Source organism: Bordetella sp. MIP270_01_BMS (assembly GCF_054958705.1).
In genome coordinates this window covers 228573-283534 of sequence record NZ_CM143297.1, presented here as the reverse complement: position 1 = coordinate 283534, position 54962 = coordinate 228573, and the positions used below count along the sequence as shown (strand labels likewise).

Sequence of the window (54962 nt, the reverse complement as noted above, 5' to 3'; positions counted from 1 at the left end):
ATCAGCTTGCGGGTGTAGGGGTGCTGCGGGTTCTCGAAGATGGAACGGCGCGGACCGATTTCCACAATCTGGCCCAGATACATGACGGCCACCCGATGGCTGATGCGCTCCACCACGGCCATGTCGTGCGAGATGAAAAGCAGCGACACGCCAAGCTCGCGCTGCAGGTCGAGCAGCAAGTTGACGATCTGGGCCTGGATCGAGACGTCCAGCGCAGACACTGATTCGTCGGCGACGATAACTTTGGGGTTCAGCGCCAGGGCGCGCGCAATGCAGATGCGCTGGCGCTGTCCGCCGGAGAACTCATGCGGATAGCGGTCGATCATGTCGGGCGCCAGGCCGCATTTTTCCATCAGCCAGCGCACGCGCTCTTCGGCCGCCCGCCCCTTGGCCACGCCGTGGATCAGCAAGGGCTCCATGATGGAATAGCCCACCGTCATGCGTGGATCGAGCGACGCGAAGGGATCCTGGAAGATGAACTGGATGTGGCGGCGCAGGTGCTGCATGGCGGCGCCGCGCAACGCGCCGATATCCTGGCCGTCGAACTCGATGCGCCCGCCCTGGCTCTTGACCAGCTGCAGCAGCGATCTGCCCGTGGTGGTCTTGCCGCAACCCGATTCGCCCACCAATGCCAGGGTCTCGCCCGGATAGAGGTCGAAACTGACGCGCTCGACGGCATGCACGCGCTTCTGCACGCGCCCGAACACCCCGCCGGCGATGTCGAACCGCGTGACCAAATCTTTGACGCGCAGCACCGGGCGGCCATCGCGGCGGACCGTGCTGACGGGCACGCGCATATCGTCCGGTTTTTCGCCCGAAGCCGCGTCGTCGACCCGCAGCAACGGGAACGGTGCGGGCTCATCGGTGCCCTGCATGGCGCCCAAACGTGGCACCGCCGACAGCAGCGCGCGTGTGTAGGCGTGACGCGGCTGCGCAAAAATCTCGTCGGATCCGCCCTCTTCTACCTTGTCGCCGCGATACATGACCAGCACCCGATCTGCCACTTCGGCCACGACGCCCATGTCGTGGGTGATGAAGATCACGCCCATATCCATTTCTTCTTGCAGCTGGCGTATCAGTTGCAGGATTTGGGCCTGGATCGTCACGTCCAGGGCCGTGGTGGGTTCATCCGCGATCAGCAATTGCGGCTTGCACGACAAGGCCATGGCGATCATGACGCGCTGACGCATGCCGCCCGACAGCTGGTGCGGATAGCGGTCGAGTATGGCGCGCGCCTCGGGGATCCGCACGCGCTCGAGCATGCGCAAGGTCTCGGCGCGCGCGGCGGCCGCATCGAGCCCCTGATGCAGCTGCAGGGCCTCGGCGATCTGATCGCCCGCGGTAAAGCTGGGGTTCAGCGAGGTCATGGGCTCCTGGAAGATCATGGCCACGTCGGCGCCTCGCACGCGCTGCAGCACTGTTTCGTTGGCCCGGCCCAGGTCCAGGACTTCGCCGCTGCGGCGCCTCAGCCGCATCTCGCCGTTCACGATGCGGCCGCCCCCGTATTCGACCAGCCGCATCAGGGCCAGCGAGGTCACCGACTTGCCGGAACCCGATTCGCCCACGATGGCAAGGGTTTCGCCGCGGTCAACGTGAAAAGAAACGTCGCGCACGGCCTCGACGACGCGGTCAGGCGTGGTGAAACGTACGGTCAGGCCCTGTACCTGCACTACTTTTTTGTCGTCCATGCTTGTCATCGCGTTCACTTGTCTTGCCTCGGATCCAGCGCATCGCGCAAGCCGTCGCCCAGCAGATTGAACCCGAGCACAGCCAGGAAAATGGCCGACCCAGGGAAAATCGACATCCAGGGCGCCTGGGTCATGAAATTCTTGGCCGTATTCAGCATCGAGCCCCAGGACGGGTTGGGCGGTTGCAGCCCTAGCCCCAGGAACGAAAGACTGGCTTCGGCGATGATGGCGGTGGCGATGGTGATGGTGGCCTGCACGATCAGCGGCGGCATGATGTTGGGCAATATGTGCCGCACAATGATGCGGGTATCCGACGCGCCCAGGGCGCGCGAACTCTGAACGTAGTCTTCGCCCTTCACCGCCAGCACCTGACCGCGCGCCAGGCGGATGAACTTGGGCGCGGCCGACACGCCGATGGCGATCATGGCGTTGGTCAGGCTGGGGCCCAGGAACGCTGCCAGCGCAATGGCAAGGATCAGGAATGGAATCGCCAGCAAGGCTTCGGTGCAGCGCGACACCACACTATCGATCCAGCCGCCGAAATAGCCGGACACCAGGCCGAAGGGCACGCCCACGATCATGGCGATCAGCACCGAGACCAGGCCCGCCATCAACGATGCGCGGGCGCCGTACAGCATGCGGCTGTAGATGTCGCGGCCCAGCTCGTCGGAACCCAGCCAGAACGCGGCCGAGGGTGCCTTGCGGATGGACATGAAGCTGGTCTGCAGCGGATCGTGAGTGGCCAGCAACGGTGCAAACAGCGCCAGCACCACCACTGTCAGCACGATGAAGGCGCCCAGCAGCGCGACGCGGTTGCGTTTGAACTTGCCCCATGCGCGGTTGCGGCTGCGGGGCGGCGTGACGGCCATTGCCGTAGCAGAATGTGCGCTCATGCGTGCCTCAGGCGGGGATTGACCAGGATATACAGAATGTCGGCAAGCAGGTTCATGACAATGAAACCCACTGCCACGCACAGCACCACGCCTTGAACCACCGCATAATCACGCGTGAACACGGCATCGACGATCAGCTTGCCGAAGCCAGGAATAGTGAATACCTGCTCGGTCAGGACGGCGCCGGCGAGCAGCTCGCCGAACAGCAAGGTAACCAGCGTGACGATGGGCATGAGCGCATTGCGCAGCGCGTGCCGCAGCACGACGCGGCGAGGCGACACGCCCTTGGCGCGCGCCGTGCGCACGTAGTCAGCACTGAGTGCCTCGAGCATCGCCGACCGCGTATGGCGCATGAGATACGCGGCGATGGCCGTCGACAACACCAGCGACGGCATCAGCATGGTTTTCATCGACATCCAGAAATCGTCGAAGGGCGACACGTAGCCCGAAGCGGGCAGCAGACGCCATTTCACCGATACCAGCATGATGAGCAGGATGCCAAGCCAGAAGTTGGGGATCGACATGCCCGAGAGCGCCGCGACGTTGGCCCCCATCTCGGTGGCCGTACCCTTGCGCACTGCAGCCAGGATGCCCATGGGAATGCCCACGATCAGGGCGAAGAACATGGCCATGGCGGCGAGCTGCAGCGTCACAGGCAGCTTCTGGGCGATGAGTTGCGTGACCGGCACATCGGTGCGCAGCGATTTGCCGAGGTCGCCCTGCACGACCTGCAGCACCCACGCACCGTACTGCACCGGCAGCGGGTCATTGAGGCGGTACTTGTCGCGCAGGTAATCGAGCACGGCGGGATCGCGCTCTTCGCCCGCCATGGTCAAGACCGGATCGCCGGGCAGGATTTTCTGCAGCATGAAGACGATCAGGGACACGAGGATCAGCGTCGGGATCGACACCAGCACGCGGCGCAGGATGATTTTGAACATAGGCGAAACCTGGAATTCCGTGTAGTGGACACCGCGCGAAACGCGCGGGCCGTGCGCGATGGCACGGCCCGTTGCTCAGGCGCGCAGCCACCTTCGGCTTATTGGGCGAACGTAACACCCTTGAGACGAATCATGCCGTCGGGATAGGGCTTGAAGCCCTGCACCTTCTTCGCCAGCACGAACGGCCAGGGCTGGTAGTAGATATACACCGCCTGCGTTTCCGCCTGCAGGATTTCCTGTGCGCGGTCATAGATGGCCTTGCGCTTGGCCTCGTCGGGCACGGTGCGGGCTTCGGCCAGCAACTTGTCGACTTCAGGGTTGCAGTAGCGGCCATCATTGAGCGAGCCCTTGCAGGTCACGAACTGATAGATGTTGCCGTCAGGGTCGACGCGCCCCGACCAGCCACGCATCAACAATTCGAAGTTGCCGCTCTGCGCTTCGTTCAGCAATGCCGCGTACTCGGTCGGCCGCAGGTTGAGCTGGAACCCGGCTTCGGCGGCCATGGCCTGCACCATTTCCGCAATGGCCGACGTGGTGGTGTTGTTGCCGAACGCCAGTTCTGCCTTCACCTGTTCCTTGCCGGCCTCTTTGAGCAACGCGCGCGCCTGGGCGATATCGCGCCCAGGCACCGGGAATTTGTCGCTATGGTAGGGGCTGGCCGGCGGGAACGGCTGGTTGGCCGGGTCAAAGATGCCGCCCCCGACCACTTCATTGATGATGTTGCGATCGAGCGTCAGCTCGAACGCGCGCCGCACTCGAGCGTCGGTAAAGGGATTGTTCTTGGCGCGTTCGCCATTGGCGACGTTGAAGTAGAACTGCTGGTAGCCCAGCCCCGACACGGTGGCGAACTGCAGGCTGGAATCGCCCTTGACCTGCTGGGCATCGGACGGGTTCATGCGTTCGAGGATATCCAGCCCCCCCGAGCGCAGATTGGACAGCCGCACGGTGGAGTCGGGAATGGGCAGGAAAGTAATCCGCTTGAAAGCGTAGTCCTGCGCGTTGTAGTACTTGTCGAATTTCTCGAGCACGATGCGGTCGTTCTGCACGCGCTCGACAAACTGGTACGGGCCCGAGCATACGGGCTTGCGAGCCACCGAGCCCAGGTCGTCGGAGAAGATCCGGGGCGACATCATCATGCCGGCGCGGTCGGACAGCGAGGCCAGCAAGGTGGCGTCGGGCTGCTTCAGCGTCAGGACGAGCGTTTGCGCATCGGGCGCCTCGATCTTGGCGATGGACGCGAGTTCACCCTTGCGCATGCTTTCTTTCAGGGTCATGGCGCGTTCGAGGTTGGCCCGGGCGGCCTGCGCGTCGAACTTGCTGCCATCATGAAATACGGCGTCGCCGCGCAGCTTGAATGTCAGTACGGTGTTGTCGTCATTCCAGGACCAGGACTCGGCCAACTGCGGTACGAACTGCAGCTTTTCATCAACGTCGACCAACTTGTCGCACAGGGACGTGAAAACAATACGCCCGACATAAGTGCGGGCGCGGTGGGGGTCGAGCATGTCGGGATCTTCTTGCAGGCCGATGCGGATGTTCTGGCCGATGGCTGCGGCGGAGGCGGCCGCAAGCAACGCGGCGAAGGCTCCCAGCTTGAAGTGCTTGAGCTTCATTTGGTCTTTCCCTTGTGAATGTTCTTGAGCAAGGACCGGTGCCGCGGCACGGCACCGGTCCAGCATGCCATGGTCCTGCCTAGAAACCAACTGCCTGGCCGTCGCGGCGCGTGTCGCTGGCGGCGACATAGCCGAGCTCGTGATCGGTCTCGTGCATGCGCCAGATGAACTGGCCTGCGCCGAAGTCCATGTACGGGTCGTCGACCGATTTCATCGTATGGCCCAGGGCGCGCAGGCCGTCGACCGTGGCGCGGCTCATGGTGGATTCGATATCGAGCGAGAAGTCGCGGTTGACCTTCCAGCGGGGCGCGCAGCACGCCGCCTGCGGCTGCTGGTCGTAGTCGAGCATGCGAATGACGGTTTGCAGGTGACCCTGGGGCTGCATGTCGCCGCCCATCACGCCGAAGCTCATCACCGGCTTGCCGCCCCGGGTCAGGAAGCCGGGGATGATCGTGTGGAAGGGGCGCTTGCCGCCATCGACCACGTTGGGCGACTTCGGGTCCATCGAGAAGCCCACGCCGCGGTTCTGCAGGCTGATGCCCGTACCGGGCACGACCACGCCGGAACCGAAGCCCATATAGTTGGACTGGATGAACGAGATCATCATGCCGTTTTCGTCGGCGGCGGTCAGGTAGATGGTGCCGCCGGCATGCGGGCGGCCAGCTTCGAACTGCGTGGCGCCGTCCAGGCGGATGAGCTTGGCGCGGCTGGCGAGGTAGTCATCGGACAGCATCTGCTCGGGCGTGACGTCCATGGTGCGCGGATCGGACACGTATTTGTACAGATCGGCGAAAGCCAGCTTCATGGCTTCGATCTGCACATGCTGCGACTGAACCGTATCCACGCCCATGCCCGGCAGGTCGAAATGCTCGCAGATGCCCAGTGCCATCAGCGCGGCAATGCCCTGCCCGTTGGGCGGGATTTCGTGCAGTTCATAGCCCCGATACGACTTCGAAATGGGTTTGACCCATTCAGGGCGGTAGGCGCGCAGGTCTTCGAGGGTCATGGCGCCGCCGCACTCTTTGCTGAATGCGGCGATTTTCTCGGCCAGTTCGCCTTCGTAGAAATCGCGCCCGCCGCTGGCGGCGATGCGCCGCAAGGTGTAGGCGGCCTCGGGAATACGGAAATGCTCGCCCGGCTTGGGCGCCCGTCCATTGGGCAGGAAGGCCTGGGCGTAGCCCGGCTGGTCGCGCAGTTCGTCGACAGCGGCTGCCCACTTGTGCGCGACCACCGGAGGCACGGCATAGCCGCGCTCGGCGATCTCGATGGCGGGCTCGAAGAGGTCGGCAAAGGGCAGCTTGCCCAGCTTTTCGTGCAGGGCGGCCCAGCCGGCCACCACGCCAGGCACCGTGGCCGCGTCCCAGCCGCGCTTGGGCTGCTTGGCCAGGCCATCCGGACCGGTACCGTATTTGCGCTTGAAGTATTCGACGTTCCAGGCCGCCGGCGCCACGCCTGAAGAATTCAGGCCATGCAGCTCTTTGCCGTCCCAGACGATGGCAAAGCAATCGCCGCCCAGACCGCACGAAACCGGTTCGACCAGCACAATGGTGGCGGCGGCCGCAATGGCCGCATCGACGGCGTTGCCGCCCTTGAGCATCATGCGCAGGCCGGCTTGCGCGGCCAGGGGATGCGACGTCGACACGACATTTCGGGCGTACAGCGGAATCCGGAACGAAGGATAGGGGTTGTTCCAGTCGAAGGTTTTCATGGGCGCGAGCTCGAAGTTGGAAATGCAAGGGAAAGACAGACGAAATTACTCTTGTGGTCTAATTAAATCAATTTGAATATTTGATTTAACGCACAAAGTTTTTTTATGAGTAGCATACGCTTCCTGCGCAGCTTCCTGGCCGTGGCCCACCACGGCTCATTTTCCGAGGCCGCCGAGCAGGTTGCGCTCACCCAGGCCGCCATCAGTTTCCAGATGCGCTCTCTCGAAGCCGAACTGGGTAGGGAACTATTCGACCGCAGCGGGCGGCTGGCCATCCTGAATGCAGCCGGCCGCGAACTCCTGCCCGATATCAAGCACCTGGTCGATCTCTACGACCGCCTGAAGCTGCCGCGCAACACACCGGGCGAACTGGCCGGCGCGGTGTCGATCGGCGCCGTGGTGTCCTGCATGGGTCCCCTGTCCAAGGTGGTATCCAACCTGAAACGCGAGCATCCGGGGCTGGATGTGCGCGTGCTGTCGGGCAAAGCGAGCGAACTGGCCGGCAAGGTCGAGGCGGGAGACCTGGACGCCGCGTTCGTGGTCGAAAGCCGCCGGAAAATGGCCAGCACGCACTGGACTCCGCTATACGAAGAACCGTTGGTGGTGGTGGCGCCGCCCGCCGCGCCGGGCGATTCCGCGCTGGCGGTACTTGCGGCAAACCCCTTCCTGCGTTTTGACCGCACCCAGCGCACCGGACGGCAGATCGATCGCGTGCTGCGCCGCCTCGGCATTCCGGTGAGCGAATTCCTGGAGCTCAATGCCATCGAAACCCTGGTCGAGCTGGTACGCCAGGAAGTGGGCGTGGCGTTGCTGCCGCTGCTCAATGGCGCGAACTGGCAGGCCAGCGCCGACCTGCGCGTGCTGCCCCTGCCGCCCGAGGCGGGCCAGCCTACGCGTTGCCTGGGCATGCTCGAGCGCCGCGATCACGCGCGGCAGGACGTCACGCGCGAGATATGCGCCCAGAGCCTGGCCATGTTCCATCTGCGCAAGCAGGCCCTGCCCGCCTGAGCCGGGGCCCACCGGGCCGTATTGCTTGAACGCTGCCTTTCCTGATCATGGGCGTCCTGGTGCCGGCGATCGTGCAGGCCGTGATGAGGCCGATGCTGCAGATGAATCGGCTCGTGCGCCGAGGCTCAGAATGCGGCGTAGCCGCCATTGGCCGCAATGGCTTCACCGGTGATCATCCGCGATTCATCGCTGCTGAGAAACAACGCAATGTTGGCGATGTCTATGGGGTCGCCTTCGCGATTCGGATAGCGCGCCGCCAGTTCCAGCGATGTGGGACGCCCGGCGTCCTGGTTGAGCAGGATGCGTTCGGAGCGTATACGGCCCGCGCAGATGGCGTTCACCCGCACACCGGCCGGAGCGTATTCCGCGGCCAGGGCGCGCGTCAGCGAAATCACGGCGCCCTTCGCCGCCGTATAGGCATGTCCCGCGAAGCTGCCCCGCAGGCCGGCGCCCGAAGACATGTTCACGACTGTCCCGCCTCCTGCACGCACGATCGCGGGCACTGCGTGCCGGCAGCACAGCATGGTGCCGTTCAGATCGAGCTGCAGCGTGCGGTCCCACAGCGCGAGATCGACCTTATCCACCGCGGCATCGCCAGCCTGAGAGCCCCCCGCGCAGTTGAACAGCAGGTCCAGTTTGCCGAATGCCGCCACGGTGGCATTCACCGCGTCTCGCACGCTGTCCTCGTCCGTGACGTCCCCGGATACTGCAATCGCCTTCCCACCGGCCGCGACGATCTGCCGCGCCAGCTGCTCGAGCGTATCCGCGCGACGATCGAACAACGCAACCTGCGCACCCTCGTCCGAGAAACGCCGGGCCGCCGCGCTGCCTATGCCTCCGGCCGCTCCGCTGATCAAGGCCACGCGTCCCGCCAGGCGGCCCGTCGCGGAGTTCCGGGCGCGGCTCACTGCCGCATCTTGGGGGCGCGTCATGCCTTCGTCCTGCCGTCAGCCCCGGAGGGCGAGCGGCCCGCCCACGGGTCGGCCCGTTCCAGTGCGGCCGACAGGCGCAGCACCAGGTCGTCGCGCCCGAGGGCGCCGATCAGCTGGACTCCGATCGGCAGCCCTTCGGCCGACATGTACAAGGGCAGGCTGGCTGCTGGCTGGCCCGAGGCGTTGATGACGGCCAGGAAGGTCGTATAACGCGCGACGTGGGTGCGGAACGACGTAAAGTCGCCAGCCATGCTGAGTTCACCCAATGCCGCCGGTGGCCGGGTCAGCGTGGGCGACAGGATCAGATCGTAGCCTTCCATGGCCGCCGCCATGGCACGTCCCACGGCATGCAGTGTCTGGATCATGGCGGCGTAGTCCGTTGCACTGAACTGGCGGGCCATTCGGTAGCCATCAGCAATCGCGGGCTCCATGTCGTCGGGATTCAGCCCACGCTGCAGGGCAGCCAGCCGCGCATCCACCGCAAGCGCGATATGGGTGCTGAGTATGCCGATGTGAGCCCGCACGAATGCGCGGTAATCCAGAGCCGGCGCCGCGATGGTTTCCGTGGTGTGACCCAGCTCGCGGCACAGACGGCTGGCGTGATCGACGGCGGCGAGGCAGGCGGGGTCGACTTCGATGTCGTCCCACGCGTCGCGCCATACGGCAATTCGCAACGGGCGCTCGAATGGCCGGTCCAGCCCGGCAAGGTAGCCGCCCGGCGGCGCCACGGGAGCTGCGTACGGCGCGCCCGGCTCCGCGCCGGCAATGGCGTCCAGCGCCGCGGCGGTGTCGCGCACGCTGCGGCTCAACACGCCATCCCCCGCCATCCCGCCCCAGGCCTCGCCACGTGCCGGGCCCAGTGGCACCAGGCCCCGGCTCGGTTTCAAGCCGTATACGCCGCAGCAGGATGCCGGGATGCGTATCGAGCCGCCGCCGTCACTGCCGTGCGCAAGCGGCACCACGCCCGTGGCAACGGCTGCCGCCGCCCCCCCGCTGGACCCGCCGGCCGAACGGTCCGGCGACCAGGGGTTGCGGGTGGGGCCGCCATTGACCACGGCTTCGGTTGTGGGAGCCATGCACAGCGCGGGCACCGTCGTGCGGGCGAAGGGCAGCAGCCCGGCGGCATCGAAACGCCGGACCAGCGTGGCGTTGCTGGAGAACCTGATGTCCTTGAACAGTCCCATCCCGATGCTGGATGCCAGTCTGTCACACGCGAGGCCCGAATCCTTCAGCAGGAACGGCAGCGCACCGAACAAGCCCGCCGGCTCGGCTTCTGCGGCGCGCTGCAACGCGGCATCGTAATCCGCGTAGCAAATCGCGTTCAGCGGCTCGGCCCGCTGACGGGCGAGCTGGATGGCGCATTGCATCAATGTCTGCGGGCTGGTGGCTCCCGCGCGCAGCAGCGCGGCCAGCGAAAGGCCGTCGTGCCGCAAGTACTCTTCGATATCCATATCGGCAGTCCAGGAAGTGCGGCTCAAGGCCAGGCAGGTCCGCCGTGGCGCGCCAGGAAGCTGCGCAGGTCGGCGACGCAGCGATCGGGAAGGTATTCGCAGATGCTGTGCCGTTCACCCTCGTACACGAGGATTTCCGCCCGCTTCAGGTTGTCGCGCATGGGCTGGTAGGCGTCCATGCCGCCGATGCGCCCGGCGCCGGGAATGACCACCAGGGTCGGACACTGGATGCGGTGCAACTGATCGCCCCATTCCTGTTGCGCCATGTAGCCCACGAAACGGCCGATATAAGCCATGTCGTGGTTCGACAGCGCATCCAGGAACTGCTCGCAGCGCGGGGTGCCTACGTACTCGGGCGGGAACCGGTCGTCGATCGTGTCAGCCAGGAACTGCCGCAGACCCTGCTTGGCAACCCGTTCAATCCACCCCGAGGCCTGGCTGTTGCGCAGGCCGGGAGCCGAACCGAACAGTGCCAGGGTTTCGACGCGATCGGGCTGCTGCATTGCCAGGTGCTGGCCTACGTACCCCCCCGCAGAATTGCCGGCGATGTGCACGCGATCGCAGCCCAGGTGGTCCAGCAACGCCGAAATGTCGTCGGTCAGCACCTGCAGATCGAGCGGCTGATCGGGAGCGGGCACTTCGGAAAGGCCGTGGCCACGCAGGTCGGCGCGCACCACTCTGTAGTGGCGGCTGAGTCCCGGCACCCAAGAATAAAATCGCTGCGCGTTGGCCATGGCCCCGTGCAGCAGCAGCAGAGTCGGCGCCGTGCTCCACGGGTCGGTGAAATCGTCCAGGTAGTAGCTCAGGCGCAGTCCGTCGCGCTCGTAGTAGTGCTGCATGTGTGTCCTTCTATGTTTGCTCAGGGCTGGGCGGCGGCGCCGGCCTGCCTTTGCCGGTAGGCGTCCACCACTTCCGCCATCCTCAGGAACGTCGCGCCTTCATCGATCAGCCGTCGCAGCAGGCGTTCGAGCATGCGCATGCGGTGGCCGCGACCGATGACGAATGGATGAAAGGTGTAGGTAATGACGCCCCAGTCGAAGTTCTCTTTCAGATACAGGAAGTCTTCGACCCAGTTTTCCATGACGCCATTGGCATTCATCAGACCGGGAATCACAGACTGGCCGGCGCGCACGAACTCGAAGTGCGGGTAGTCGTCGAGCGACCAGCTGATGGGCACTTCGATCAGGTTCGTGGGCGTTCCGAACCGGGCAGGCTCATCCAGCGGGAAGGAATCGCCTTGCCGCACGGGGTACGGCAGGTAGTCGTGACCCATCATGCTGCTGTCGTAATCGAAGCCCTGCTCGAGCAGCAGGCCCAAGGTGTTGGGGCTCAGATCCCACGAGGGCGACCGGTAGCCGCGTGCGGGCTTGCCTGTGAGATCCCTGATGGCTTCGTTGGCGCGCACCAGGCCTTTCAGTTCGTCCTCGCGCGACATGAGGTTCGGGGCCACATGCGTCCAGCCATGATTGCCGATTTCATGCCCGGCCTCGTGTATGCGCCGGCAATGATCGGGATAGCTGGCCAGCGTGTGGCCCGGGATGAACCAGGTCGAAGGCAAGCCCAGCCGGTCCAGCAAGGCGAGCACCCGATCGGCGGCAACCGCGCCGAATTCGCCGCGCGAGACCGGCGTGGGGCTATCCATGCCGCGCGCCAGCCAAACAGAAATCGCATCGAAATCAAAGGTCAGGCACACGTGGGCTTGCTTGGCGACCATGGCTTACTCCAGTCGGATATCGGCTTCTTTGACGAACTTGCCCCAATCTTCGATCATCTGGCGCATCTGGGCGGTGTGCGCGGCGGCGTCATTGCCGATCAGGCTCAAACCGAGATCCTTGGTGCGCTGCTGCACGGTCGGGTCCTTCAAGGCGCCGGTGTAGTAGGCATTCAGCTTCTCGATGACTGCATCGGGCGTCTTGGCCGGTGCGTAGATGCCCCAGTAGGTATCCGCATTGACGCCGTTCACGCCCCGCGAGACGAAGGTCGGCACTTCAGGCAGCAAGGGGCTTGCCGTATCCCCGGTGACTGCCAATGCGCGCAGGCGGCCAGACTGGATGTGCGGCAGCCCCGTGGTGGTGCCGCCAAAATAGATCTGGACCTGCCCGCCCAGCAATGCCGCCATGGCGGGCGCGACGCCCTGGTATGGCACGTGCACGATATCGACGTCGGCTGCACGGCGGAACATTTCGCCCGCCATGTGCGTCGAGGTGCCATAGCCGCCCGACGCGAAATTCAAGGTGCCGGGCTTTTCCTTCGCCAGGGCGATCAGCTCTTCCAGCGTGTTGGCCGGCACCGACGGATGCACGAGCAGCACCAGGGGTGCCCGGGCCAGCATTGTCACTCCGCGGAAATCACGCGTCGTGTCATAAGGAATTTCTTTCAGCAAAGACGGATTCACCAGGATGGATAGATCTCCACCCAGCACGGTGTAGCCGTCAGGGGCAGCCTGCGCGACATGGGAAGTTCCGATGACGGAAGCACCGCCCGGCCGGTTGTCGACGATCACCGATTGGCCGGCGGCTTCGGCAACCGGCTTTTGCAGCATGCGGATCAGCACGTCGGTCGTGCCGCCGGCCGGATAGGGAACCACGACGCGCAGCGCGCGGTCGGGGAAAGCGTCTGCCATCGTGGGCATTGCCGCCCCCAGGGCCGATGCCGCCAGCAGGGTTGCCAGGATGCGCCTAATACTCATGTATGACCTCGCGTGTAGAGATGGTATGTGGCCGGATTCTAGGAAGCGGCTCGTTCGGCGAATATGACCTACATTACAATCTGCAAACTCGAGACTCCGCCCGACTGCGAAATGAGCCCGGCACGCGCCACGCCAGATCCCACGCCTTGCGGACAATCAGCCGCCCTGGAGCTGTTGCGGGCCAACGCTTGCTTCGGCCAGATGGCGCCCGCCGTGCTCGCCGCTTTTGCCAACATCGCGCAATGGCGGCGCCTGGCGCATGGCGAGCTCCTGGCAGCACGGGGCACGCCCGCGCCTGGCGTCGTGCTCATCGTGAAGGGCGCCATACACACCAGTTCCTATTCCGACGACGGCCACGAGTTCGCGCTGTCGATGCTGGAGTTCGACGGTTTGTGGGGGGTGGCGGCGGTACTCGACGGCGGCGGCATGCTGCGCGACAGCCGGGCCTACCAGGAAACGGACATCCTGCTGCTGCCCCGGGCGGCCTTTCTCGGCGTGCTGGCCGATTCACCCGAGCTATATGGCCATTTCGTCACGCTGCTCTGCCGCCGCATACGCACGGCACATGCCATCATCGATGAACTGGCGCTGCGCAGCCTGCCCCAGCGCCTGCCACGGCTGCTGGTCGCCCTGTCGGCCGGACTCACCGCAACCGACAAGGGCATCGCGGTGGCCCAGACGCAGGACGCGCTGGCCAGCCTGCTCGGCGTGTCGCGCCCGGCGGTGAACCGCGAGCTCAAGCAACTGGCAAGCTGGGGGCTGATCGGACTTGGGTATGGAGAAATCTGGGTACGCGACGTGGAAGGGCTGAAACGCCGCTGGCAGGAACAGCCGCCGGCCCGGGCCTAGCCCCGGGCGGGCTACAGGGCCTGTTCGCCGGTTTCACCGGTGCGGATACGTATGGCCTGCTCAACGGGGGTGACGAAAATCTTGCCGTCGCCGATCTTGCCGGTGCGCGCGGCCTTGATCACGGCCTCGATGGCGGGCTCGACCATGTCGTCGGCAAGCACCACCTCGACCCGGATCTTGGGCAGGAAATCGACCACGTATTCGGCGCCGCGGTAGAGTTCGGTGTGCCCCTTCTGGCGCCCGAACCCCTTGACTTCGGTAACCGTCAGGCCGCTGACCCCCACTTCGGCCAGCGCCTCGCGCACTTCGTCGAGCTTGAACGGTTTGATGATGGCAGTGACTTGTTTCACGTTGTTGTGGTCCTGGGAAGTATCGAAAGGCGCAAGCGCGGATCAGAGGGTTTCTCGGAATCCGTTGGTGACAGGATAGCGCCAATCCCGTCCGAAGGCGCGCGGCGTGATCCGCGGCCCCGGCGGCGCCTGGCGTCGCTTGTATTCGTTGATGCGGATAAGGCGCACGACCTGCTCGACCGCTTCGGCGGGGAATCCGGCAGCCACGATTTCGGCGGCCGATTCATTGCGCTCCATATAGCGTTCCATGATGCCGTCGAGAATGTCGTACGGCGGCAGGCTGTCCTGGTCGGTCTGGTCGGGGCGCAGTTCGGCCGAGGGCGGCCGCGTGATGATGCGGCGCGGGATGACCTCATGTTCGCGGTTGCGCCATTCGGCAAGCCGGTACACGAGCGTCTTGGGCACGTCTTTGATGACGGCGTAGCCGCCCGCCATGTCACCATACAGGGTGCAGTACCCGGTGGTGAGTTCGGACTTGTTGCCGGTGGTGAGCACCAGCAGCCCGGTCTTGTTCGACAACGCCATCAGCAGGGTGCCGCGCACGCGCGCCTGGATATTCTCTTCCGTGGCATCGACCGGCAGGCCGGCGAATTGCGGCGCCAGCATGGCCTCGAAGGCATCGACGGCCGAGCCAATGGCGATATCGTCGTGGCGCACGCCCAGGCGCTGGGCCATGTCGGTGGCGTCGGTCTGCGAGATATCTGCCGTATAGCGCGAAGGCATCATGACGGTACGGACGTTCTCGGCGCCCAGCGCATCGACGGCCACTGCCAGCACCACGGCCGAGTCGATGCCGCCCGACAGGCCGATGATGGCCCCTGGAAAGCCGTTCTTGCCCAGGTAATCGCGCACGCCCAGCACCAGCGCGTTCCAGACCTGCTCTTCCAGGCAGTAAGGCGCAACGTCGGCATGACGCGACACGGGACGCACCGATCCGTCGGCGCCCGCCTCGACCACGTTCACGCCTTCGGAATAATCGGGCAGGCGCGCGGCCGGCTGGCCCTGCGCGTCGAGAGCAAAGGAAGCGCCGTCGAATACCAGTTCGTCTTGCCCGCCCACCATGTTCGCGTAGATGACCGCGCAGCCCGTGTCCTGCGCGCAGCGGCGGGCCACGGTCAGCCGTTCATCCTGCTTGCCGGTATTGTAGGGCGACGCGTTGGGCACCAGCAGCACCTGGGCGCCCGCCTGCGCCGCCGCGCGCGGCGCGGGCTCGAACCAGATGTCTTCGCAGATGTTCACGCCAAAACGCACCCCCTTGACCTCGAAAACCAGCGGGTCGTGGGCCGGGGAGAAATAGCGCTGCTCGTCAAAGACCGAATAATTGGGCAGTTCGCGCTTGCAGTAGACGCCCACGGTGCGCCCTTCGCACAGGACGGTGGCGGCGTTGTAGAGCCGGCCATCGCGCGCCAGCACATGGCCCACCAGCAGATGCAGCCCCGCCATGCCGGCGGTGTCCTGACGCAGCTGGTCGAGCGCGGCTTCCTGCGTCTCGACGAAGTGCGGCCGCAGCAGCAGGTCTTCGGGCGGATAGCCGGTCAGCACGAGCTCTGGCGTGACCAGCACGTCGGCCTGCTGGGCATGGGCCGCCTGCGCGGCTTTCAGCACGCGGGCCATGTTGCCCTTGATATCGCCTACGTGGGCATTGATTTGCGCAATTGCAACCCGGGCAGCGCTCATGGAAGACGTTCCAGACTGGTTGGATATAGAAGAAAAATTATCGCATGTCCGCGCGCGTATCGGCGTCCTGCAGCGCGGCGCCCGAGTGGTCCAGGGCGCGCTCGCGAGCCATGTCGCGCCTGAGCGCCTGGCCCAGGCCCTCGCCTACCGCGCCGATATCGGCGCCGGAAGGCTGCTGGTACAGGCGCAGGCCCAGTTCCGGAAGAATCGCGAGCAGGTGGTCGAACACGTCGCCCTGGATACGCTCGTACTCGACCCAGGCCGTGAGCGCGGTAAAACAATAGACCTCGATGGGTATGCCATCGGACTGGGGTTCCATCATGCGCACCATCATTGACATGTCCTGGCGTATCTCGGGGTGGCGCTTCAGATAGGCCAGGGCATAGGCGCGGAACGTACCGATATTGGTCAACCGGCGCCGGTTGGCCGGCAGTTGCGCCAGTTCGGCCTCCAGCGCGCTGTTGGTCTGCTGCAGGTCGGTCTGCTTGGCGGCCAGGTAGTCGTGCAGCAGCCGGAAACGCATCAGGCGCGCGGCTTCGTCGTCCCTCAGAAAGCGCACGCTGGTGGCATCGACCCGCAAGGTGCGCTTGATGCGCCGGCCTCCCGATTCGAACATGTGCCGGTAATTGCGATAGCTTTCCGAGAACAGCTTGTACGTGGGCACCGTGGTGACGGTGTTGTCCCAATTCTGCACTTTCACGGTATGCAGGGCGATATCGCGCACGAAACCATCGGCATTCGATTGCGGCATCTCTATCCAGTCGCCGATGCGCAGCATATCGTTGGACGTGAGCTGGGTGCTGGCCACCAGCGACAGCAGCGTGTCCTTGAACACCAGCAGCAGCACGGCAGAAAGCGCGCCCAGACCGGAGATCATCCATAGCGGCGAGCGGTCGAGCAGTATGGACAGCACCAGCACGGTGCAGATGGCGACCAGCATCAGCTTGCCGATCTGGATATAGCCCTTGATGGAACGGGTCTGCGCCCGCGTGGTGGCCGAATAAGTATCCTGCCAGGCGCTCAGCACGCCGCTCGCCGCCATGAATAGGCAGATCCAGGCCCCGGCGTGCGCCAGCCGCCCCACCACCGCCGCCGCCCGGTCGGCATGCGGCACCAGGCCTATGCCCAGCGAAACCACCGCAAACGGAACGGCATACCAGAAGTTCTGGTACGCGCGCCGCTTGCGCAGCGCCTTGTCCCAATCTTCCCGGCCGGTGAGCACCAGCAACCGATGCGCGCACGCCAGCACGATACGGGCCCCGACCCATTGCGCGACCAGCGCGGTCAGGACCAGCGCGCCAATACCCACCAGTGTCTGTGCCCAGGGCTGGGTAGGCACGTATTCCCCCAACCGGACCACCAGCCGTTCCCATTGCAATGCCACAAGCGGGCTCCCAAGTTTACCTGCATGGATTATCCAACAAGTCGCGGCGGCCGGCCGCCACGACGGCCGTCGGCCCCGGCGCCTGGCCCTATAATCCTTCCATCATGGAAAAAACGCCCTCTCCCGATCAAAACCAGTTTGCCAACAAGGCGCAAGCCTGGTCCGCCCGCTTCTCCGAACCGGTATCCGATCTCGTCAAACGCTACACCGCGTCCGTGGACTTCGACCAGCGCCTCGCGCGCCACGACATCCAGGGTTCGCTGGCTCACGCCGAGATGCTGGCCGCGCAAGGCATCATCCCGTCCCAGGACCTGGCCGATATCCAGCGTGGAATGACCCAGATCCTGTCCGAGATCGATGCCGGCACCTTCCAGTGGCTGCTCGATCTCGAAGACGTGCACCTGAACATCGAGAAGCGCCTGGTCGAGCTGGTGGGCGACGCCGGCAAGCGCCTGCACACGGGGCGCTCGCGCAACGACCAGGTGGCCACCGACATCCGCCTGTGGCTGCGCGACGAAATCGACAACCTCATCCAGCTGCTGCGCAAGTTGCGCCATGCGCTGGCCACCGTGGCGCTCGAAAACGCCGGCACCATCATGCCCGGCTTCACGCACCTGCAGGTGGCGCAGCCGGTCACCTTCGGCCACCACTTGCTGGCTTACGCCGAAATGTTCGGCCGCGACGCCGAGCGCCTGGCCGACTGCCGCAAGCGCGTCAACCGCCTGCCGCTGGGCGCGGCTGCGCTGGCGGGCACCACCTTCCCCATTGACCGCGAGCGCGTGGCCAGGACGCTGGGCTTTGACGGCGTATGCCGAAATTCGCTCGACGCCGTGTCCGACCGCGACTTCGCCATCGAGTTCTGCGCCGCGGCGGCGCTGATCATGACTCACGTGTCGCGCCTGTCCGAAGAGCTGGTGCTCTGGATCAGCCCTCGCGTGGGCTTCATCGACCTGGCCGACCGATTCTGCACGGGCAGCTCCATCATGCCGCAGAAAAAGAACCCCGACGTGCCTGAACTGGCGCGGGGCAAGACCGGACGCGTGAACGGCCACCTGATCGCCCTGCTGACCCTGATGAAAGGCCAGCCGCTGGCCTACAACAAAGACAACCAGGAAGACAAAGAGGGGCTGTTCGACACGGTGGATACCGTGCGCGACACGCTGACCATCTTTGCCGACATGGCCGGCGGCATCAAGGTCAAGGCGGAAAACATGCGCGCGGCCGCATTGCAAGGCTATGCCACCGCCACCGACCTGGCCGACTACCTGGTCAAGCAGGGCGTACCCTTCCGCGACGCGCACGAGGTCGTGGCGCACGCCGTGCGCGACTGCGAGCAGCGCGGTTGCGACCTTGCCGACCTGCCGTTGGCCGACCTCAAGGCCTACCACCCCACCATCGGCGACGACGTGCACAGCGTGCTGACGCTCGAGGGTTCGGTGGCGGCGCGCAAGCATATCGGCGGCACCGCGCCAGATCGGGTGCGTGAAGAAGCCGAACGGGTGCTGCGCGAAACCGCCTGACCTCGGCCAGACCGTGCAGCCCCGTCGCCGGCAGGCGCCGGGGCTGCCGGCCTCTTTCTTGCTATTCGTTATTACTCGCCCGTCCACTCGGTGACGAATTGGCGATAATCCGGCCGCTCGGCCGGCGGCACGGCGCAAGCCGGCGTGCCTATCGCCAGAAAGCCCAGAAAGCGATAGTCCAGCGCATCAAGACCCAGGGCCTCCTGCACTTCGTCCAGGTAGGTGCCCATGCCGGTGCTCCAGAAGGCGCCGTAGCCGAGCATGTGTACCGCATTCAAAATGTTCATCACCGAGGCGCCGGTGGCGAGCAATTGCTCTTGCTCAGGCACTTTGGGGTTGTCGTGGTCGATTTTCTGCGCCAGCCCCACGAACAAGGGCACTTCGCTCATCCATTGCCGCACAGATTTTTCTTTTTCCGGCGTCATGCGCTGATCGCCGCTGCGCTTGACGGCGCCCAGCGCCATGTCGGCCAGCCGTCCAATGGCTTCGCCGCGAATCAGTACGAAACGCCAGGGCCTCAATCTGCCGTGATCGGGCGCGCTCATGCCGGCCTGCAGGATCTGGTCCAGCTCTTCCTGCTTGGGCGCGGGCGCTCGCAGGAATTTGACGGAACGGCGGGAAGTCAGGGCATGCAAAGGAGATACAGTCATGGCAGCGAGGTGGTTTGGCAATCTCTAGTCGAGAAACATTCTCATTATATGCGGGCATGCCCGCGGCCGGTCGCAATCCCGGGCGCGGCGCAAGGTCGTCGGAGTTCAACTCAGATGGGTGTGGCGCTCGGGACGCTCCTCTACCTGCATTTCCGACAGGCCATGCAAAATGCCGCAGTCGTCGGCGTCCGGACGTGCGGACAGGCAACGCCGCCGCAAATCGGCCAATTGGGTTTTCAACTGGGTAAGTTCGGCAATGCGCGCGTCGACGTGGGCGATATGTTCGTCGAACAGCTCATTGATAGGCCCGCAGCCCGCCCCATGATGGTCGGCCAGCTGCAATATGGCCCGGATCTCTTCGTGCGTCATGTCCAGGGCGCGGCAATTGCGCACCAGCCTCAGCCGCTCGAGATGCTGGGCTCCGTAGCTACGGTAATTGTTCAGGCCGCGCCCCGGCTCGGGCAGAAGGCCCTCTTTCTCGTAATAACGCACGGTTTCGACGCTGGTGCCGGCCGCTTTGGCGAGTTCGCCGATTTTCATGGCTCCCTCCAGTAAACCTGCGCACCGGGAAATCCGGGCGCCTTGACCCTATAGTAACTCCAGGGTGTGCAATCGTGGGGTCATTCGGCCTTCCCGGAACTCGCCCCATGCCGACATTCGCCTCCAAGACCGCTACGTGCTGTGCCCGCGAGCACGGCGCCGCCGCTGTCCGCGAGGGTCACGACCCTTGCCACAGCCATCACGAGCTTGCGCACGATGATGGTCACCACGACCACAACCACGACCATGCGCACGGGCCCGACTGCGGCCATGCGCATGGTGGCGGCGAATTGCCAGGCGGCGCTCCGGATCTGCAGGCTGGCCCCGGGCAGCAACGGTCTCGCATCCGCATCGGCCAAATGGATTGCCCTACCGAAGAAGCGCTCATCCGCAAGAAGCTGGCCAGCCTGACGGGCGTAGGCGACACGCATTTCAACCTGATGCAGCGCGTACTGACAGTGGTGCATGCCGACGGCGCGCTCGAGTCGGTGGTGCGCGCCATCCGATCGCTGGACATGACGCCGGAAGTATTGGCCGAACGCGAAGACGCGAACCTGCCTGCGCCCGCCGCCGCGCCGCGCCGCGCGCGATACCTGCTGGCCGCGGCCGGCGTGCTGGCCGCCCTGTCGGAAGCCGCCCACTTCGCAGCCTGGCCGGCAAGCGTGCCCGCCGTGCTTGCCATCGCTTCCATCCTGGCGTGCGGGATGGGTACCTACCGCAAGGGCTGGATTGCCGTGCGCAATGGCAACCTGAACATCAATGCCCTGATGAGCATCGCCGTCACTGGCGCGCTGCTGATCGGTCAGTGGCCCGAGGCAGCCATGGTCATGTTCCTGTTCAATGTGGCGGAACTGATCGAGGCACGTTCGCTGGACCGCGCACGCAACGCCGTGCGCAACTTGCTCGACCTGGCGCCGCAGGTGGCCAGTGTGCGCCAGGCCGACGGCACGTGGATGGAAGTGCCGGTGTCGCGATTGCGTCATGGGGACCGGGTGCGAGTGCGCCCAGGCGAACGCATTGCAGCCGACGGCACCATCGCCGAAGGCAGCTCCTCCGTTGACCAGTCCGCCATTACGGGCGAGAGCCTGCCCGTCGACAAAACCGTGGGCGACCTGGTTTACGCGGGCACGGTGAACGCGCACGGAGCCTTCGACTATCGCGTGACGGCTGCGGCGGGCGATACGACCCTGGCGCGCATCATTCGCGCGGTGGAGCAAGCTCAGGGCGCGCGAGCGCCGACGCAGCGCTTCATCGACCGCTTCTCGCGCATCTATACCCCCGTGGTGGTCGTTCTGGCCGTGCTGGTGGCCGTGGCGCCGCCGCTGCTGTGGAGCCAGCCCTGGCTGGATGCGCTGTACCGCGCCTTGGCGCTGCTGATCATCGCGTGTCCTTGCGCGCTGGTCATCTCCACGCCTGTGAGCATCGTCAGCGGACTGACCGCGGCCGCGCGCCGCGGCATTCTGATCAAGGGTGGGGTTTACCTGGAAGAAGGACGCAAGCTGCACTGGCTGGCCTTGGACAAAACCGGAACGTTAACGCATGGCAAGCCGGTCTGCACCGACTTCCAGCAACTGTCCGAGCGGCCGGGTCCGTCCGCCGCGTTGCTGGCGGCCAGCCTGGCAGGCCGTTCCGATCACCCGGTGTCGCGCGCGGTCGCGCAGGCGCCCGGCATGGCGGCCGCCTCCGATCTGCTGGACGTACAGGACTTCGTTGCCCTGCCCGGCCGGGGCGTGCGTGGCCGCATCGGTGAAGCCACGCTGCACCTGGGCAACCTGCGGCTGATGCGCGAACTGGGCGTGGCCACGCCCGACCTGCAGGCTCGCATGCAGGCTTATGAAGCCCGCGGGCAGACGGCCATTGCGCTGTGCGACGGCCAGGGTGCGCTGGCGGTGGCCGCGGTGGCCGACACTCTCAAGCCGGGCAGCGCCTCGGCCGTATCCGATCTGCACGAACTCGGTGTTCGCACCATGATGCTCACCGGCGATAACGAACGCGCCGCCCGCGCGGTGGCGCAGCAGGCCGGCATCGACGAAGCCCATGGCGATCTGCTGCCTGATGACAAACTGCGGGCCGTGCAGGCCAAACTCGGCAGCGGCGGCAAAGTCGGCATGGTGGGCGATGGCATCAACGACGCCCCGGCGCTGGCGCGTGCCGACATCGGTTTCGCCATGGGCGCGGCCGGCACGGGGGCCGCCATCGAAACGGCCGACGTGGCGCTCATGGATGACGACCTGCGCAAGATCGGGCAGTTCGTCCGGCTTTCGCGCGCCACCCATCGCATTCTGGTGCAGAACATCGCCCTGGCGCTGGGCATCAAGGCTGTCTTTCTGGTGTTGGCGGCCACGGGACACGCCACGCTGTGGATGGCGGTCTTCGCCGATGTGGGCGCCAGCCTGCTGGTGGTGGCCAACGGGCTGCGCCTGCTTCGCGCCCGCTGATGCGGGCCATGACGTTCAGCGGCGCCGGGAGCACAGACGCCGTCCCTCCGAAGCAAGCGCCGGTTCGCGCACTCTGCCCGGGCTTCGGTGCGCCTCATTACCAAAAGAAATAATCTTAAGATCGCTCATGCTTTGTGGAAAAATAGGCGGCTTGTTACAGTGCCCTATTCCTGCGGCGGGCGGCTCACAAGGCCGCTTTTGCTTGCGTGTCGACACCCACTGGAGCATGACATGAAACCCTTACGCTCGATTCTGCTGGCCGGACTGCTGCCTCTTACCGTAGCCGTCGGCGCCCACGCTCAGGACGATCTCGCCGCCATCAAGTCAGCCGGCGTCTTCAAGATCGGCACCGAAGGCACTTACGCCCCCTTCACCTACCACGACGCATCGGGCGCCCTGACCGGCTTCGACGTCGAGATCGGGCGCGCGATTGCCGACAAGCTGGGGGTCAAGGCCGAATTCGTGGAAGGCAAGTGGGACGGCCTGATTGCGGGCCTGGACGTCAAACGCTATGACGCGGTCATCAACCAGGTGGGCATTACCGACGCCCGCAAGGCCAAATACGATTTTTCCGACCCCTACATCGCATCGCAGGCCGTACTGATCGTCCGCGACGACAACACTGCCATCAAGAGCTTCGACGACCTGAAGGGCAAGCGCTCGGCCAACACGCTGACCAGCAACTTCGGCAAGCTCGCGCAGAAGTACGGCGCCCAGGTCGTGGCGGTACAGGGATTCAATGAAAGCATCGACCTGCTGACTTCGGGCCGTGTCGACGCCACCATCAACGACAACCTGTCGTTCCTGGATTTCAAGAAGCACAAGCCCGCCGCGAAGGTCAAGGTGGTGGACAGCGACAAGAGCGCTGAATTCAGCGAATCGGGCGTGCTCATCCGCAAGGGCAACCCCGAACTGCAGAGCGCCATCAACAAGGCGCTTGCCGACATCAAGTCGGATGGCACGTACAAGACGATTTCGGTGAAGTACTTCGGCACCGACCTGTCCACGCAGTAAACCTGTACGGCGCATTGCGCGCCGTGCCCCCCTCGACACCAAGGAAGCTCCGCCATCGTGCCCGCCTGGCTGCAGTTGATGATCGATTCGTTCTGGCCTCTGCTGCACGCAGGGCTGGTGTTCACCGTACCTTTGGCCTTGTTGTCATTCGCCGCGGGCCTGGTGCTGGCTTTCGTGGTGGCGATCATCCGCCTCTTCGGACCGGCACCGCTGGTGGCCGTGGTGCGCTTCTATGTATGGCTCATACGTGGCACGCCGCTGCTGGTGCAGCTGTTCGTCATCTTCTACGGCCTGCCCAGCGCGGGCATTGTGCTGGACCCCCTGCCCGCCGCCCTGATCGGATTCACCCTGAACGTGGGGGCATACAACTCTGAAGTCATCCGCGGGGCCATCGAGTCGATTTCCAAGGGCCAATGGGAAGCCGCCTATTCGCTCAGCATGACCCGTGGCCAGGCCATGCGGCGCACGGTCCTGCCCCAGGCTGCACGCGTCGCAGTCCCGCCCCTGGCCAACTCATTCATATCGCTCGTGAAGGACACCTCGTTGGCCGCCGTACTGACCGTGCCGGAAATCTTCCAGGCCGCCCAGCGCATCGCCGCCGTGACCTACGAGCCGCTTATCCTGTATACCGAGGCCGCCTTGATCTACCTGGTGTTCTGCTCGGTGCTGTCCGCCGCGCAAGTGCGGCTTGAGCGCCGTTTCGGCCAGCATGCGGTCTTTTCCGAGGGCAACCGATGATCGCGCTCACGCAGATCGACAAATTCTTCGGCGGCCATCATGTTCTGGACAAGGTCGATGTCGTCATCCCTGAAGGCTCGGTGACCGCGCTGATCGGGCCTTCGGGCAGCGGCAAGAGCACCCTGCTGCGCTGCGTGAACCTGTTGGAAGTGCCCGACGGCGGCACCTTGCAGCTGGGCAGCGAGACCCTGCATTTCGAGGCCCGCCGCAAGCCCGCGCGCGACGCCGTGCAGCGCGTGCGCAAGCAGACCGGCATGGTGTTCCAGAACTTCCAGCTGTTTCCTCACCAGACCGTGATCGACAACGTCATGGAAGGCCTGGTCACCGTGCAGAAATGGCCGCGTGCGCGGGCCCGCGAGCGCGCGCTGGAATTGCTGGGCAAAGTCGGCATGCAGGCAAAAGCCGACGCCTGGCCGCTCAATCTGTCCGGAGGGCAGCAGCAGCGGGTGGCCATTGCGCGCGCACTCGCCCCGTCGCCGCGCGTGCTGCTGTGCGACGAGCCCACCTCGGCGCTCGATCCGGGGCTGGCGGCCGAGGTCGTGGATGTGCTCAAGCAACTGGCCAGCGAAGGCATGACCATGCTGATGGCGACACACGACCTGCGCCTGGCTGCCGCCATCTCGCGCAATGCGGTATTCCTGCAGGACGGGCGAGTCGTCGAATCGGGCCCGTCGGCCCAGCTGTTCGGCCGGCCCCGCGACGCACGCACCGCGGCGTTCATTTCGACGCTGTCGCAATAGCTTGTTCACGACACCCAAGTAGCCGAGCCAGGGCAACGCGCTGCCCGAGGCCGAGGGCGTGCATTGATTCGTGAACCGGGGGGCATGGCGGCGGCCGCACCGCCCATCCGGATGGGCGTGGCGTCCCGCCACGCCGCGTACAGCGCGGCCTAGTTCACCTTCGCGCCGGATCGGCGCACCAGGTCGGACCACTTGGCCATCTCGGCTTGCTGGAAGCTCGCCAGATCGCGTGTTGATTCACCGCCCTGCTCCACGCCCTGGCTGCTCAGACGTTTGAGCACCTCTGGGTCGCTCAGGGCCTGCTGCGCCGCCTTGCGCAACGTGGCGAGCACGGGCTCGGGCGTCGCCGCAGGCGCATACAACATGAACCAGGCCACCAGGTCGAAATCGCTGCCCGTCTGCTCGGCGATGCTGGGCACATCGGGCGCCGCCTTGCTGCGCGCCGCGCTGGACACACCCAGGGCACGCAGCTTGCCGGCCTGGATGTGCGGCAATACGGCTGCGGGGTGATAGAACATGAATTGCACCTGGCCCGACATGACGTCCGAAACGGCCAGCCCGCCTTCCTTGTAGGGGACATGCAGCATTTCCCCGCCCAGCCGGGCCTTGAGCAGCTCGCCGGCCAGGTGACCCGACGTGCCGCTGCCGGCTGAAGCGAACGCCACGCCCGGCGACTTGCCGGCGGCCGCAGCCAATTCCTTCAGCGACTGGATGCCCGAACCGGTGCCGGTGACCAGGAATGTCGGCGTCTGTCCGACGAAGGCCACGGGTGCGAAATCCTTCACCGGATCGTAGCCCGGGTTCTTGTACAGCGCCTGGTTGATGGCGTGTGTGCCCACCGTTCCCATTACCAGCGTATAGCCGTCGGGCGCGGCGCGTGCGACCTGCGACGTGCCGATGGTGCCGCCGCCGCCCGCCTTGTTTTCCACCACGACCTGCTGCCCCAGTGCCTTGCCCAGCGCCTCGGCGATGACGCGCGCGATGGTGTCCGTCGTCGTCCCGGGCCCGAAGGGCACCACCATGCGTACCGAGCGGTCGGGGTAGGTGGAAGCCTGGGCGGGCATGCCGGCCAGGCTCGCGGCCGCAGCCAGCATGGCGCCCAGCAGGCTGCGGCGCAGCCGCGAGTGGTGGAACAAGGGGGTAAGGCGTTTCATGGTTGTCTCTCCTGTATTGATATTGAATGCGCGCCCTTCCGGGCGCGTGGGCCGGCAGCGCTATGGACGCGCTTTCCCGAACCCTGGGGGTACCTCACCTTGGTATTGCACTTCGCGCGTCGCCTGGTACGACAGCGCAAACCCAATCGGCATCTCCTGCTCTTCCGTCAGGTGGGCGATCAATCCGGCGGCGCGCGCAAGTATCGGCACCCCCTTCAGGGCTGGCAAGGGGAAACCGATGCCCAGCAACACGGCGGGGATGGCGGCAGACACGTTCAGTCGCAGATCCTTGCCCACGACGTCGGGAATCACCTGCTCTACCGCCTCGGCGATCGCCACGTACTGCATACCAGCCCCGCTCTCGCGCGCCACCTCGAACAAGCGCGCCACTCGCGGATCCCGGGCCTTGTGCAAGGGGTGCCCGTAACCCGGGATGGCGCGGCGCACGGCGCGGTATTCCCCCACGACGGCCCGCGCGGCGCCGACGACATCGCCGCCCGGCCCGGCCCGCGACTCGATCTCATGGAACAGCCGGCCGGCCGTTTCCGACGCGCCCAGGATCACCGAACCGCAGCCGAGAATGCCTGCCGCCACCGCGCCCTGCAGCGCATCCGGCGCCGCCGCCAGCGTCATGCGGCTGGCTTGCACGCTGGGCACCAGCCCATGCTCGGCGATGGCCACCAGGGTCGCATTCAGCACCGCGCTGGCCGGGGCATCGGGGCGGCGTCCCGTCACCAGCAGGTAGAAATAATCGCCGAATGGCATCTTGCCGATGAGGTCCTGGCACAAGTCCGCGCCGCGTACCACGATCGTGTGTTCGTCAGACGTGCAGATCGCGGTGCGAGGCACGGTTTCCTTGCCGATTTTCATGGTTCGTTTCCTTCGAGAAGTTGCTGCGGACTCACAGCGCCTGGCTGGCGCGCAATTCAGCCCGTATTTCATCGTTGTGCTCGCCCAGTTCGGGCGGCGGCTGCACCTGCGTTGGAAGTTCGCCATCGAAGGATACGGGCGAGCGCACCGTCTTCCACGGACCACGGGTGGGATGCATGCCTTCGATTTCGATCTTCAGGTGACGCGCCTGCGGGTCCTGCAGGGCTTCGCTGGTGTCGTACATCGGCGCATGCGGCACGTCCTGCGCCTGCAGGCGCGCGCACCATTCTTTCCTGTCGCGGCTGGCGAAGATGCCGCCCAGCAGCTCGATGAGCTGGTCCTGGTGGGCTATGCGGCCTTCGCGCGTCGCGAACCGCGCGTCATCGAAAATGTCCGGCATGTCGATGGCCTGGGCCAGGCCGCGCCAGAATTTTTCGGGCGATGACATGTGCAATGCCACCCATTTGCCATCGGCGCAGCGCAAGGTGTACGACTGCGAAACGCTCGGACGGCTGTATGGCCCCATGACCTCGCCTTCCGAAAAGAGGTGGGTGAACGCATCCAGGTTGAAGTGGCACATGGCCTCGAGCATCGACACGTCGACGCGCCGGCCCACGCCGGTGCGCGCCCGTTCCACCAGCGCGCCGAGAATGCCGTAGGCCGCGTAGAACCCCGTCAACGCATCCGCGATCGCCGGACCCACTACGCGCGGGTTGGCCGGATTGACCAATAAATTCAGGAAGCCACTGGCCGCCTGCGCAACCGTGTCGTAGGCGGGCCTGGCCGCCGCGGGCCCGGTTTGCCCGAAGCCGCTGATCGCGCAATAGACCAGCCGTGGATTCAATTGCCTCAACCGGGCCTCGCCGGCCCCCAGCCGTTCGGCGGTGCCCGGCCGGAAGTTCTGAATATAGACATCGGCGCGCCGAATCAGGGCGTCGAATACCTGCGCGTCGTCGGGGTCGCGGGCATCCAGTTCAATGCTGCGCTTGTTGCGGTTGTAGGTCTGGTAGTGCGGGCTATAAAGCCCGCCCTTGAAAGCCCGGAACGGATCACCCGTGCGCGGCTGTTCAACCTTGATGACATCGGCCCCCAGGTCCGCCAGCATCATGCCGGCAGCGGGGCCGGTGATGAATGTGCCCTGCTCGATGACCTGGATGCCTTCCAATACTTTTCCCATATGGGCTCCCGCAGCATGATTCTGTGTTGCCGCAAGACTAGCGAGTGCTGACAAATGATGGAAATGATTAATTTCTTCACATATCATTGATGCCATCGATCAATATGGCGTTACCATGGAATTGCGACACCTGCGATATTTCATCGCTCTGGCGGGCTCCTTGAACTTCACGCGTGCCGCCGAACGCGTGCACGTCACGCAGTCCACGCTGTCGCACCAGATCCGGCAGCTCGAAGACGAAATCGGGCAGCCGCTGTTCGACCGCGTGGGCAAGCGGGTGGTCATTACCGCGGCGGGCGAGACCTTTCTAGACTACGCCACGCGCGCGCTGCGCGAGATCGACCAGGGTCTGAGCGAACTGAAGCAAAGCAGCGCCTCGATGACCGGCGAACTTCGCATGGGAACCACCCATACGTTCAACCAGAGTTTCATACCCGATTGCGTCGCCCGATTCCTGCAGCACCATCCCACGGTGCAGGTCATCATCGACGAGCTGGCGGCGGACACCATCGCGGCACGGCTGGAAACAGGCCAACTGGATCTGGGGGTGGCGTATAGGCCGGAGTCGAACAGCAGCCTGCGCTTCGAGCCGCTGTTCAATGAAGAGCTTTTGCTGGTGGTGTCGGCCTCGCACCCATTGGCCTCGCGCAAACGCCTGCGCATGATCGAGCTGCACCGCGAACCGATGGTGCTGTTGCCAGCCAGTTTCTCCACCCGCCGCCTGCTTGATGAGTGTTTTGCCGCGGCGGGCGCCGAGCCCAGCGTGGTTGCCGAAACCAACACCATTGCCGCCATGCTGGGCATGGTGGCGCGCCTGCCCATTGCGGCGATCGCCGCGCGCAGCGCCGTTGCGCCCGATTCAGCCCTGCGCCTGATCCCGATGGAGAGCCCGACGCCCATGCGTACGCCCGGCCTGTTGTTCAACCCCGCATTACCGCAGAGCCGGGCTGGCCGCGCATTCGCGGGCCTGTTGCGCAAACATGCCATGGGTAGCGGGATGGGTGCAGCACCTGCACGGGCCTGATCGCGAATGGCAGATCCGCCGGCCGCGCGCCAGGGGCCGGCGAGCGCCGGACAAAATCAAAAGGCCGGCCCACTGTTTCAGCGGAGCCGGCCCGTCTTGCCAGGTTGCAGCCGTCGCTATGAGACGGCGCGGATTCAGATCACCTGAATCTGGGTTGCGCAGGGGCCTTTGGCGCCCTGACCTGCAACGAACGACACTCGTTGGTTTTCTTCGAGCGTTTTGTGTCCGCTGCCTTGAATTTCGCTGTAGTGCGCGAAAAGGTCCTTACCGCCGAGCTCGGGCATGATAAAGCCGAAGCCCTTGTCGTTGTTGAACCACTTCACGATACCGGTTTCTGTCTTCAATGTAGATCCTAAAATTTAATCAGGGGAAACATCCCCTCCGACACTATGGGGGGCTGGGCGGATTAAAGATATGCATGTTTCTAATTGACACATATCGGCGCGCCAACCCAGGGGCGCATCGCGCGCTGCGACGCATTACCAGTTGCGGGCAGGCGAGGCGAGCCACGGGGTATCATCTGCCCTGCCCGGCGCCCTTGCGCCACCCGCCTGGGCGCCTGGTCGCCCCACCTGGGTGGCATGTTGTGCCCCACCCTGCAAATACCGCCCGCAACCCAGCTCCGGCCAGGGCGTTGGAATAGTCATGCAATTAGCCACCTGGAATCTACACTACATTCATTCCAGATCACGCGGGTTCATCCTGATTCATCAAGGTACACCGGAAAGCTAGTATTCGCGCGGGTTTACGTCTTTCGGTATGTTCAAGATCGTCTAATGCCGATTATTGAAATCTAGATAAATTGGGGGTACCGTTGGGGGTATCTAACGGATCATCCCCTCATGAGCAAAGACGATTTCGCCCGTGCCCTGTCCGACCGTGCCGTAAAGAACGCCCGCCCCCAGGACGCGCCATATAAACTCGCCGATGGCGGCGGCCTGCACTTGCTGGTGCAGCCGAACGGGTCTCGGCTATGGCGCTACAAGTTCCGCCTGAGCGGACGAGAACAGACATTCGCCATCGGGCGATACCCGGACGTTGGCCTCGCCGAAGCACGGGAACGTCATCTTGCCGCGCGGCGACTGGTGGCCGATCGGATCAGCCCGACCGCGCAACGCCGCGATGATCGTGCGCGCATGGCGGAGGACGCCGCGCGCGCCAATGCCGGAACGTTCAAGGCTGTTCTCGAATCATGGAAGGCGACGCCAGCGCGCGCCCTTGCGCCGGCCACGATCCGTCAGCGGGATCGGGAAATCGACCGATACCTAGAGCCGAAACTAGGTGCGCGCCCAGTCGGCGAAATAACGCGCCGCGAACTGGCTGATTTGCTGAAGGCAGTGGCGACCGATACACCAGAAGTCGCGCGGAACCTGCGCACGCACATGAATTCGATTTTCGAGCATGCCGTCGACGTTGGACTGATTGCTGGCAACCCAACACCAGGCCCGCGCGCCCTGCCCGCCCGCAAACAGACCTCTCACCCCGCCGTGGCCATGGACGAGCTAGGCGCCCTGCTCGCGTCCATAGACGCCAGCGCCTGCCAGCCGGCGACAAAGGCGGCGTTTCGCCTGCTGCTGCTCACGGCATGCCGAAAACTGGAAATCACGTCCGGCCGATGGGACGAAATCGACCTTGATACGTGCGAGTGGCTAATCCCGGCGCATCGCATGAAAACCAGAAGTGCGCACTGGGTACCGCTATCCCGCCAGGCCGTGGATCTTTTGCGCACCCTCCGGGCACATTCTGGTGGAAGCGACTTCGTGTTCCCGCATCGGGACAAGGACAACAAGCCGATGTCCCCCACCGCGCTCAACGAACTGCTGCGCCGCGCGGGCTATCGTGGGCAGATGACGGTGCACGGCACGCGGTCGATTTTTTCCACCTGGGCGAATGCTCAGCCGGGTGCACACGTGGACGTGATCGAGCGTTGCCTGGCGCACGCTCCGCGGGACAAGGTTCGCTCCGTGTACAACCGCCACGCGTACCGCGACGAACGCCGCGCGCTGTTGCAGGCATGGGCGGACGCGCTCGATACCGCAGGATCCACAACTAAGTAACATTTTGTTACTGGAAAACCCACAAGGGGAACGCATCGGCTAAAGCGGGTGAAATCCGTATCGAGTCAACTCTAATTGGATTCGATACACCATGGAAAAAAATCTGCCTCAACTCTTGCGAATTGGTGACGTCGTTCGCGTGACCGGCCTAAGCCGTCCCAGCATTTACCTGCACATCCGCAAGGGCATCTTCCCGCAGCAGATCAAGATCGGCCCACGTGCATCGGCCTGGCTCCTGGACGACATCAAGGGATGGCTGAATCGCCGAATTGATGCTCGCGACCAAGCATAACGGGGCGCGGTCATCATGGACAAAATGAAAAAAGCCGACGCGGGAACGTCGGCTTCCAAACATACTACATCCGTAAACAGCTACTCGAATTCTACCGCCGCACAACCTGGCGATCAACAGCTTTTCACCGTAGAGGACTTCCTCGCGTGGCGTGCTGCCAACGCTGAACCGCTAGAAGCCAAGCGCGCCGCGGCCGAAGCTGTGCGCCAAGCTGAGCGAGCCGCGGAACTGCAAATCCTAACCGATCTTGTAATCCGGAAAGTGGCTGGCTTTCTTGAGCAAGGCCATGAGTTCCAGGACATCTGCCAGAGCATGCTCGGCAACGCATATCGCGATGGCGCGTCGCATGAGTCGCTGAACGTATTGGCGGAAATCTTGGCGTCAATGGGCCGGGAGGGTTCGGCATGTTGAGCCTTCACCAGGCGAGAGCTAAGCGCGCCGCCGGACAGCTGGCAGCGCCACCAGCGCCTAAACCTTCCCGCGACGATGCCAAGCTGGCACGCGTAGATCCACCGCCAAATCCAACCGACGAGCGACCAACTGGTGCCGCGGCTGCTACCCCTCGACTAATGGATTTCCGGCCGCTACCGGATGTCACTTCACGCGGCAGGCCTAAGGCGACAATCGAGAACACGGCCGAAGTGTGCCGGCGCCTGGGCGTGATCATTCGGTACAACGTCATCAGCAAGGAAGAAGAAATTCTGATTCCTGGCGCATCGTTCACGCTGGACAATGGGCAAAACGCCGCATTCCGCTGGTTAGAGTCGGAATGCGCGCGACTCGATATGCCCACCGGCAGCCTTGGTGGCGATGTCACCTACCTGGCCGACCAGAACCTGTACAACCCGGTGGCCCAGTGGATCACCAGCAAGCCATGGGACGGGAAGGACCGCCTGCAAGCGCTGTACGCCACCATTACGCCCGCCAACGACAGCATCCTGCCAGACGGTCGCTCGCTGCGCGACGCGCTGATTATGCGCTGGATGCTGTCGGCGGTGGCCGCGGCGTTCAGTCGCAACGGCGTCAGCGCTCAGGGCATTCTGGTTTTGCAGGGCGCGCAAGACCTGGGCAAAACCACATGGTTCAAAAACCTGGTTCCGGCCGACCTTGGCGTGCTGAAGGACGGCATGATCCTGCGCCCCGACGACAAGGATAGCGTGAAGCAGGTGTGTTCGTTCTGGCTGGTGGAGCTGGGCGAGATCGACGCGACGTTCCGCAGGTCCGACATCGCCGCCCTGAAATCGTTTATCACCAACGACAGCGACGTGCTGCGCCGGGCCTACGCGCGCAAGGAAAGCCACTTCGCGCGCCGCACAGTGTTTTTCGGTTCAGTGAACCCGCGGGAATACCTACACGACGAAACCGGGAACCGCCGGTACTGGACTATAGAGTGCGCCCGAATCAATGCGCAGCACGGCCTGGACATGCAGCAGGTGTGGGCGCAGGTGTACCAACTGCACCAGGCCGGTGAGTCGCACTTCCTGGAACCCGAAGAAAAGCTTGCCCTGAACGCGCGCAACGAATCGTTCACCGTGGTGGACCCTATCGAAGAACGCATCCTGACCCGCTTGGACTGGACCGCGCCAGCGCTCGAATGGACATGGCGCACGGCCACGGAAGTGCTCATCGAGCTGGGCATCGACAAGCCCACCCGGGCGGACACCAGTAAGGCTGGCGCAGTCCTGCGTAAGACGAACGGCGGACACGGACGGCGCTCGGATGGCAAGACTCTTTTACTTGTGCCCCCCGCGCGTATCACCAATAGCAATTGGGACCGGCCGTTTTAACACCAGCGGTGCAAGGGTACACGGCCGCTTTGGGAAATTTGGGCGTAAACAGTGCAACGAGGACAACCACAGGGCAACCGATCTCAAATAGGGTTGCACTGCCCGAAAGCTAGTGTTCATGCGGGTCTCAAGCCAACAGTGCAACCTAGGGCATCCTAGTTAAAGGAAAGTGGATAGTAGGTAACAGTGCAGTTACATAGCATAGCCTAATAGGAAATCGTGTTTTGGATGCACTGGTTGCACTGAATGGCCTGGAAGCCTTGATCCATGCGGGTTTCAGGGGAGTGCAACATACAAAAGTAAACAGGTTTTCAGTGCAACGTCCACCAACCAGGCCGCTTGGTGGAAATCATTCAGGCCCCGAACAAAGGAAACCACCATCATGCAAACAACGCTCTACAAAAGTCTCGCCGCCGAACTGGTGCAAATCGCGGTCGATCAAATCGAACCCCTGGCCGGCGCACCGATCCCCGCCGAAACCCGCCAGGCCATCGCCGCCGACTTGGCGGCATCCCTGCGGCGTCACCTGCCACCGCTGGCCAACCTGCAGGCCGCTGCTGGATAGCCTCGCCGCCGTTGGTGTGCCGGTGCCTGCGCATCGGCCCACACCGGCTGGTGGAGCTGCGTGGGTCCTTCCTGAGGCGTTGCGGGGGCGGGTGCAACGCCACCGCGCCGTTCAATATTTGGGTGGTTGCAAAAAACAACTACCGGACTGCCGTTCTTTGGAAAACCCACAAGGGGAAACGCGGTTCCGTTCGTCGGATACTGGTTCCGAACTCACCGAAAGGAACCCATCGCATGCTATCCAAACTCATCGCCCAGGCCCGCCAGGCAACTGGTGCCGCAGAGCATTACACGCCCGGTTTCACCGAGCCGACCCATATAACCGCGCAACGCGCCGCATCAGCTGGCGTCGTCCGATTGGCGGACCCCTTGCCTGAATACACGCTCGACCCCCAGCGCCCCACGCAAGCCCTGGTGCAACATCAGGCCGGCCGACGCGTGCCTATGTCAACAGCGATCCTTCAAAACTCCCGCGTCTGCCAAGCCGGCGCGCGCCTGGTGCCAGTCGAGGCTGCGCCTGATGCGGTGCCGATGGGGAATGGCGAAATGATGTGGCAGCGCCGTGCATCCCGGTTCAGCGTGATCGAGGCCGGCGTTTTCCAGCCAGTCGAAGACGGCGACGACGCGACGGCAACAGCACTACCGATCCTTTCGACAGAAATCGCCCCGGGTGATTCGGCTACACATGGCCTGCGCCTCGAGATTCCACGCACCATGCTGAAAGAACACGGCGACGAATGGGTCGAACACGTCGCCATGACCGCCCTTGCGCTGGGCTTGTCAAATCTCGCTGACGCCGTGTTGCTGGCCGCGATCAAATCCGCAACGCCTGGTGCATTTTCAATTGGCGCCGCCGCTGCACGTGGTCTGCGCTTCGGTGAATTGCGCGGCATCGTTGGCACGGCCGGAAACGGCGCCGCAGTCGGCGCTGATGGCGCCCTGCGCGCAGCTGGTGTTGCGGCTGAATTGAGCGACCAAATCGACGCTACGTTCGTCGGGTCGTTCGCCCGCGCCGGTGTGGCGGTCAACGAAGAAATTTTCTTGATTGTTGACCGCGTGAATGTCGCCGGCGCCATGGCGTTGACCGCCTGGGTCAATTTGCAGCCGCTGCTGCCCGACGCCACTGCGTTCTGGAACGTGCCGGCGGTCGAGGCAGCGTGATGACTGCGCCCACTGATAAAGGCCTGCCCGCCGACCTGGCCGACGCGATTGAAACCGCCTGGCCGCTGGTTCGCTCCGCTCAAAACGATGACGGGCTGCCGCGTGTGCTAATCCACATGGGCGGCGCGCGGTTCCACGCAGAGAACGCGGACCAAAACATCCGCCAGCTATGGCCGGGGCTTAGTGAAGGGCAGTACCGCCGCGCTGTGCGCTGGCTGGATTCTCGCGTCGCCTGGTGTTTACGCCCCGAAGCCCCGCAGCGTCGGCGCGGCTGGGTTCACGATTTTTGAGGGACATCATGCAAAACCAACACAGCCAAAAGTTCAGTATCGCGCTACCCGGTGACGTGCTGCGCGCCGTGCACCAGCGGCAGCAGCAAGTTGCCGAGCAGACCGGACTCCGACCGAGCCGCACCGCAATTATTGGCGCCATTCTGAGAAAAAGTTTGTTGTCCGACCCGCGCGGGGGTTAACCGCGACCAGTTCCGCGTTGCTGGTGGGGTTCAACGCGGGCGCGGCTGGCCACCGACGCGACATTTGAAACGGCCACGCCGGCCGGGGTTACCGCCCCGGTCGGCACACACCGAATACGGAAAGCCCATGAACACGCCCGACAGAAAGCGCCCCAGGTACCGATCACGCAAGACCCGCAACGCACGCCGCCACCCGCCGCCTGGTGTGCAGTTCCTGCACCCCGACGAACCGATCTTGGCGCAGATTCGCCGCTTAAAGGGGCAGAACGATGGTTGAACAGGACCTGTTCGGCCGCCTGGTCGGGTTGCAACGCATGGCCGAGGAAATCGCGGCCGATTCGAGGCTGGACCAACGGACACGGCAGGCCATCAAAAGCCTTGCCGGCGCTTGCGAGTCGTATCGTGGAACCGCCTTTGAACTTCGCTCATGGAGTCCCGAGAAATGAGAATCTTCGACAACGAACAGCTGGTGTGCTTGGCCTTTCTGGCATCTGTGATCTTGAGCCTGGCGCCGTTGTGATTGCACCAGACACAACAGTCACCGACATGCAACTTGCTGCTCTTGCAGGCGTTTCAGCGCGCCGTATCCGCCAGCTGGCCGAGCAAGGCACGCTTGAACGCGTCGGACGCAACGAATACGCGCTTGGCCCGAGCATCCGAGCATTGATCGACGACGCCGCCGGTACCGGAAGTGTCCTGCAGCGTGAGCGCACCCGACTTGTGCGCGCCCAAGCCGACGAAGCTGAACTACGGCTCGCAGAAGCCAAAAAACTGGTGGCGCCCGTCGAACAGTTCGCCGAAGTTTGGGCGCGCCGCTGCGGAATCATCCGCACCACATTGCTCAACGTACCCGGCCGCGTGGTATCGCAGCTCATTGGCGAAACCGACGAAGCCAGATTCAAGGCAACACTGCGAGCCGAAATTGCCGAGGCGTTGCGGGCTTCGGCCGACCCTAATTTCACTGGAGAACAAAGCTATGGATCAACGGATTGAAGACGCGCTGTACGCCGCCCGCGGTCGCCTGCTGGTACCACACGACAACCCCGAAGCGCGCCGCGATGCAGTCCTTATGGCCCGGGTGAAACTCGACGAAGCCATCGCCGCCATGCTGGAAGCGAGCCGCGAGCTATGCAAGGCGGATCGACACGACATCGCTCAACTGGTGGACGACGCTCGCCGCGCTGCTGGTCTGGCTGACGCGGTGATTTCCGACGTGGAGCCGCGCCATGAATAAGCGGCTATCGGCAACCATCACCATCGGCGGCGCTGTCGCTGGCTCGTTCAAGCGCACCGTCACCAGCGCCAAGACCAGCATCACCAGCTTGGGCAGTACTGTCAAGCGCTTGAACGCGGAGCAACGCACGCTCGGGGGCGCGATCCAGAAGCTGGGCCGATCCGGCGCCAACATTGATGGCCTGCGGTCCCGCTACGCGGCCGTTACTGCCGAACTGGAAAAGCAACGCGCCGTCCTGGGACGACTGCAGCACATCGAGGAACGCCGCGACGCCGCCCTGGCCAAGCGCCAGGTTTTGGTGGGGCAACTGACCCGAGTGCTGGCCGTGGGTGCCGCGTATTCAGCAGCGGTGTTCAAGGTGGGGCGAGACGCGGCCGCACACCAAAAAGAACTGGTGACGATTCAGAACACAGGCGGCCTGACCGACGCCGAAACCCGCGACCTCGACCGCCAGATATTCGAAACCAGCCGGAAAACTGGGCAGTCTGTTGAGAGCGTTACATCCGGTGTTGGCAGCCTGGTGGCGTCTGGCCTAGCCGTCGGCGAAGCCATAGCGACGGCCGAAACCCTCGGCAAAGCCGTTACCGCGACCGGCGGCACCATGGAGGATATGGCGCAGACCGCGTTCAGCTTGAACCAGCAGCTTGGCATCACCGCCAAGCAGGCCGGCGTCGCATTCGACATCTTGAACACTGCCGGCAAGGCCGGCAACTTCGAACTGTCGGAAATGGCCAAGCACGCCCCGAAGGTGGGTTCGTTGTTCAAAGCGCTGGGCATGCAAGGCCTTGACGCCGCCGCCAGCATGGGCGCTGCGTTCCAGATCGTGCGCACTGGCGCCGGCAGCAGCGACGAGGCCGCGACCAATCTAAGCAACCTGCTTGGCAAAATGGTGGCGCCGGAAACGCTGAAGCGATTCCAGAAGCTGTACGGCGTGGACATGTTCGGGGAGATTCAGGAGGCTCAGAAGCGCGGTGAGGATGTGCTGCAGTTCTTCGTTGACCGAACCCGCCAACTCACTGGTGGCCGTGCGGACCTGGTTGCCGAGCTGGTGCCGGATGTACAGGCCGGTAGCGCACTTCGGGCACTGATGACTGAGCGCGAACAGTATCAGCGCATCAAACGTGACGCGCTGAACTCTGCCGGCTCGGTAGACGCTGATTTCAGCAAGATGATGGGCACGGCGGCCACCCAGGCCGAGAACCTGTCGAACTCGGTGGGCCGTCTTAGCAAAACCATCGGCCAAACGTTGCTGCCAGCGATTGGCAACGTGGCAGGCGGGCTGGTCACCGTCATAGATCGAGTCACCGCCTGGACGGCAGCAAACCCGCGACTGACGCAGGGCATTGTCGCCGTTGGCGGCGCTGTGATCGGCTTGGGGGCAGCGTTCACTGCGCTGCGAATCGCCGCGACGTTCCTGTCGCCAGTTGGCGCGATCATCGGTGCCTTGGCTGGTGCTGCTGTGCTGGTCTACAAAAATTGGGAGCCGATCAAAGCTTTCTTCACCGACACCTGGAATTCGGTCAAAGCTACAACCATCGGCGTATGGGACGGGCTGAAAGGTTACTTCACCAGCCTGTGGGATAGCATCAAACTAACCGCGTCCGGCGCCCTGGATTGGCTGATCGATAAGATTTCCGCTGTCGGCAGTGCCTGGACCAAGACAAAGGAATTCTTCGGGGTCGGTGACGAGAATCCCAACGCCAGCGTGATGGACGGCTATACGCCGCCCGCCCCGCCTCAGGCACCGCCCATGGCCACGGCACGCGGCGGCGCATCGGGCACGTGGCAGGACAACCGGAGCATCACTCTGAATGTGAATCCGGCGCCAGGTATGGACGAAAACAAGCTGGCCGAACTGGTGGTGGACAAGATCAACCATCGGGACGCGGTTAGGCGGCGCAGCTTTATGTTCGATGGTGTGACCCAGTAGAGTGACGCGCTACACTATCAAGCAGCCTATACCCCCACCTGTTCCGGTGGGGGTATTTGTTGGGGTATCGACACCGACAACCAGAAGAAATATCCAGATTTCTTCTTTGTTTTCAATATATTATAAATCATATGAAACTCGCCACCTGGAACATCAATTCCCTGAAAGTTCGCCTGCCACAGGTGCTGGACTGGCTGGCGGCCAATCCGGTCGACGCGCTGTGCCTGCAAGAACTTAAGCTCACCGATGAAAATTTCCCGCTGGATGCCTTCACGCAGATGGGCTATCACGCGGTCTGGGCGGGACAGAAAACCTATAACGGCGTGGCAATTCTGTCGCGGGAACCCGGCTCGGCCATGGTGCGCAACATTCCTGGCATGGACGACCCGCAGCAGCGCCTGCTGGCCATCACCCTGCCCTCGCCCGCCGGCGACGTGCGCGTCATCAGTGCGTACTGCCCCAACGGGCAGGCGCTGGACTCGGATAAATACCTGTACAAGCTCGACTGGTACCAGCACCTGCATCGCTGGGTGGCCGACGAGCTGAAGTCTTATCCCCGCCTGGCCCTGCTGGGCGACTACAACGTCGCTCCTGCCGACGAAGACGTGCACAACCCGTCGAAGTGGGTGGGCCAGGTACTGGTGTCCGAACCGGAGCGCGCTGCGTTTCGCGCCTTGCTCGACCTGGGCCTGACCGACTCGTTCAGAATGTTCGAGCAGCCCGAGAAATCCTTCAGCTGGTGGGATTACCGCCAGTTCGCCTTTCGGCGCAATGCCGGCCTGCGCATCGATCACATCCTGCTGTCGCAAGCCCTTGCCGATCGCTGCGTGGCGTGCGTCATCGATAAAGCGCCGCGTTCGAATGAGCAGCCGTCGGACCATACCCCTGTGGTGGCCACGCTGGACCTGGCCGGCTGAGCACGCGCCGCAAGCCGCCGGGCGCGCGAAGAACGCCCGCTGGGGCCGCCGGATGCGGGGCCCGGACGGGCCCGCCACACATTGCTGGCCCTTTCCGGAATGTGCTATATTTCTGCGCTTGATTGGGGCGGTAGCTCAGCTGGGAGAGCGTCGCGTTCGCAATGCGAAGGTCGGGAGTTCGATCCTCCTCCGCTCCACCAAAATTCCAGACGGAAAAGCCTTGGAAACACCATGTGTTCCAGGGCTTTTTCTTTTCCACGGCCCCGGCCTCTGATCGGTTCATCCCTATGGCGAGCCCGCGCCTGGTCCCCGGGGGGCCAAACTCTGCCGTATCGATTATTGAACGGCGGGCCTCAAGGCAAGCGAAAGCCTCTCTTTTGGCGCGCGAAATTCCGTACGACCGTCCGGACGATCGCGGCAAACTCGTCCAGCTCTCGGCCCCTTGGCTTGTCGCTCGGCCACACCAGACCCATACCACGCTCGGGCGTGGGTCCTTCCAGCGGCACCGCCACCAGATCGTCGCGGTTCAGCAGAGCCGTCCTGGTCACGATTGCCGCGAGCTGCGTTCGCCTCACAATATCCAATATCAGTGAACTCGATACCGACTCGATGCGGACGATCGGCACGGCGTCCACACTGGACAGCAGAGTATCGATCAGCCGCCGCGTGGCGAATCGGCGAGTATGCAGGACCATCTCCTGGCGATGAAGCTCGGGCATGCGAACCTTGCGCAGCTTCGCCAGGGGATGAAGCGGATTCACGACAAGAACAAGCTCATCGACGCCCAGCAGTTCTACGTCGACACCTGGCTCATTATCGAGTCCGGTCTGCACGGCGGGCAGCGGGGTCAACCCCATGTCGAGCGCTCCCGAAGCCACATTTTCCGCCACGCCATCATGCGTGAACTCTTCCACGATCAACATCGTGGAAGGACATCGGATCATGAACTGCGCCAATGCAACGGGCATGATGTGCGCATTGAGGGTTTGCGTCGTACCAATCCTGAGTTCGATGAGGCGTGATTCCGAATGGTCGCGCAGGCCAATCAAGCTGGCGTGGACTTCATCGAGCACACGGACAGCCGTTTTCAGCAGCATTTCCCCCGCATACGTCAAATTCACTTTTTGCGTGTTGCGATCGAAAAGTTGCTGGCCTATTTCGTCTTCAAGCTGCTTGATCTGGTGAGAAAGAGTGGATTGCGTGACATGCATCGTGCGCGCGGCAGCCGTAAAGCTCATCGCTTCCGCCACGGCCCGAAAGTATCGCAAATGCCTCATTTCCATAAAGCTTCATCGATGTTGTCGATGCCCCCTAGTGAAGAAAACCATTTCCTAAAGCACTGTGCAGGCCCCTACGATTGAGCCGTCGATTCATGGGGCGAGCGTTTATGTATCCGCAATCTGTACACCCGGGGCCGGGTATTGGCGACGTCATCGCGCTTGCTTTGGAAAGGCACGCCGAGAAAACCGCCATGGTGAATCCGGATGGTACGTCGGTTACCTATCGACAGCTCGGCGGACGCATACAACAGATCATTCGACGCCTGTCCGATATAGGGCTGCAGCGCGGCGATACTGTCATGCTGCTGGCGCACAACCGGTTCGAAACGTTCGCCGCCACCGCAGCTTGCTACATTGCGGGTTATATCGCAGTTTCCCCGCATTTCAGTGGATCTCTGGAGGACCAGCTCTATATTCTCGAAAGCTGCAAAGCGCGCGTCCTGATCGTGGACGGCGATCTCGGCGATCGTGCATTGGCGCTGCGAGAGCGCTCCGGCCTGGAGCTCACTGTGCTCAGCCCGGACGCGCGTCCGGGCCTGGAATGGTTATGGAGCGCGCCCCACGAAAGCGACGGGGAATTGCGCGTCTTGAGCCACCCCCATGATGTGGTGCGCCTGATTTACACCGGCGGCACGACGGGCTCGCCAAAAGGGGTGATGGCCTCCAGTCTTTCCATTGCAATGAACGCCATGCTCCGCATGGCTGCGCACGACTGGAAGGGCATCAGCTATCTATGCGCCTCGCCCATGTCACACGCCGCGGGCCAATTGATTGTGCCGGTGATGTCTCAAGGCGGCACGATCCACTTCCAGGACGGCTTCAACGCCGACCGCCTGTTCGACGCGCTGGAAAGCGGCCAGATCAACGCTTTCTATGCCGTGCCGACCATGCTCTACAAACTGATGGACCATCCGCGGGCACGCGGGTCCGACTACTCAGCATTGAAGATGATTATGTACGGCGCGGCGCCAATATCGCCGGCACGGCTCAAGCAGGCGCGGGACCTGTTCGGACCGGTGCTCATACAGCATTATGGATTGAGCGAGGCTCCCAGTACCGTGCTCTACCTCGACGAAGATGATCACCTGAAAGACGAATATGCGTCGTCGGCCGGCCGGCCTTATGTCGGCGTGTCGATACGTCTGCTCGACGAGGCCGGAAATGAAGTGCAAGCCGGACAGGTCGGAGAAATCTGTATCCGATCTCCCCTGGTGATGACAGGCTATTGGAAAGCGCCCGAACTCACGGAAGAAGCCTTTCGTGGCGGCTGGCTGCATTCCGGCGATCTGGCATGGCGCGATCCGAACGGATATTACTTTCTGGTAGATAGAAAGAAGGACATGATCATCTCGGGAGGTTTCAACGTCTACCCGAAGGAGGTCGAAGATGTGCTGTCAAAGCATCCCGGCGTGGCCGACGTGGCGGTGATAGGCGTGCCTGATCCGACATGGGGAGAGGCGGTCAAGGCCTTGGTGGTTCCAAGACAAGGTGCCTTGCCAAAGGAAAGCGACCTGATCGACTTCGTGAAAAAGGCCAAGGGATCGATCCCGGCGCCCAAGACGGTTGAGTTCATAGACCGGATCCCCGTGACCCCGCTGGGCAAGCCGGACAAGAAAGCAATGCGGGCGATCTACTGGAGTCAGGCGGAGCGCAACGTGAATTAGTACGGCAACGCGAGGTGCCCGCATCACATACAGAACACATACAAAAATATCGGAGACAAAACCATGAAACTGAATCGAGAGTTCCAAGGGCTGTTAGCAGTGTTGGCGACGGCCTTGTGTTGTACCGGCAATGCCGCCGCAGCGACTTACCCGGACAGGCCCGTATCTCTGATCGTGCCCGCCCCCGCGGCGTCCTTCTCGGACATCATGGCCCGAATTCTCACGGAGTATCTCAGCGCCGAGCTGCGCCAACCGGTGGTGGTCGAAAACAAGGGAGGAGCGAGCGGTTCGGTCGCGTACACCTATGCCGCGCGGGCTCGGCCCGACGGGTACACCGTATTGCTGACGAATCTCGGGCCGTCGGCCGTTAATCCGGAACTATTCAAGTCAAAAGGACTGACCTACGACCCCATAGGGGATTTCGAGCCCATTACCGTATTCAGCCAGACGCCATTGGTACTGGTCGTCAACGGCAAGTCGAAGTGGAACTCCGTTGGCGATCTCGTCGCGGACGCGAAGCAACACCCGGGAAAAATCACATATGCCACGACCGGGCCGGGCCAGCTGAATCATCTTTCTTCCGCCTTTCTGAATTCCGCCGCCAGCATGGAAACGCTGCATGTGCCCTACAAGTCCGGGGCAGCTGCCATGACCGATATTCTGGCGGGCCGGGTGGACTTCATGTTTTACCCGCCCGCGAATGTGGGTGGTTTCGTCTCGTCGGGGGAACTCAAGGCCTTGGGGGCGACGGGATCCAAGCGTACTGTCGGCCTGCCCGATACGCCCACTCTGGCAGAACTGGGATATCCGCAATTCGACCTGAACGCCTGGTACGGCCTTGCCGTGCCCAAGGGTACGCCTGCGGACGTGATCGCCCGCCTCAGGGAGGCGGCGCGCAAAGTCGCGACGAATCCCGCGTTCATTTCAAAACTTCATAACGTCGGTATCGACGACTTGAGCGACATGCAGGCGCTTTCCGATGACGAGATCAGGGACTTCCATGTGAAAGAGATCGAACGTTGGGCCGCGATTGTCCGCATTTCCGGCGCAACGCCGGAACATTAGGAAAGACGAAATGGGACAAGGCTCAAGTTCGGCGTACGTGGCCGGTATTTATGAACACCCCCTGCGTATCGCGCCGGATAAATCGGTGGCGCAGCTGCATATGGAATGCGCGCGAGGGGCGCTGGCAGATGCCGGCCTGGAGTTCTCGGATGTCGATGGCTTCTTTGGCGGGAGGGATATACCCGGCAGCAACGTGAGCTGGCTCGTCGATTATTTGAACCTGAAACTGCGCCATATCGACACCACGGACACCGGCGGCTGCTCCAATCTCATTCACGTCGCCCACGCGGCGCAGGCGATTGCCACCGGCAAGTGTTCGGTCGCGCTGATCACGCAGGCCGGGCGCCCGCGAAGCGAAGGTCAGGCGACCGGCACCAAGCCGAGGCCGGGCGAATGCGAACGCCCGGACATGCCATGGGACATCGCCTACCGACCGGTCATCGCAACCCTGTACGGCATGATGGCCCAGCGGCACGCGCACCAGTACGGTACGACGCCGGAACAGCTGGCGTGGATCCGGGTCGCCGCTTCAGCGCACGCGCAGCATAACCCGCACGCGATGTACCGGACTCCGGTAAGCGTCGAAGATGTGTTGGCATCCCCGATGGTCGCCAACCCTCTGAGACGATTGGACTGTTGTGTCATCAGCGATGGCGGAGGCGCGCTCGTCATGGTCAACCAAGCCGTGGCGAGAACACTGCGTCAACCGCTGGTGCGGATCCGCGGTTGCGGCGAAACCATCTATACGCAGGACGCGGGGCGCTCCGACTTCACCACATCGGGCGCCTTGCGATCCGGAGCGGCCGCCTTCAAGCAAGCCGGGATCAGCGCGGCGGACGTCAAGTACGCGTCGATCTACGACAATTTCACGATCATGGCGCTCATGCAGATCGAGGATCTGGGCTTCTGCAAAAAGGGCGAAGGCGGCCCATTTGTCGCGGACGGCAACTTAATCTCTGGCAAGGGCTCCCTGCCCATCAATACCGACGGTGGAGGCCTCTGCAACAACCATCCGAGCAACCGCGGGGGCGTGATCAAGTTGATGGAAGCCGTGCGCCAATTACGCGGCCACGCCCATCCGGCAGTGCAGGTGCCGGATTGCGATATTGCTCTGGCCTGCGGCCCCGGAGGCTCGGTAGGCAGCGGCCATGGCCATGCCACGGTAATCATGGAACGCGTATGACCACGAAAAAGCCCTACGAAGCCGACCCGTACGTGTCGGCGCACCCCAGCGGCATACCGTTCTGGGAAGCGGCCGAAAGAGATGTACTGCTTCTGCCCAAGTGCCGGCGCTGCAGCATGTGGCATTGGTATCCCCGGCCGTTTTGTCCACATTGCCATGCTGACGATGTAGCATGGGAAGCCGCCAGCGGCTCGGGAACGATATACGCGGCAAGTGCCCTGAGCCGCGCGGACCCGCCTTATATCCTGGCGTACGTCCAGTTGCAGGAAGGCCCCCGAATGCTGACCAATATCGTCGGCTGTCCGCTGGAACACGCCATCATCGGCGCGGAAGTAACGGCCTTGTTCGAACGCAGCGAGGAAGGCCGGAAAGTGCCTGTGTTCCGCTTACGGGCTCCGTAGTCCGATCGCCGGGCCGTCGGATTCGTAGACCTCGCTCAGTATGGCCACCAACTGCATCAGTAGCTCATTGGCCGCCTTGGGAAGCTGTCTGCCGACGCGCGTAATGATGTGAGTCTTCGCGCCGGCCAGCGCGGGCTGGTCGATGGGGATGGCAACGAGCTTGCCCTCCCGTATCTCGCTGGCAACGACAAAGGCCGGCAGCAGCGTGATGCCGAGGCCGGCAAGCACGAACTCCTTGAGCACCGACATCGAATTGCACGTCAACACATGATTCAGCCGCACACGCTCCATGTGTTCGGCCTGCGCGACGAGCTGCCGTATCCCGAATGACTCTTTCAGCTGGCCCGTGGGATAGGGTGCGAGATCGGCCAATGTCGGTGCGCGCCGCATCATCGCCAGAGGGTGTCTCGGCGGAACGATCGCGCACATGGGCTGGCAGATTGCGGCCCGAGACCGGAACCGCCCGGTCGCGGGCGGATTGAAGACAATGCCGATCCACGCCGTATCGTGGTCAACCTGCCGGATGAGATCGTTGGTGCCGGCAACGGTGATTGCCATGGTGAGGTTGGGATAGCGTTTCCAGAACCGCTGGAACGACGATGTGATGACGTCGTTGACATAGGCTTCCCCGACGACCATCTCGATATGGCCGCGATCCAGGCTGTGGATCTCATCGAGCTTGCCTTTCAGGTCGTCGAGCGCCTTCATACGCTGACGCCCATAGTCCAGCAGCAGGTGGCCGGCCAGGGTGGGCTTGACGCCGCGGCCATGTCTCTCGAGCAACGCCACCCCCAGGTCGGATTCCAGTTGCGATATCTGGCGGCTGATCACGGACGGATTCATATCCAGCATGTCGGCCGCCGCGCGGATGGAACCTTCGTCTACGGCCGTGCAGAAGTAACGCACCCTTCGATCGTCGACGATAGCCTGGAAGTCTGCCATCTGTAATGCCGTCCTGCTAAGGAGAGGTGGCGGCAATGGTACAGCACCGCCCCGCCCTTTTGCCTGAAGCTACGAACCGGCGCCGCCCGCCCGTCGGGGACTCGCGACTCCGTTGCCTTCCAGGCAACACTCGTTCACCTTTCCGAGCATGGATCGGCCGCGTATTTGGCGTTAAGGTCTCGGTCAGCCTGAGCGCTGAGATATGCAGAAAGTCAAAATATTCCTGGGGGAAACCATGCAATTTCGGGTCGTCAAAGCAGTATTGGGGTGTGCACTGGTGGGCGTTGCGTCTTTTGTCGCGCCCGTTGCAATCGCTCAAACGAAGATCATTGCCAATGTAGCGTCCACCCACCCTCCCGGGTCGGCCGGAGACCGCTCCTTGCACAAATTCAAGGAATTGGTGGCTGACCGTTCGAACGGGCGCATCGTCGTCCAGGTTCATGCGGCCAGTGCGATGGGCGACGAGCGCCAGACCTTCGAGCAGCTCGCGCAGGGTTCGGTGGAATTCGGTGCGACGGGCATGGGCCCCGTCTCCACGTTCTTCCCCAAGTACTTCATTGCCGAAGTGCCCTACCTGTTCACCGGGCAGGAGGATTTCTGGAAATTCTGGAACGGTCCGGGCAAAGAGCTATTTTCGCTCATCGAACAAAGGCGTGGCGTCAAAGGCATGGGCGTCGTCTACCAAGGCGCCCGTTATCTGACGGCCAACCGGCCGGTGCGCACCGTTGAAGACGTTCGTGGCCTCAAGATGCGGCTTCCTCCCATCAGGACCTGGCAGACAGTCTGGTCGGGACTGGGAGCCATACCTTCGACGATCGCATTTGGCGAAACCTACATGGCCCTGAAGACCGGCATCGTGGAAGCCCAGGAAAATCCGCCTGAAACCATCCTGAATTTCAAATTCTACGAATCGCAGAAATACCTGATCGCCACGGAACACGTTCAAGCGGGCGGACTCTTCTGGGCGTCGAAGATGTGGTGGGACGGCCTGAACAAGGACGATCAGGATATGCTGGCCCGCGCGATGGAAGAAGGCCTGGCGTTCGGCAATTCGATCACCAAAGACGGCGACGCCAAGGACGTGAAGAAACTGCAGGAACTCGGCATGGAATTGATCGTGGTGGACAAAGCGGCGTTCCGCGCAGCCACGGCGCCCATCACCGAGAAAATGGCCAAGGAAGACTGGGACCAGGCATTCTATGAAAAGGTGAAGGCAGCGTTGGCCAACTGACGGCAGGCGGCGAAGGAGCTGGGTCATGAAACGCGTGCTGGAAATGCTGAATGTGCTGATCTTGCTGACGCTGCTCGGCATTGTGGTGCTGACGATCATCTATCGCACCTTGCTGGGGACTTCAACGCTGTGGTCGGAGGAACTGTCCCAGTTTTCTTTCATTTTCCTGGTGTTCGTCGGCTCCGCCGCGCTCATGGCCGATGACAGCCATCTCAGGATCACATCGATCTCGGACTTGCTCAGTGAACGAGGGAAGAAATTGCTGCGCATCTTCGAACGCGCAGCGGTATTGCTGTTTCTGCTTCCGTTCACGTACGGCGCGTATCTCAATGCGGTGGTGAATTGGGATGTCAGTCTGGATACCGCTCAGTGGATGAAAATCGGCTACATGTATGCGGTGCTGCTGGGCAGCGGCGTGATCATGACCTGCTACTGCGTCATGCACATCTATAACGACTGTCGCGGCGTTCCGGTGTCGCGCGCAGAGCCGGAGCTGGAAATATGATTACCGCACTGACCGCCGGAGCCCTGGCTTTCCTGTTTGCCGGCATCCCGATCGCCATCGCCCTGGGCCTGGCATCGCTGGCCGCGCTGCTGTTGGGCGGGGGCAACTTCAATCCCAGCATTCTGTCGATGAAGATGCAGTTCGGCCTGCAGAATTTCATTCTCGTCGCCGTGCCGCTGTTCATTCTGGCCGCCAAGTTGATGAATACGGCGGGCATCACCGAGAAGATATTCAATTTTTCGAATGTGCTGGTCGGCTTCCTGCCAGGCGGTCTGGGTCAGGCCAATGTCATGGCCAGCTTTCTTTTCGCCGGAATGTCGGGTTCGGCCGTAGTGGACGCCGCTGGACTGGGCACCACGGAGCTCGAAGCCATGAAAAAGGGGGGCTATCCGCGTGACTTCAGCGTTGCAATCACCAGCGCATCGTCGACGATAGGCCCTATTTTTCCGCCCAGCGTCCCGTTGATCGTGTTTTCGTTCGCATCCGGCGCTTCGGTCGGGAAGCTTTTCCTGGGAGGCGTGGTACCGGGCATACTCATGGCCATCGCCTTGATGGCCATGGTTGCCCTGATGGCCAGGAAATTGAACCTGCCGCGCGAGCAAGTTCCGTCTTTTGCGCGGGTGATGCGCAGCTTCATGGACGCGTTCCTACCGCTGATGACACCGGTGATCCTGCTGGGCGGAATCTGGGGAGGATTTGTAACTCCCACCGAGGCCGCGGCCGTGGCCGTCGTCTACGCGCTGTTCGTCGGCATTTTTGTTCTGAAAGAACTGGGCCTGAGGCAGATCTACGCGGCCGTGCTGGAAACTGCCCGTGAAACCGCCGTGATCTGCTTCATCGTGGCGGCGTCTTCCCTTTACGGCTGGGTGCTGATGCGTTCCGGCGTCACCGCCCAGCTGTCCGGCTTCATAGGATCGGTCAGCGCAGACCCGCTGGTCACGCTGTTTGTCATCGTCGGAATTCTACTGATCGTAGGCTGTTTCCTGGATGGCGTCGTGGCCATACTCATCCTCAGCCCTATCCTCATGCCCGTGATCGAAGGCGTTGGCATCGATCCCATTCACTTCGGTGTGGTGATGGTGGTCACGCTCATGATCGGACTGATCACTCCGCCCTTCGGGCTGGTGCTCTTTGTCATGGGGAGAATCTCCGGCCTCAGCTTCAACCAGGTTGTCAAAGCTGTGGCACCGTTCCTGATCCCACTTGTCGCGGTATTGCTCCTTATCGTGCTTTTCCCGAGCCTCGTGACGTGGCTGCCGAACAAGATGATGTCTCCAACATAGTGACAGCAACCCACTCATGGAAATTGCTATGGAATCGCAGGCCGAAACCGCATACACGAAGCGCGCCAGGTATGTAACGCTGGACAAGACGTTCGGCATATACCGGGCGCCCATCACGCCGCACATCTTCCTCAAAGAGCGAGATCTCGCCCTGCTTCCGAACGAAGATTCGGCCGTCATCGCCTGCGACCTGCGCGAGATCGTCGGGGGCAGCACGCCCGCCACCGTGCCCTTGCTGCTCGCTTCATATCTGCGCATCAAACCGGGCAATCCGCTGCGCGTCCGGTCCATGGCAAGCACCGAGTTGTACTACGTCATAAAGGGCAGCGGCGTGACTCGGTGGGAGGATGGCGAAATTGCCTGGCAAGAGGGCGATGTGATGATGCTGCCGGGCGGATTCGAACAGATCCACACGGCACAGTCGGCAGCCAACGCGGTGCTGTGGCAGGTCACCAACGAGCCGCAACTGGCGTTCGAGTCGGCGGTGCCGGGGCCGCGCGACCGGGGCGCGATCGAACCCACGCACTTTCCGGCGGCCCAGGTGCGTTCGCACCTGGCTGCCATACGGAAGACCACGCAGGTTGACGGGTCCAAATCGACGGCCATGCTGTTCTCGACCGACGCAATGGAACCCCGCGGAACCTCCACGCCTTCGTTGACGCTTGCGCTGAACTCCGTCGAACCGGGCGATTACCAGCCGCCGCACCTTCATAACTCGGTGGCCGTCACATTGATCATCCAGCAGGACGCTTGCTATTCCCTCGTGGATGGCGAGAGAATCGAGTGGTCGCAATTCGCCACCTTCATCACGCCCGCCAGGGCCGTGCATTCGCACCACAACGACTCCAAGTCCCTCGACTCATTGTTTCTCATCGTCCAGGACGGCGGCCTGTACTACCACTGCCGCACGATCGGATTTGCCAACGTCCCCGAACAGTAAAAAAGCAACCGAAGAATCGGGGTGCGGGCGGCATGACGGAAGCCGCCCCGGCCGTGCGCGGCAGTCTCGTCCATAGCCCGGCGCGTCCCCGTTCGCTCCGCAGAGATGGGCGCCATCACGCGAAGTGAGGGCCGCCCCGGTTCACGCGCAGACGAGTGGTCTGGCAGCCTGCCCGAGTACCGGGGCAGCGGATCGCGCTCCGCCCGGGAGCGCAAAATTTCCCGCTCGACGGGCGGGTCTGTCTATATACTAGTTGCCGTAGCATCACCATGTCAGGCAGCGAGTCGCCAGGCTTCAGGCTGCCCATGCCAGCCATGGGCAACCCAGAGAAATTCAATCGTCGATCCACGCAGGTGGTTCTTGCAGCTGAAGTTTCTTGGAAAGGGGAAAACCGTGAAAGCTCACAACACGTTTCTGAAAACCGGTTTGCTGGCTGTCGTCTGCGCGTCCGCGCTATCGATGCCCGCCATGGCACAAGTGAAGATAGGCGTCATCAACAGCCTGTCCGGCAATTTCGCCGCTTTCGGGCAGCGCTACAACACGGGCATGCAGGTGGCGCTGGAAGAAATCAACGCAAACGGCGGCATCAACGGCGAAAAACTCGAGCTGATTTCCCAGGACGATCGCTCTGATGCGCAGAGCGCTCTGGCTGCGGTGGAGTCGTTGAACAAACAAGGCGTGCCGCTCATCATCGGGTCATACGCATCCGGCATCACCGGGCCCATGTCCAAGCTGGCCACGCGCCAGAAGATCCCGCTCATTGTGCTGGGCAGCGCCGACGACTCGATCACCAAGCCTGGGTCGCAGTGGGTCTTCCGCGCCAAGCACAATTCGACCATCGTGGCGAATGTGTATTTCGACTACTTCGACTTCCTGCGCAAAAGCGATGACAAGCTCAAGAAGATCGCCATCATGCACGGCAACGGCGCCTGGCCTACGTCGGTCAGCGAAGAAGGTGCGCGGCAGGCGGAAAAACGCGGCTATGAAATCGTGGGCAAGCAGGCCTATGACCAGGGCACGACCGACTTCCGGCCCATACTGAACAAGTTCCGTTCCGACAACCCAGACATTCTCCTGACCAGTTCGTACGCCGACGATGGCATTGCCATTGCCCGCCAGATCAAGGAAGTGGGCCTGAACGCCAAGGTCGTTGCCATTGACACGGCATCTTCCATGATCAGCTTCATCCAGCAGGTGGGCGGACAGTCGGAGAACATCGTATCCGCCGTCAGCTGGAGCCCTGACGTGAAGTACGAAGGCACCCCGGAACTTTACGAGCGCCTGAAGGCCAAGGCCAAGGAAGAGCCCTCGTTCTATGAGGCCGAAGGCTATCTGGCGCTGACGGTGGCCGCAGACGCCCTGCGACGCGCGAAATCCACCGACCGCGAGAAGGTTCGCGAAGCGCTCGCCAGCACGGATCTGAAGACCCCCGTGACCGACGTCACGTTCGAAGATTATGACGGTTTCAAGGGGCAGAACCCGATCAAGAGCGTGATCATCCAGATTCAGGACGGCAAGCACGTCACGGTGTACCCGGAGAATCTGGCTTCGCAAAAAGCCCGGCTGTCAAACTGAAGGCACACCTGCGGCGGCACGTGGCCCCATGCCGGGCGTCATAGGCATGGGGCGCGAACCGGGCGTGCGCTCGCACATCTGAACATCCGGCCGGCACAAGGGCGATTCGATGGATTACGTTTCCTTTCTGCAGAACCTGTCCAACGGGGTGCTGATCGGGGCGGTGTACGCGTTGATAGGCGTAGGGCTGACCCTGGTATTCGGCGTGATGCGCACGATCAATTTTGCCCACGGCGATTTTGTCGTGCTGGGCATGTACTTCGCTGTGGTGTTCAACAGCCTGCTGGGCTGGGACCCTTACTGGACCTTGGTACTGGCCATCCCGCTGGGGTTTGTCGTCGGTGCGCTGATTCAGAAAACCCTGCTTGCCCGGGTGATCGACGCCAAGCCGGAAACCATGATGCTCGCCACCCTGGGCATTTCGCTGGTCATCGCCAATATGTTGTTGCTCGTGTTCGGCGGAGAGCCCAAGTCGGTCAATGTGCCTTATGCCGCCAGCACGTTGGCACTGGGCGAAATACGCGTGTCGGTCGTACTGCTGTTCGCCGGCCTGGCAACGATGGCGATGATCAGCGCCTTGTATCTGCTGCTCAACCGCACCGAGGTGGGGCGTGCCATCAAGGCCACGGCCGAAAACCGGCTGGGGGCCGAACTGGTCGGCATTGACACCAAGCGCATGCAGGCCATTGTGTTCGGGCTGGGCATGGCGCTGGCCGTGACGGCCGGCGTGTCGTTGATTCCGCTGCTGTTTGCGTCTCCGGCCACCACGGGAGCCCTCTTTACATTGAAGGCGTTCGTGGTGACAGTATTGGGAGGCCTCGGAAACATAGGCGCCGCGATCATAGGCGGGCTGGTGCTGGGCGTGGTGGAAGTGCTGGGCGCGTCGTATCTCGACTCGGCCTACCGCGATGCCTATGGACTGCTGGCCTTCCTGGTCGTCCTGCTGCTCAAGCCCGAAGGTCTTTTTGGCAAAACGGTGAAGCGCGTATGAACCGCCAAGTGCTGATCCTGGCGGTACTGACCATCGCGGCCGCCTGCTATCCCGCGATGGGTTCCGCGTACATCACCGTCGGAATTTCCGTGCTGCTGTTCACCGGTTGGGCCACCTCGTGGAACATCCTGGGCGGCTGGGCGGGCCAGCTCAGCCTGGGGCACGCCAGCTTCGTCGGCCTGGGCGCGTACTTCGTGGCGATCGGAGCCTCGCAGTTCGGCTGGGCGCCATGGTGGTCGATACTGCTGGCCATGGCGGTGGCGGCGCTGCTCGCGTTGCTGTGGGGCGCGCTTACGTTCGGTTTGCGCGGCCCCTATTTCACGCTTTCGACCATTGCCGTAGCCGAGATTCTTCGGTTGGTCGCCATCAATGAAGGCTGGCTGACGGGCGGCGCATCGGGCGTCTTCATCGACACCCTGGCCGAGCCATTCGGCCTCGACCTGTTCGACAAGACCTCGCAATATTATCTGGCGCTGGTGTATGCCGCGATCACCATAGGCGTGAGCATTTTCATCTCAAGGCGCAGGTTCGGCTATCAGCTCAAGGCGGTACGCGACAACGAAGAGGCTGCCATGGCCGCCGGCATCAACCCGACTGTGGTCAAGTTGAAAGCGTTCGTGCTGTCGGGCATGCTCACAGCCGCGGGAGGCGGCATTTTCGGCATCTTTCTGTCGTTCATCGAGCCGCACATCATTTTCAATCTGCTGTTTTCCGTGCAGATTGCGTTGACGGTGATTATCGGCGGGCGCGGCACAATCTGGGGCCCCGCCGTCGGGGCCGCGCTGCTGGTGATATCCGGCGAGCTCTTCAGAACTGCCTTCGCACAGGCCAACATGCTGGTTTACGGCGTGTTGATACTGGTCGTGATCCTGCTGTTGCCGCGTGGCATCGTCGGTGAATACGCGCACAAGATGATCAGGAAGAATTATGCAAAACGTGCTTGAGGCCGACAGCGTCAAGGTGCAGTTTGGCGGTCTGGTCGCGGTCAACAGCGTTTCACTGTCTTTGCGCCAGGGCCAGATACTGGGTCTGATCGGACCGAACGGCGCCGGCAAATCGACCTTGTTCAACGCAATCACCGGTTTCGCGCCCGTGGCGTCGGGAACGGTCAGGTTCATGGGCCGGGACGTGACGCGGCTGCCGCCCTACCTGCGCACCCGACAAGGCATGGGCCGCACCTTCCAGACCGAACGCCCCTATGAAGAAATGACGGTGCTGGAGAACGTGCTGGTCGCGGCGTTCCTTAAGCACCCCAGGCGGCCGGAGGCGCAGCGCGTGGCCTTGGCCACACTCGACCGTGTCGGTCTGCGCGACCGGGCCGAACAGCTATCCACGGACCTGAACCTGGCGCGTCTGCGCAGGCTGGAACTGGCGAAAGCGCTGGCGCTGGAACCGCAAATCCTGTTTCTTGACGAGATCATGGCCGGCCTGAATCCGCCGGCCCTGAAGGAGATGATCGAAGTGCTGCGCACGCTGACGAGCACGGGGGTTTCTATCGTGATGGTCGAGCACATCATGGAGGCCATTATTCAACTGGCCGACAATGTCATTGTGCTTGCCGGCGGCAACAAGATCGCCGAAGGGCCGGCCACCGACGTGATACGCGACGAGAAAGTCATTGAAGCGTACCTGGGCACGGACTGAACGCCATGAGCAACGAAGAATCCATATTGAGAGTCGAAGGCGCAGACCTGGGTTATGGGGCGCTGCAGGTGGTTTTCGATGTCTCGCTCGAGGTCCGGAAGAATGAACTCGTCGGGCTGGTGGGCGGCAATGGCAGCGGCAAGTCGACGATTCTTCGCGCCGTGTCAGGCATGATCAAACCCTGGAAGGGCCGGATCGTATTCAAGGGCGAAGAGATTTCCGCACTGGAGCCCCACCAGATGGCCGAGCGCGGATTGGCCCACGTGCCCATGGGCCGGCAGCTCTTTCCGAACCTGAGCGTCAAAGACAATATCGCGCTGGGCGCCTACCTGCCTCGCCTGCGCGCGCGCCGAAAGGCGAACCTGGACAAGGTCTTTGCCCTGTTCCCGGATGTGGAGAAGTTCGCGCACGCGACCGCAGGATCGCTGTCGGGCGGCCAACAGCAGATGGTGGCCATCGGGCGAGCGTTGATGCTGGAGCCCGATCTGCTCATCATGGACGAACCCAGCCTGGGCTTGTCGCCGCTGTATGTGAAACAGGTCATGCAAACGATACGGCGCGTGGCCGACCTGGGGTTTCCGGTGTTGCTGGTCGAGCAGAACATCAAGCAGGTACTGCAGTTCAGCGACCGCGCTTATGTGCTGGAGAATGGCAAGCTCGTGCTGGAAGGCCCGGCGCAGATGCTGGAAGGCCATCCCATGATCAGGAAGGCCTATCTGGGCCTGTAGGCCATACAGGTCTCGAAGCTTGTTTTCGGAGATTGACACCATGAGCCGTTTGCCTTTGGATCCCTTTC

Annotated in this window: 57 protein-coding genes and 1 tRNA gene (2 of these 58 cut by a window edge); 37 read left to right on the top strand and 21 right to left on the bottom strand. The window is 63.1% G+C overall.

Annotated elements, in window-relative coordinates:
• The 5 genes from ACV17W_RS01380 to ggt form a co-directional block, all read right to left on the bottom strand.
• Positions 1–1688, bottom strand: partial view of a dipeptide ABC transporter ATP-binding protein gene (locus tag ACV17W_RS01380; RefSeq protein ID WP_462594676.1) — the 5' portion only. The gene continues 172 nt to the left of window position 1, outside the view; only the first 1688 of its 1860 coding nucleotides appear in the window; the start codon lies at positions 1686–1688; its stop codon lies off the left edge, out of view.
• A gap of 14 nt (positions 1689–1702) precedes the next feature.
• Positions 1703–2581 (bottom strand): ABC transporter permease, encoded by an 879-nt coding sequence (locus ACV17W_RS01375; RefSeq protein WP_462594675.1) that lies wholly within the window; start codon positions 2579–2581, stop codon positions 1703–1705.
• Positions 2578–3522: an ABC transporter permease gene (locus ACV17W_RS01370; protein WP_462594674.1), complete on the bottom strand. Its 945-nt coding sequence runs from the start codon at positions 3520–3522 to the stop codon at positions 2578–2580. The genes ACV17W_RS01375 and ACV17W_RS01370 overlap by 4 nt, the downstream gene beginning before the upstream one ends.
• A 98-nt stretch (positions 3523–3620) precedes the next feature.
• Positions 3621–5135, bottom strand: a complete 1515-nt coding sequence (locus ACV17W_RS01365; protein WP_462594673.1) for an ABC transporter substrate-binding protein — start codon at positions 5133–5135, stop codon at positions 3621–3623.
• 79 nt (positions 5136–5214) lie between these two features.
• Positions 5215–6843 (bottom strand): gamma-glutamyltransferase, encoded by a 1629-nt coding sequence (gene ggt / locus ACV17W_RS01360; RefSeq protein ID WP_462594672.1) that lies wholly within the window; start codon positions 6841–6843, stop codon positions 5215–5217.
• 105 nt (positions 6844–6948) lie between these two features.
• Between ggt and ACV17W_RS01355 the strand changes: the two genes are divergently transcribed.
• The gene (locus ACV17W_RS01355) at positions 6949–7851 is read left to right on the top strand and encodes a LysR substrate-binding domain-containing protein (RefSeq protein ID WP_462594671.1); all 903 of its coding nucleotides are present in this window, start codon (positions 6949–6951) and stop codon (positions 7849–7851) included.
• A 125-nt stretch (positions 7852–7976) separates the two neighbouring features.
• Here ACV17W_RS01355 and ACV17W_RS01350 read toward each other — a convergent pair whose 3' ends face one another.
• The 5 genes from ACV17W_RS01350 to ACV17W_RS01330 are packed head-to-tail and all read right to left on the bottom strand — an operon-like array spanning position 7977 to position 12923.
• Positions 7977–8783, bottom strand: coding sequence for an SDR family NAD(P)-dependent oxidoreductase (locus ACV17W_RS01350; protein ID WP_462594670.1), 807 nt, complete (start codon positions 8781–8783; stop codon positions 7977–7979).
• Entirely contained in the window at positions 8780–10261 is a 1482-nt protein-coding gene (locus ACV17W_RS01345) for an amidase (protein ID WP_462594669.1), read from the bottom strand. Before ACV17W_RS01345 ends, ACV17W_RS01350 begins: the two co-directional genes overlap by 4 nt.
• A complete protein-coding gene (locus ACV17W_RS01340; RefSeq protein WP_462594668.1) occupies positions 10258–11073 on the bottom strand; it encodes an alpha/beta fold hydrolase in 816 nt (271 codons plus the stop codon). The genes ACV17W_RS01345 and ACV17W_RS01340 overlap by 4 nt, the downstream gene beginning before the upstream one ends.
• A 20-nt stretch (positions 11074–11093) precedes the next feature.
• Positions 11094–11948 (bottom strand): polysaccharide deacetylase family protein, encoded by an 855-nt coding sequence (locus ACV17W_RS01335; protein WP_462594667.1) that lies wholly within the window; start codon positions 11946–11948, stop codon positions 11094–11096.
• A gap of 3 nt (positions 11949–11951) precedes the next feature.
• Positions 11952–12923 carry a tripartite tricarboxylate transporter substrate binding protein gene (locus ACV17W_RS01330; protein WP_462594666.1) on the bottom strand — a complete coding sequence of 324 codons (972 nt, stop codon included), beginning with the start codon at positions 12921–12923 and terminating at the stop codon, positions 11952–11954.
• Positions 12924–13034: 111 nt separating this feature from the next.
• Here ACV17W_RS01330 and ACV17W_RS01325 point away from each other — a divergent pair, with 111 nt between their 5' ends.
• Complete coding sequence (locus ACV17W_RS01325) at positions 13035–13772, top strand: Crp/Fnr family transcriptional regulator (protein ID WP_462596422.1); 738 nt, start codon at positions 13035–13037, stop codon at positions 13770–13772.
• An 11-nt stretch (positions 13773–13783) separates the two neighbouring features.
• On the opposite strand, the gene ACV17W_RS01320 is transcribed toward ACV17W_RS01325, so the two are convergent.
• The 3 genes from ACV17W_RS01320 to ACV17W_RS01310 are packed head-to-tail and all read right to left on the bottom strand — an operon-like array spanning position 13784 to position 17177.
• Complete coding sequence (locus tag ACV17W_RS01320; RefSeq protein ID WP_026639714.1) at positions 13784–14122, bottom strand: P-II family nitrogen regulator; 339 nt, start codon at positions 14120–14122, stop codon at positions 13784–13786.
• A 42-nt stretch (positions 14123–14164) separates the two neighbouring features.
• Positions 14165–15799 carry an NAD+ synthase gene (locus ACV17W_RS01315; RefSeq protein ID WP_462594665.1) on the bottom strand — a complete coding sequence of 545 codons (1635 nt, stop codon included), beginning with the start codon at positions 15797–15799 and terminating at the stop codon, positions 14165–14167.
• Positions 15800–15836: 37 nt separating this feature from the next.
• Entirely contained in the window at positions 15837–17177 is a 1341-nt protein-coding gene (locus ACV17W_RS01310) for a mechanosensitive ion channel family protein (protein WP_462596421.1), read from the bottom strand.
• A gap of 110 nt (positions 17178–17287) precedes the next feature.
• On the opposite strand from ACV17W_RS01310, the gene argH reads away from it, so the two are divergent.
• Positions 17288–18703, top strand: coding sequence for an argininosuccinate lyase (gene argH / locus ACV17W_RS01305; protein WP_462594664.1), 1416 nt, complete (start codon positions 17288–17290; stop codon positions 18701–18703).
• Positions 18704–18774: 71 nt separating this feature from the next.
• Here the strand turns inward: argH and ACV17W_RS01300 are convergent, their stop codons facing one another.
• Both ACV17W_RS01300 and cadR read right to left on the bottom strand, forming a co-directional pair.
• A complete protein-coding gene (locus tag ACV17W_RS01300; RefSeq protein ID WP_462594663.1) occupies positions 18775–19353 on the bottom strand; it encodes a nitroreductase family protein in 579 nt (192 codons plus the stop codon).
• A 105-nt stretch (positions 19354–19458) separates the two neighbouring features.
• Positions 19459–19893, bottom strand: a complete 435-nt coding sequence (gene cadR, locus ACV17W_RS01295) for a Cd(II)/Pb(II)-responsive transcriptional regulator (RefSeq protein ID WP_462594662.1) — start codon at positions 19891–19893, stop codon at positions 19459–19461.
• A gap of 107 nt (positions 19894–20000) precedes the next feature.
• Between cadR and ACV17W_RS01290 the strand changes: the two genes are divergently transcribed.
• The 4 genes from ACV17W_RS01290 (at position 20001) to ACV17W_RS01275 (ending at position 24823) form a co-directional block, all read left to right on the top strand.
• Positions 20001–22331 (top strand): heavy metal translocating P-type ATPase, encoded by a 2331-nt coding sequence (locus ACV17W_RS01290; RefSeq protein ID WP_462594661.1) that lies wholly within the window; start codon positions 20001–20003, stop codon positions 22329–22331.
• Between the two features lie 231 nt (positions 22332–22562).
• Positions 22563–23345, top strand: coding sequence for an amino acid ABC transporter substrate-binding protein (locus tag ACV17W_RS01285; protein WP_462594660.1), 783 nt, complete (start codon positions 22563–22565; stop codon positions 23343–23345).
• Between the two features lie 57 nt (positions 23346–23402).
• A complete protein-coding gene (locus ACV17W_RS01280; protein ID WP_462594659.1) occupies positions 23403–24083 on the top strand; it encodes an amino acid ABC transporter permease in 681 nt (226 codons plus the stop codon).
• Positions 24080–24823: an amino acid ABC transporter ATP-binding protein gene (locus ACV17W_RS01275; RefSeq protein ID WP_462594658.1), complete on the top strand. Its 744-nt coding sequence runs from the start codon at positions 24080–24082 to the stop codon at positions 24821–24823. Before ACV17W_RS01280 ends, ACV17W_RS01275 begins: the two co-directional genes overlap by 4 nt.
• Positions 24824–24972: 149 nt before the next feature.
• Here the strand turns inward: ACV17W_RS01275 and ACV17W_RS01270 are convergent, their stop codons facing one another.
• From ACV17W_RS01270 to ACV17W_RS01260, 3 genes are read right to left on the bottom strand one after another with little or no spacing between them, the layout of a single operon-like run.
• Positions 24973–25977 carry a Bug family tripartite tricarboxylate transporter substrate binding protein gene (locus ACV17W_RS01270; protein ID WP_462594657.1) on the bottom strand — a complete coding sequence of 335 codons (1005 nt, stop codon included), beginning with the start codon at positions 25975–25977 and terminating at the stop codon, positions 24973–24975.
• Positions 25978–26037: 60 nt separating this feature from the next.
• The gene (locus ACV17W_RS01265) at positions 26038–26847 is read right to left on the bottom strand and encodes a citryl-CoA lyase (RefSeq protein ID WP_462594656.1); all 810 of its coding nucleotides are present in this window, start codon (positions 26845–26847) and stop codon (positions 26038–26040) included.
• 31 nt (positions 26848–26878) lie between these two features.
• The gene (locus ACV17W_RS01260; RefSeq protein WP_462594655.1) at positions 26879–28024 is read right to left on the bottom strand and encodes a CaiB/BaiF CoA transferase family protein; all 1146 of its coding nucleotides are present in this window, start codon (positions 28022–28024) and stop codon (positions 26879–26881) included.
• A gap of 115 nt (positions 28025–28139) precedes the next feature.
• Between ACV17W_RS01260 and ACV17W_RS01255 the strand changes: the two genes are divergently transcribed.
• On the top strand, positions 28140–29048 hold the full coding sequence (locus ACV17W_RS01255) for a LysR substrate-binding domain-containing protein (RefSeq protein ID WP_462594654.1): 909 nt from the start codon (positions 28140–28142) through the stop codon (positions 29046–29048).
• A 134-nt stretch (positions 29049–29182) separates the two neighbouring features.
• Here the strand turns inward: ACV17W_RS01255 and ACV17W_RS01250 are convergent, their stop codons facing one another.
• On the bottom strand, positions 29183–29392 hold the full coding sequence (locus ACV17W_RS01250; protein ID WP_462594653.1) for a cold-shock protein: 210 nt from the start codon (positions 29390–29392) through the stop codon (positions 29183–29185).
• Positions 29393–29890: 498 nt separating this feature from the next.
• Between ACV17W_RS01250 and ACV17W_RS01245 the strand changes: the two genes are divergently transcribed.
• From ACV17W_RS01245 to ACV17W_RS01175, 15 genes are all read left to right on the top strand, one after another.
• Positions 29891–31105 (top strand): tyrosine-type recombinase/integrase, encoded by a 1215-nt coding sequence (locus ACV17W_RS01245; RefSeq protein ID WP_462594652.1) that lies wholly within the window; start codon positions 29891–29893, stop codon positions 31103–31105.
• Between the two features lie 91 nt (positions 31106–31196).
• On the top strand, positions 31197–31397 hold the full coding sequence (locus tag ACV17W_RS01240) for a helix-turn-helix transcriptional regulator (protein ID WP_462594651.1): 201 nt from the start codon (positions 31197–31199) through the stop codon (positions 31395–31397).
• A 15-nt stretch (positions 31398–31412) separates the two neighbouring features.
• Positions 31413–31808: a hypothetical protein gene (locus ACV17W_RS01235; protein ID WP_462594649.1), complete on the top strand. Its 396-nt coding sequence runs from the start codon at positions 31413–31415 to the stop codon at positions 31806–31808.
• Positions 31802–33184 carry a VapE domain-containing protein gene (locus ACV17W_RS01230; RefSeq protein WP_462594648.1) on the top strand — a complete coding sequence of 461 codons (1383 nt, stop codon included), beginning with the start codon at positions 31802–31804 and terminating at the stop codon, positions 33182–33184. The genes ACV17W_RS01235 and ACV17W_RS01230 overlap by 7 nt, the downstream gene beginning before the upstream one ends.
• A gap of 382 nt (positions 33185–33566) precedes the next feature.
• Positions 33567–33749 carry a hypothetical protein gene (locus tag ACV17W_RS01225; RefSeq protein ID WP_462594647.1) on the top strand — a complete coding sequence of 61 codons (183 nt, stop codon included), beginning with the start codon at positions 33567–33569 and terminating at the stop codon, positions 33747–33749.
• Between the two features lie 443 nt (positions 33750–34192).
• On the top strand, positions 34193–34909 hold the full coding sequence (locus ACV17W_RS01220) for a hypothetical protein (RefSeq protein ID WP_462594646.1): 717 nt from the start codon (positions 34193–34195) through the stop codon (positions 34907–34909).
• Positions 34909–35199, top strand: a complete 291-nt coding sequence (locus tag ACV17W_RS01215) for a hypothetical protein (protein ID WP_041862942.1) — start codon at positions 34909–34911, stop codon at positions 35197–35199. Before ACV17W_RS01220 ends, ACV17W_RS01215 begins: the two co-directional genes overlap by 1 nt.
• 8 nt (positions 35200–35207) lie before the next feature.
• Positions 35208–35381, top strand: coding sequence for a hypothetical protein (locus ACV17W_RS01210; protein WP_158310082.1), 174 nt, complete (start codon positions 35208–35210; stop codon positions 35379–35381).
• A gap of 127 nt (positions 35382–35508) precedes the next feature.
• Positions 35509–35658: a hypothetical protein gene (locus ACV17W_RS01205; RefSeq protein WP_158310083.1), complete on the top strand. Its 150-nt coding sequence runs from the start codon at positions 35509–35511 to the stop codon at positions 35656–35658.
• Positions 35651–35827: a hypothetical protein gene (locus ACV17W_RS01200; RefSeq protein ID WP_158310084.1), complete on the top strand. Its 177-nt coding sequence runs from the start codon at positions 35651–35653 to the stop codon at positions 35825–35827. Before ACV17W_RS01205 ends, ACV17W_RS01200 begins: the two co-directional genes overlap by 8 nt.
• A gap of 100 nt (positions 35828–35927) precedes the next feature.
• Positions 35928–36374, top strand: a complete 447-nt coding sequence (locus ACV17W_RS01195) for a hypothetical protein (protein WP_462594645.1) — start codon at positions 35928–35930, stop codon at positions 36372–36374.
• Positions 36358–36615, top strand: a complete 258-nt coding sequence (locus ACV17W_RS01190; RefSeq protein ID WP_041862943.1) for a hypothetical protein — start codon at positions 36358–36360, stop codon at positions 36613–36615. Before ACV17W_RS01195 ends, ACV17W_RS01190 begins: the two co-directional genes overlap by 17 nt.
• Positions 36608–38545, top strand: a complete 1938-nt coding sequence (locus ACV17W_RS01185; RefSeq protein ID WP_462594644.1) for a phage tail tape measure protein — start codon at positions 36608–36610, stop codon at positions 38543–38545. The genes ACV17W_RS01190 and ACV17W_RS01185 overlap by 8 nt, the downstream gene beginning before the upstream one ends.
• 131 nt (positions 38546–38676) lie before the next feature.
• The gene (gene xth / locus ACV17W_RS01180) at positions 38677–39462 is read left to right on the top strand and encodes an exodeoxyribonuclease III (RefSeq protein WP_462594643.1); all 786 of its coding nucleotides are present in this window, start codon (positions 38677–38679) and stop codon (positions 39460–39462) included.
• 124 nt (positions 39463–39586) lie between these two features.
• Positions 39587–39662, top strand: a tRNA-Ala gene (locus ACV17W_RS01175).
• A gap of 153 nt (positions 39663–39815) precedes the next feature.
• Here ACV17W_RS01175 and ACV17W_RS01170 read toward each other — a convergent pair.
• The gene (locus ACV17W_RS01170; protein ID WP_462594642.1) at positions 39816–40745 is read right to left on the bottom strand and encodes a LysR substrate-binding domain-containing protein; all 930 of its coding nucleotides are present in this window, start codon (positions 40743–40745) and stop codon (positions 39816–39818) included.
• Positions 40746–40849: 104 nt separating this feature from the next.
• Between ACV17W_RS01170 and ACV17W_RS01165 the strand changes: the two genes are divergently transcribed.
• From ACV17W_RS01165 to ACV17W_RS01150, 4 genes are all read left to right on the top strand, one after another.
• Positions 40850–42406: an AMP-binding protein gene (locus tag ACV17W_RS01165; protein WP_462594641.1), complete on the top strand. Its 1557-nt coding sequence runs from the start codon at positions 40850–40852 to the stop codon at positions 42404–42406.
• 63 nt (positions 42407–42469) lie between these two features.
• Positions 42470–43471, top strand: coding sequence for a Bug family tripartite tricarboxylate transporter substrate binding protein (locus tag ACV17W_RS01160; RefSeq protein WP_462594639.1), 1002 nt, complete (start codon positions 42470–42472; stop codon positions 43469–43471).
• A gap of 10 nt (positions 43472–43481) precedes the next feature.
• A complete protein-coding gene (locus tag ACV17W_RS01155; protein ID WP_462596420.1) occupies positions 43482–44654 on the top strand; it encodes a thiolase domain-containing protein in 1173 nt (390 codons plus the stop codon).
• Positions 44651–45055, top strand: a complete 405-nt coding sequence (locus ACV17W_RS01150) for a Zn-ribbon domain-containing OB-fold protein (RefSeq protein ID WP_462594638.1) — start codon at positions 44651–44653, stop codon at positions 45053–45055. The genes ACV17W_RS01155 and ACV17W_RS01150 overlap by 4 nt, the downstream gene beginning before the upstream one ends.
• Here the strand turns inward: ACV17W_RS01150 and ACV17W_RS01145 are convergent.
• Positions 45041–45997: a LysR family transcriptional regulator gene (locus ACV17W_RS01145; RefSeq protein WP_462594637.1), complete on the bottom strand. Its 957-nt coding sequence runs from the start codon at positions 45995–45997 to the stop codon at positions 45041–45043. The genes ACV17W_RS01150 and ACV17W_RS01145 overlap by 15 nt on opposite strands.
• 202 nt (positions 45998–46199) lie before the next feature.
• On the opposite strand from ACV17W_RS01145, the gene ACV17W_RS01140 reads away from it, so the two are divergent.
• The 10 genes from ACV17W_RS01140 to ACV17W_RS01095 all read left to right on the top strand — a co-directional run.
• Positions 46200–47228 carry a TRAP transporter substrate-binding protein gene (locus ACV17W_RS01140; RefSeq protein WP_462594636.1) on the top strand — a complete coding sequence of 343 codons (1029 nt, stop codon included), beginning with the start codon at positions 46200–46202 and terminating at the stop codon, positions 47226–47228.
• A gap of 25 nt (positions 47229–47253) precedes the next feature.
• A complete protein-coding gene (locus tag ACV17W_RS01135) occupies positions 47254–47733 on the top strand; it encodes a TRAP transporter small permease (protein ID WP_462594635.1) in 480 nt (159 codons plus the stop codon).
• Entirely contained in the window at positions 47730–49016 is a 1287-nt protein-coding gene (locus tag ACV17W_RS01130) for a TRAP transporter large permease (protein WP_462594634.1), read from the top strand. Before ACV17W_RS01135 ends, ACV17W_RS01130 begins: the two co-directional genes overlap by 4 nt.
• A 16-nt stretch (positions 49017–49032) precedes the next feature.
• A complete protein-coding gene (locus tag ACV17W_RS01125; RefSeq protein ID WP_462594633.1) occupies positions 49033–49956 on the top strand; it encodes a cupin domain-containing protein in 924 nt (307 codons plus the stop codon).
• 393 nt (positions 49957–50349) lie between these two features.
• Positions 50350–51531 carry an ABC transporter substrate-binding protein gene (locus tag ACV17W_RS01120; RefSeq protein WP_462594632.1) on the top strand — a complete coding sequence of 394 codons (1182 nt, stop codon included), beginning with the start codon at positions 50350–50352 and terminating at the stop codon, positions 51529–51531.
• Between the two features lie 109 nt (positions 51532–51640).
• Positions 51641–52522 (top strand): branched-chain amino acid ABC transporter permease, encoded by an 882-nt coding sequence (locus ACV17W_RS01115; RefSeq protein ID WP_462594631.1) that lies wholly within the window; start codon positions 51641–51643, stop codon positions 52520–52522.
• Positions 52519–53466 carry a branched-chain amino acid ABC transporter permease gene (locus tag ACV17W_RS01110; protein ID WP_462594630.1) on the top strand — a complete coding sequence of 316 codons (948 nt, stop codon included), beginning with the start codon at positions 52519–52521 and terminating at the stop codon, positions 53464–53466. Before ACV17W_RS01115 ends, ACV17W_RS01110 begins: the two co-directional genes overlap by 4 nt.
• A complete protein-coding gene (locus ACV17W_RS01105; RefSeq protein ID WP_462594629.1) occupies positions 53450–54166 on the top strand; it encodes an ABC transporter ATP-binding protein in 717 nt (238 codons plus the stop codon). The genes ACV17W_RS01110 and ACV17W_RS01105 overlap by 17 nt, the downstream gene beginning before the upstream one ends.
• Before the next feature lie 5 nt (positions 54167–54171).
• The gene (locus ACV17W_RS01100; RefSeq protein ID WP_462594628.1) at positions 54172–54894 is read left to right on the top strand and encodes an ABC transporter ATP-binding protein; all 723 of its coding nucleotides are present in this window, start codon (positions 54172–54174) and stop codon (positions 54892–54894) included.
• Positions 54895–54934: 40 nt separating this feature from the next.
• A protein-coding gene (locus ACV17W_RS01095) for an amidase (protein ID WP_462594627.1) crosses the window boundary here: on the top strand, positions 54935–54962 show its 5' end (the start). The gene runs 1355 nt beyond the window's last position; only the first 28 of its 1383 coding nucleotides appear in the window; its start codon is at positions 54935–54937; its stop codon lies off the right edge, out of view.

Coding starts and splice junctions, on each gene's coding strand:
- argH (WP_462594664.1), top strand. CDS start 17,288: ATGGAAAAAACGCCCTCTCCCGATCAAAACCAGTTTGCCAACAAGGCG.
- ACV17W_RS01330 (WP_462594666.1), bottom strand. CDS start 12,923: ATGAGTATTAGGCGCATCCTGGCAACCCTGCTGGCGGCATCGGCCCTG.
- ACV17W_RS01325 (WP_462596422.1), top strand. CDS start 13,035: ATGAGCCCGGCACGCGCCACGCCAGATCCCACGCCTTGCGGACAATCA.
- ACV17W_RS01270 (WP_462594657.1), bottom strand. CDS start 25,977: ATGAAACGCCTTACCCCCTTGTTCCACCACTCGCGGCTGCGCCGCAGC.
- ACV17W_RS01200 (WP_158310084.1), top strand. CDS start 35,651: ATGGTTGAACAGGACCTGTTCGGCCGCCTGGTCGGGTTGCAACGCATG.
- ACV17W_RS01365 (WP_462594673.1), bottom strand. CDS start 5,135: ATGAAGCTCAAGCACTTCAAGCTGGGAGCCTTCGCCGCGTTGCTTGCG.
- ACV17W_RS01245 (WP_462594652.1), top strand. CDS start 29,891: ATGAGCAAAGACGATTTCGCCCGTGCCCTGTCCGACCGTGCCGTAAAG.
- ACV17W_RS01150 (WP_462594638.1), top strand. CDS start 44,651: ATGACCACGAAAAAGCCCTACGAAGCCGACCCGTACGTGTCGGCGCAC.
- ACV17W_RS01215 (WP_041862942.1), top strand. CDS start 34,909: ATGACTGCGCCCACTGATAAAGGCCTGCCCGCCGACCTGGCCGACGCG.
- ACV17W_RS01185 (WP_462594644.1), top strand. CDS start 36,608: ATGAATAAGCGGCTATCGGCAACCATCACCATCGGCGGCGCTGTCGCT.
- ACV17W_RS01260 (WP_462594655.1), bottom strand. CDS start 28,024: ATGGGAAAAGTATTGGAAGGCATCCAGGTCATCGAGCAGGGCACATTC.
- ACV17W_RS01225 (WP_462594647.1), top strand. CDS start 33,567: ATGCAAACAACGCTCTACAAAAGTCTCGCCGCCGAACTGGTGCAAATC.
- xth (WP_462594643.1), top strand. CDS start 38,677: ATGAAACTCGCCACCTGGAACATCAATTCCCTGAAAGTTCGCCTGCCA.
- ACV17W_RS01275 (WP_462594658.1), top strand. CDS start 24,080: ATGATCGCGCTCACGCAGATCGACAAATTCTTCGGCGGCCATCATGTT.
- ACV17W_RS01315 (WP_462594665.1), bottom strand. CDS start 15,799: ATGAGCGCTGCCCGGGTTGCAATTGCGCAAATCAATGCCCACGTAGGC.
- ACV17W_RS01195 (WP_462594645.1), top strand. CDS start 35,928: ATGCAACTTGCTGCTCTTGCAGGCGTTTCAGCGCGCCGTATCCGCCAG.
- ACV17W_RS01335 (WP_462594667.1), bottom strand. CDS start 11,948: ATGGTCGCCAAGCAAGCCCACGTGTGCCTGACCTTTGATTTCGATGCG.
- cadR (WP_462594662.1), bottom strand. CDS start 19,893: ATGAAAATCGGCGAACTCGCCAAAGCGGCCGGCACCAGCGTCGAAACC.
- ACV17W_RS01230 (WP_462594648.1), top strand. CDS start 31,802: ATGTTGAGCCTTCACCAGGCGAGAGCTAAGCGCGCCGCCGGACAGCTG.
- ACV17W_RS01355 (WP_462594671.1), top strand. CDS start 6,949: ATGAGTAGCATACGCTTCCTGCGCAGCTTCCTGGCCGTGGCCCACCAC.
- ACV17W_RS01100 (WP_462594628.1), top strand. CDS start 54,172: ATGAGCAACGAAGAATCCATATTGAGAGTCGAAGGCGCAGACCTGGGT.
- ACV17W_RS01350 (WP_462594670.1), bottom strand. CDS start 8,783: ATGACGCGCCCCCAAGATGCGGCAGTGAGCCGCGCCCGGAACTCCGCG.
- ACV17W_RS01165 (WP_462594641.1), top strand. CDS start 40,850: ATGTATCCGCAATCTGTACACCCGGGGCCGGGTATTGGCGACGTCATC.
- ACV17W_RS01110 (WP_462594630.1), top strand. CDS start 52,519: ATGAACCGCCAAGTGCTGATCCTGGCGGTACTGACCATCGCGGCCGCC.
- ACV17W_RS01170 (WP_462594642.1), bottom strand. CDS start 40,745: ATGGAAATGAGGCATTTGCGATACTTTCGGGCCGTGGCGGAAGCGATG.
- ggt (WP_462594672.1), bottom strand. CDS start 6,843: ATGAAAACCTTCGACTGGAACAACCCCTATCCTTCGTTCCGGATTCCG.
- ACV17W_RS01145 (WP_462594637.1), bottom strand. CDS start 45,997: ATGGCAGACTTCCAGGCTATCGTCGACGATCGAAGGGTGCGTTACTTC.
- ACV17W_RS01220 (WP_462594646.1), top strand. CDS start 34,193: ATGTCAACAGCGATCCTTCAAAACTCCCGCGTCTGCCAAGCCGGCGCG.
- ACV17W_RS01370 (WP_462594674.1), bottom strand. CDS start 3,522: ATGTTCAAAATCATCCTGCGCCGCGTGCTGGTGTCGATCCCGACGCTG.
- ACV17W_RS01115 (WP_462594631.1), top strand. CDS start 51,641: ATGGATTACGTTTCCTTTCTGCAGAACCTGTCCAACGGGGTGCTGATC.
- ACV17W_RS01375 (WP_462594675.1), bottom strand. CDS start 2,581: ATGAGCGCACATTCTGCTACGGCAATGGCCGTCACGCCGCCCCGCAGC.
- ACV17W_RS01235 (WP_462594649.1), top strand. CDS start 31,413: ATGGACAAAATGAAAAAAGCCGACGCGGGAACGTCGGCTTCCAAACAT.
- ACV17W_RS01210 (WP_158310082.1), top strand. CDS start 35,208: ATGCAAAACCAACACAGCCAAAAGTTCAGTATCGCGCTACCCGGTGAC.
- ACV17W_RS01140 (WP_462594636.1), top strand. CDS start 46,200: ATGCAGAAAGTCAAAATATTCCTGGGGGAAACCATGCAATTTCGGGTC.
- ACV17W_RS01205 (WP_158310083.1), top strand. CDS start 35,509: ATGAACACGCCCGACAGAAAGCGCCCCAGGTACCGATCACGCAAGACC.
- ACV17W_RS01130 (WP_462594634.1), top strand. CDS start 47,730: ATGATTACCGCACTGACCGCCGGAGCCCTGGCTTTCCTGTTTGCCGGC.
- ACV17W_RS01265 (WP_462594656.1), bottom strand. CDS start 26,847: ATGAAAATCGGCAAGGAAACCGTGCCTCGCACCGCGATCTGCACGTCT.
- ACV17W_RS01340 (WP_462594668.1), bottom strand. CDS start 11,073: ATGCAGCACTACTACGAGCGCGACGGACTGCGCCTGAGCTACTACCTG.
- ACV17W_RS01240 (WP_462594651.1), top strand. CDS start 31,197: ATGGAAAAAAATCTGCCTCAACTCTTGCGAATTGGTGACGTCGTTCGC.
- ACV17W_RS01255 (WP_462594654.1), top strand. CDS start 28,140: ATGGAATTGCGACACCTGCGATATTTCATCGCTCTGGCGGGCTCCTTG.
- ACV17W_RS01135 (WP_462594635.1), top strand. CDS start 47,254: ATGAAACGCGTGCTGGAAATGCTGAATGTGCTGATCTTGCTGACGCTG.
- ACV17W_RS01300 (WP_462594663.1), bottom strand. CDS start 19,353: ATGACTGTATCTCCTTTGCATGCCCTGACTTCCCGCCGTTCCGTCAAA.
- ACV17W_RS01125 (WP_462594633.1), top strand. CDS start 49,033: ATGGAAATTGCTATGGAATCGCAGGCCGAAACCGCATACACGAAGCGC.
- ACV17W_RS01190 (WP_041862943.1), top strand. CDS start 36,358: ATGGATCAACGGATTGAAGACGCGCTGTACGCCGCCCGCGGTCGCCTG.
- ACV17W_RS01285 (WP_462594660.1), top strand. CDS start 22,563: ATGAAACCCTTACGCTCGATTCTGCTGGCCGGACTGCTGCCTCTTACC.
- ACV17W_RS01105 (WP_462594629.1), top strand. CDS start 53,450: ATGCAAAACGTGCTTGAGGCCGACAGCGTCAAGGTGCAGTTTGGCGGT.
- ACV17W_RS01160 (WP_462594639.1), top strand. CDS start 42,470: ATGAAACTGAATCGAGAGTTCCAAGGGCTGTTAGCAGTGTTGGCGACG.
- ACV17W_RS01155 (WP_462596420.1), top strand. CDS start 43,482: ATGGGACAAGGCTCAAGTTCGGCGTACGTGGCCGGTATTTATGAACAC.
- ACV17W_RS01290 (WP_462594661.1), top strand. CDS start 20,001: ATGCCGACATTCGCCTCCAAGACCGCTACGTGCTGTGCCCGCGAGCAC.